This is a genomic window from Bacillota bacterium (assembly GCA_040754315.1).
In the GTDB taxonomy this organism is placed as follows: Bacteria; Bacillota; Sulfobacillia; order DUSP01; family JBFMCS01; genus JBFMCS01.
Genome location: JBFMCS010000048.1, coordinates 1 through 49,216, shown reverse-complemented (window position 1 = coordinate 49,216; position 49,216 = coordinate 1). Strand labels below are relative to the sequence as shown.

General features: G+C 61.7%; 50 protein-coding genes, 1 pseudogene and 1 riboswitch. Of the genes and pseudogenes, 49 read left to right on the top strand and 2 right to left on the bottom strand.

The features are described 5' to 3' along the window. The 18 genes from AB1576_10200 to AB1576_10115 all read left to right on the top strand — a co-directional run. A partial coding sequence (locus AB1576_10200; protein MEW6082126.1) for a zinc ribbon domain-containing protein occupies positions 1-128 on the top strand: 128 nt, incomplete at its 5' end. Between the two features lie 108 nt (positions 129-236). Continuing rightward, entirely contained in the window at positions 237-881 is a 645-nt protein-coding gene (locus tag AB1576_10195; GenBank protein MEW6082125.1) for a hypothetical protein, read from the top strand. Positions 882-1,374: 493 nt separating this feature from the next. After that, the gene (locus AB1576_10190) at positions 1,375-3,456 is read left to right on the top strand and encodes a sigma-54-dependent Fis family transcriptional regulator (protein MEW6082124.1); all 2,082 of its coding nucleotides are present in this window, start codon (positions 1,375-1,377) and stop codon (positions 3,454-3,456) included. 171 nt (positions 3,457-3,627) lie between these two features. Continuing rightward, complete coding sequence (locus AB1576_10185) at positions 3,628-4,149, top strand: DUF2889 domain-containing protein (GenBank protein MEW6082123.1); 522 nt, start codon at positions 3,628-3,630, stop codon at positions 4,147-4,149. Continuing rightward, a complete protein-coding gene (locus tag AB1576_10180) occupies positions 4,146-5,327 on the top strand; it encodes a thiolase family protein (GenBank protein MEW6082122.1) in 1,182 nt (393 codons plus the stop codon). Before AB1576_10185 ends, AB1576_10180 begins: the two co-directional genes overlap by 4 nt. 13 nt (positions 5,328-5,340) lie before the next feature. Then, a complete protein-coding gene (locus tag AB1576_10175; protein MEW6082121.1) occupies positions 5,341-6,192 on the top strand; it encodes a 3-hydroxyacyl-CoA dehydrogenase family protein in 852 nt (283 codons plus the stop codon). Between the two features lie 16 nt (positions 6,193-6,208). Then, complete coding sequence (locus AB1576_10170; protein MEW6082120.1) at positions 6,209-6,517, top strand: 3-hydroxyacyl-CoA dehydrogenase family protein; 309 nt, start codon at positions 6,209-6,211, stop codon at positions 6,515-6,517. Positions 6,518-6,531: 14 nt separating this feature from the next. Further along, positions 6,532-7,311: an enoyl-CoA hydratase-related protein gene (locus AB1576_10165; protein MEW6082119.1), complete on the top strand. Its 780-nt coding sequence runs from the start codon at positions 6,532-6,534 to the stop codon at positions 7,309-7,311. 12 nt (positions 7,312-7,323) lie between these two features. Next, a complete protein-coding gene (locus tag AB1576_10160; GenBank protein MEW6082118.1) occupies positions 7,324-8,475 on the top strand; it encodes an acyl-CoA dehydrogenase family protein in 1,152 nt (383 codons plus the stop codon). A 1-nt stretch (position 8,476) separates the two neighbouring features. Beyond that, positions 8,477-9,223: a hypothetical protein gene (locus AB1576_10155; protein ID MEW6082117.1), complete on the top strand. Its 747-nt coding sequence runs from the start codon at positions 8,477-8,479 to the stop codon at positions 9,221-9,223. Beyond that, on the top strand, positions 9,224-10,333 hold the full coding sequence (locus AB1576_10150; protein MEW6082116.1) for an FAD-binding protein: 1,110 nt from the start codon (positions 9,224-9,226) through the stop codon (positions 10,331-10,333). Positions 10,334-10,440: 107 nt separating this feature from the next. After that, positions 10,441-11,610 (top strand): acyl-CoA dehydrogenase family protein, encoded by a 1,170-nt coding sequence (locus AB1576_10145; protein ID MEW6082115.1) that lies wholly within the window; start codon positions 10,441-10,443, stop codon positions 11,608-11,610. A 7-nt stretch (positions 11,611-11,617) separates the two neighbouring features. Then, complete coding sequence (locus AB1576_10140) at positions 11,618-12,406, top strand: electron transfer flavoprotein subunit beta/FixA family protein (GenBank protein ID MEW6082114.1); 789 nt, start codon at positions 11,618-11,620, stop codon at positions 12,404-12,406. A 21-nt stretch (positions 12,407-12,427) separates the two neighbouring features. After that, on the top strand, positions 12,428-13,621 hold the full coding sequence (locus AB1576_10135; protein MEW6082113.1) for an electron transfer flavoprotein subunit alpha: 1,194 nt from the start codon (positions 12,428-12,430) through the stop codon (positions 13,619-13,621). Positions 13,622-14,295: 674 nt separating this feature from the next. Beyond that, positions 14,296-16,167, top strand: coding sequence for an aldehyde ferredoxin oxidoreductase family protein (locus AB1576_10130; GenBank protein MEW6082112.1), 1,872 nt, complete (start codon positions 14,296-14,298; stop codon positions 16,165-16,167). Positions 16,168-16,350: 183 nt separating this feature from the next. Beyond that, positions 16,351-17,178, top strand: coding sequence for an agmatinase family protein (locus AB1576_10125; GenBank protein MEW6082111.1), 828 nt, complete (start codon positions 16,351-16,353; stop codon positions 17,176-17,178). Between the two features lie 334 nt (positions 17,179-17,512). Next, positions 17,513-18,319: an NAD/NADP octopine/nopaline dehydrogenase family protein gene (locus AB1576_10120; protein MEW6082110.1), complete on the top strand. Its 807-nt coding sequence runs from the start codon at positions 17,513-17,515 to the stop codon at positions 18,317-18,319. Between the two features lie 192 nt (positions 18,320-18,511). Next, positions 18,512-18,868, top strand: coding sequence for a cupin domain-containing protein (locus tag AB1576_10115; protein ID MEW6082109.1), 357 nt, complete (start codon positions 18,512-18,514; stop codon positions 18,866-18,868). Positions 18,869-18,905: 37 nt separating this feature from the next. Here the strand turns inward: AB1576_10115 and AB1576_10110 are convergent, their stop codons facing one another. After that, positions 18,906-20,066 (bottom strand): 4Fe-4S double cluster binding domain-containing protein, encoded by a 1,161-nt coding sequence (locus AB1576_10110; GenBank protein MEW6082108.1) that lies wholly within the window; start codon positions 20,064-20,066, stop codon positions 18,906-18,908. Positions 20,067-20,452: 386 nt separating this feature from the next. Between AB1576_10110 and topA the strand changes: the two genes are divergently transcribed. The 6 genes from topA to codY are packed head-to-tail and all read left to right on the top strand — an operon-like array spanning position 20,453 to position 27,613. Beyond that, positions 20,453-22,534, top strand: coding sequence for a type I DNA topoisomerase (gene topA / locus AB1576_10105; GenBank protein MEW6082107.1), 2,082 nt, complete (start codon positions 20,453-20,455; stop codon positions 22,532-22,534). Beyond that, entirely contained in the window at positions 22,534-23,853 is a 1,320-nt protein-coding gene (gene trmFO, locus AB1576_10100; protein ID MEW6082106.1) for a methylenetetrahydrofolate--tRNA-(uracil(54)-C(5))-methyltransferase (FADH(2)-oxidizing) TrmFO, read from the top strand. Before topA ends, trmFO begins: the two co-directional genes overlap by 1 nt. Before the next feature lie 55 nt (positions 23,854-23,908). Then, positions 23,909-24,829: a tyrosine recombinase XerC gene (locus tag AB1576_10095; GenBank protein ID MEW6082105.1), complete on the top strand. Its 921-nt coding sequence runs from the start codon at positions 23,909-23,911 to the stop codon at positions 24,827-24,829. Positions 24,830-24,843: 14 nt separating this feature from the next. Beyond that, on the top strand, positions 24,844-25,389 hold the full coding sequence (gene hslV, locus AB1576_10090) for an ATP-dependent protease subunit HslV (GenBank protein ID MEW6082104.1): 546 nt from the start codon (positions 24,844-24,846) through the stop codon (positions 25,387-25,389). A 2-nt stretch (positions 25,390-25,391) separates the two neighbouring features. Beyond that, positions 25,392-26,795: an ATP-dependent protease ATPase subunit HslU gene (gene hslU / locus AB1576_10085; protein MEW6082103.1), complete on the top strand. Its 1,404-nt coding sequence runs from the start codon at positions 25,392-25,394 to the stop codon at positions 26,793-26,795. Between the two features lie 35 nt (positions 26,796-26,830). After that, positions 26,831-27,613 carry a GTP-sensing pleiotropic transcriptional regulator CodY gene (codY, locus tag AB1576_10080; protein MEW6082102.1) on the top strand — a complete coding sequence of 261 codons (783 nt, stop codon included), beginning with the start codon at positions 26,831-26,833 and terminating at the stop codon, positions 27,611-27,613. A gap of 538 nt (positions 27,614-28,151) precedes the next feature. Here codY and AB1576_10075 read toward each other — a convergent pair. Continuing rightward, positions 28,152-28,526, bottom strand: coding sequence for a hypothetical protein (locus tag AB1576_10075; protein ID MEW6082101.1), 375 nt, complete (start codon positions 28,524-28,526; stop codon positions 28,152-28,154). A 133-nt stretch (positions 28,527-28,659) separates the two neighbouring features. After that, positions 28,660-28,745: riboswitch (cyclic di-GMP riboswitch) on the top strand. Between the two features lie 83 nt (positions 28,746-28,828). Here AB1576_10075 and flgB point away from each other — a divergent pair. The 25 genes and pseudogenes from flgB to AB1576_09950 all read left to right on the top strand — a co-directional run bounded on the left by flgB (position 28,829) and on the right by AB1576_09950 (position 48,485). Further along, positions 28,829-29,245, top strand: a complete 417-nt coding sequence (flgB, locus tag AB1576_10070; GenBank protein ID MEW6082100.1) for a flagellar basal body rod protein FlgB — start codon at positions 28,829-28,831, stop codon at positions 29,243-29,245. Positions 29,246-29,248: 3 nt separating this feature from the next. Next, positions 29,249-29,710, top strand: a complete 462-nt coding sequence (gene flgC, locus AB1576_10065) for a flagellar basal body rod protein FlgC (GenBank protein ID MEW6082099.1) — start codon at positions 29,249-29,251, stop codon at positions 29,708-29,710. A gap of 16 nt (positions 29,711-29,726) precedes the next feature. Beyond that, positions 29,727-30,023, top strand: coding sequence for a flagellar hook-basal body complex protein FliE (gene fliE, locus AB1576_10060; protein ID MEW6082098.1), 297 nt, complete (start codon positions 29,727-29,729; stop codon positions 30,021-30,023). A 52-nt stretch (positions 30,024-30,075) separates the two neighbouring features. Continuing rightward, positions 30,076-31,626 (top strand): flagellar basal-body MS-ring/collar protein FliF, encoded by a 1,551-nt coding sequence (gene fliF, locus AB1576_10055; protein ID MEW6082097.1) that lies wholly within the window; start codon positions 30,076-30,078, stop codon positions 31,624-31,626. Beyond that, the gene (gene fliG, locus AB1576_10050) at positions 31,623-32,639 is read left to right on the top strand and encodes a flagellar motor switch protein FliG (protein ID MEW6082096.1); all 1,017 of its coding nucleotides are present in this window, start codon (positions 31,623-31,625) and stop codon (positions 32,637-32,639) included. Before fliF ends, fliG begins: the two co-directional genes overlap by 4 nt. Then, positions 32,632-33,306, top strand: a complete 675-nt coding sequence (locus AB1576_10045; protein ID MEW6082095.1) for a FliH/SctL family protein — start codon at positions 32,632-32,634, stop codon at positions 33,304-33,306. The genes fliG and AB1576_10045 overlap by 8 nt, the downstream gene beginning before the upstream one ends. Further along, positions 33,296-34,639, top strand: a complete 1,344-nt coding sequence (gene fliI / locus AB1576_10040) for a flagellar protein export ATPase FliI (GenBank protein ID MEW6082094.1) — start codon at positions 33,296-33,298, stop codon at positions 34,637-34,639. The genes AB1576_10045 and fliI overlap by 11 nt, the downstream gene beginning before the upstream one ends. Next, the gene (locus AB1576_10035) at positions 34,636-35,076 is read left to right on the top strand and encodes a flagellar export protein FliJ (GenBank protein MEW6082093.1); all 441 of its coding nucleotides are present in this window, start codon (positions 34,636-34,638) and stop codon (positions 35,074-35,076) included. The genes fliI and AB1576_10035 overlap by 4 nt, the downstream gene beginning before the upstream one ends. Positions 35,077-35,116: 40 nt before the next feature. Beyond that, positions 35,117-36,589 (top strand): flagellar hook-length control protein FliK, encoded by a 1,473-nt coding sequence (locus AB1576_10030; GenBank protein MEW6082092.1) that lies wholly within the window; start codon positions 35,117-35,119, stop codon positions 36,587-36,589. Between the two features lie 17 nt (positions 36,590-36,606). Continuing rightward, a complete protein-coding gene (locus AB1576_10025; GenBank protein MEW6082091.1) occupies positions 36,607-37,104 on the top strand; it encodes a flagellar hook capping FlgD N-terminal domain-containing protein in 498 nt (165 codons plus the stop codon). Next, on the top strand, positions 37,101-37,460 hold the full coding sequence (locus tag AB1576_10020; protein MEW6082090.1) for a TIGR02530 family flagellar biosynthesis protein: 360 nt from the start codon (positions 37,101-37,103) through the stop codon (positions 37,458-37,460). Before AB1576_10025 ends, AB1576_10020 begins: the two co-directional genes overlap by 4 nt. A gap of 85 nt (positions 37,461-37,545) precedes the next feature. Beyond that, the gene (locus AB1576_10015; GenBank protein MEW6082089.1) at positions 37,546-38,757 is read left to right on the top strand and encodes a flagellar hook protein FlgE; all 1,212 of its coding nucleotides are present in this window, start codon (positions 37,546-37,548) and stop codon (positions 38,755-38,757) included. Between the two features lie 20 nt (positions 38,758-38,777). Then, positions 38,778-39,011: a flagellar FlbD family protein gene (locus AB1576_10010; protein ID MEW6082088.1), complete on the top strand. Its 234-nt coding sequence runs from the start codon at positions 38,778-38,780 to the stop codon at positions 39,009-39,011. After that, positions 39,011-39,820, top strand: coding sequence for a MotA/TolQ/ExbB proton channel family protein (locus tag AB1576_10005; GenBank protein ID MEW6082087.1), 810 nt, complete (start codon positions 39,011-39,013; stop codon positions 39,818-39,820). The genes AB1576_10010 and AB1576_10005 overlap by 1 nt, the downstream gene beginning before the upstream one ends. After that, positions 39,813-40,601, top strand: a complete 789-nt coding sequence (locus AB1576_10000; protein ID MEW6082086.1) for a flagellar motor protein MotB — start codon at positions 39,813-39,815, stop codon at positions 40,599-40,601. Before AB1576_10005 ends, AB1576_10000 begins: the two co-directional genes overlap by 8 nt. Before the next feature lie 64 nt (positions 40,602-40,665). Next, positions 40,666-40,929 (top strand): annotated as a pseudogene (gene fliN, locus AB1576_09995) (flagellar motor switch protein FliN). Positions 40,930-40,937: 8 nt separating this feature from the next. After that, on the top strand, positions 40,938-41,306 hold the full coding sequence (locus tag AB1576_09990; protein MEW6082085.1) for a flagellar biosynthetic protein FliO: 369 nt from the start codon (positions 40,938-40,940) through the stop codon (positions 41,304-41,306). Then, on the top strand, positions 41,296-42,051 hold the full coding sequence (gene fliP, locus AB1576_09985; protein MEW6082084.1) for a flagellar type III secretion system pore protein FliP: 756 nt from the start codon (positions 41,296-41,298) through the stop codon (positions 42,049-42,051). Before AB1576_09990 ends, fliP begins: the two co-directional genes overlap by 11 nt. 11 nt (positions 42,052-42,062) lie before the next feature. Next, positions 42,063-42,332, top strand: a complete 270-nt coding sequence (fliQ, locus tag AB1576_09980; protein ID MEW6082083.1) for a flagellar biosynthesis protein FliQ — start codon at positions 42,063-42,065, stop codon at positions 42,330-42,332. 12 nt (positions 42,333-42,344) lie between these two features. After that, on the top strand, positions 42,345-43,127 hold the full coding sequence (gene fliR, locus AB1576_09975; protein MEW6082082.1) for a flagellar biosynthetic protein FliR: 783 nt from the start codon (positions 42,345-42,347) through the stop codon (positions 43,125-43,127). Between the two features lie 4 nt (positions 43,128-43,131). After that, positions 43,132-44,196 (top strand): flagellar biosynthesis protein FlhB, encoded by a 1,065-nt coding sequence (gene flhB / locus AB1576_09970; protein ID MEW6082081.1) that lies wholly within the window; start codon positions 43,132-43,134, stop codon positions 44,194-44,196. Positions 44,197-44,210: 14 nt separating this feature from the next. Next, positions 44,211-46,253, top strand: a complete 2,043-nt coding sequence (flhA, locus tag AB1576_09965) for a flagellar biosynthesis protein FlhA (GenBank protein ID MEW6082080.1) — start codon at positions 44,211-44,213, stop codon at positions 46,251-46,253. Continuing rightward, positions 46,250-46,906, top strand: coding sequence for a PilZ domain-containing protein (locus tag AB1576_09960; protein ID MEW6082079.1), 657 nt, complete (start codon positions 46,250-46,252; stop codon positions 46,904-46,906). Before flhA ends, AB1576_09960 begins: the two co-directional genes overlap by 4 nt. Beyond that, a complete protein-coding gene (locus tag AB1576_09955; GenBank protein MEW6082078.1) occupies positions 46,893-47,705 on the top strand; it encodes a FliA/WhiG family RNA polymerase sigma factor in 813 nt (270 codons plus the stop codon). The genes AB1576_09960 and AB1576_09955 overlap by 14 nt, the downstream gene beginning before the upstream one ends. A gap of 483 nt (positions 47,706-48,188) precedes the next feature. After that, on the top strand, positions 48,189-48,485 hold the full coding sequence (locus AB1576_09950; protein MEW6082077.1) for a hypothetical protein: 297 nt from the start codon (positions 48,189-48,191) through the stop codon (positions 48,483-48,485). Positions 48,486-49,216 lie beyond the last annotated feature (731 nt).

Below are 49,216 nucleotides of genomic sequence, written 5' to 3'. Positions count from 1 at the left end.
TGCCGTTGTCGGAGAGGGTTTTCAGTTGTCCGTGTTGCGGTATGGTTTTAGGCCGTGACCACAATGCCGCGCTAAACATTTTGGGTTTGGGAAGGCAAGCCCTGGGCCTTTGCCCTAGAAGCCCCTGAATTCATTCAGGGGAGCCTTCACCGGACTTCCTGCTCCCAGCGGGAGGGGCTGGCGGCTACGCCAGGCGGCCCAGGGGCCCCCTGTACCGGGGCATCGCTGTCCTCATCTTGACCTACGGCTTCACCCATGCATTCGGACTAGCAGGGGCGCTGGGGCTCGCCTTGGCCGCCGCAGCACTTCACACATGCCTGGAATTCCTCACCCGGGCCCTGCTGAGAGCCAGGACCCGGACCTCCCTCCTTCACCTGGCGGTTCTCCTCGCTGAACACGCTGTCTACGCCTACTGGCTGGGGCTCCTGTGGCGCGGGTTCTCCCCGGCGCTCGACCCGGACATAGTGGCCTTCTACCAGCGTATCATACCATTCCCTGGGATCACCGGCCTCCTCCTGGATCCGGGGGCGCTTGAGAGGGTTGCCGCCATAGCGGTGGTGTACGCCTACTGCGTCACCGGTGGCGCTGTCTTCATTCGAGAGGTTCTGGACTGTACATGCGGCCGGGAGGTAGCCGTGTCAGCGGCCGCCGGCTCCCTCAGCCTGGGGGCATACATAGGTATGCTGGAGAGAGCCCTCCTCCTGACCCTCTTATTACACGGGTCACTAGTGGCTGCGGGCTTCGTATTAACCGCTAAGTCCATAGCAAGGTTCCAGGAATTGAATGACAGGAGGTTCGCCGAGTACTACCTGATAGGCACCCTATCAAGTATGCTTTTGGCTGTCGCCTCCGGGCTCGTGCTCCAGGGCCTCCTAGACTAGGAACGCTGGCTGGGGAAGGCAGCGCCGCCAGCAGCTCCACATCCATGGAACCCCCCGCGCGGTCTACCTTCAAGTTACGGGTAGAGGTCCAGGGGGGGCCTCATTGTGAGATACACTCGAGTACGACCCGAAGCCTTTCTTTAAGAGGGGATCTGATCCTGGTAGTCTCTACCGCGCGGGGGTTACCACGGGCTTCGGGTTCGTGAACCCGGGCCCCAATAGTGGAGAGGTCCTGGAGGGATGTCCCCGGGGGCTCATGGCCTTCGGTATCTGGGTCTACGGGTCGGCCACGGGCTCTGGCTTCCGGGTGTAAGTGAGGGCCAGCGAGGGGAAAAGAGGCCGCCATCCTGGAGGTGGCGGGAGGCGCGCTCCTTTTGAGCCTCGGCCTGCGCAGGGGCAGGAGACGCCAGGAAGACCCGTCCTGGCACGCGCAGGAATCCCCTATCCCCTCCTTGAAACTCTACCCATGAACTTCTTTCTGGGGGGATGGCCTTTGCTGGTCAAGGAGATCATGTCCCAGAAGGTGGCCCTGCTCCAGCCCGGGGACACTATGAGAGACGCCCTGGCGCTCTTCCAGGCGACAGGGCTTGACGCCGCGCCTGTGGTGGATGATGACGCCAGGATCCTTGGCATTTTCACTCGCTCCCGCCTCTACCAGGGCCTCTTGGAGACAGGCAACCTTGACGGGGGCGTGGGGAACTTCATGAAGACCGGGGTAATCACGGTGGACCAGAACACGTCCTTCGAGACCGTGGCCCAGAAGGTCAAGACCACCGAGGTAGGCCAGGCCGTGGTGACTACGGGGGATGGCCGTATCGTTGGCATGCTCACCAAGGCCGATGTCATCCGGGGACTCCTCTCCCAGAAGGACCTCCTCCTGGGGGAGCTAGGCACCGTCCTGGACTCTATGCACAACGGCATATTCGCCATCGACCAGCAGTGTACCATGACGATTCTCAACCCTGCCGCAGAGCGATGCCTGGGCCTCAATGCTGGGGAGGCCCTGGGAAGGCCAATCCAGTCGGTGCTCCCCGAGAGCGACCTCCCCGAGGTGCTGGCGTCAGGGGAGGCCAGGGTTGGCCGGAAGCAGTCCCTCAGGTCAGTCACCGTGGTGTCCAACAGCACCCCCATCTGCGTGGGCGGGATCATAACCGGGGCCACCACCATATTCCAGGACCTCACGGAATACGAGGCTGTGGCCAGGCGCCTAGAGAGCGTGTCCGGCCTTCACAAGACCCTGGATAACATCCTGGCCCTGGCCTACGAAGGGATAGTGGTGGTGGATGGTAAAGGTGCCATCACCATGGCCAACAAGGCCATGGCGGACTTTACCGGGCTCTGCCAGGAGGCCCTGGTGGGCCAGCCCGTGTCCAGTGTGATGGACGGGACCTGCCTCCCCATGGTGGCCCGCACGGGGACCCAGGAGCTGGCCCAAGTGCAAGTAGTCAGGGGTCGCAAGGTCCTGGTCTCCTGCCTTCCCATCATTGAGGAGGGCAGGGTGTCAGGTGCGGTAGGCAAGATCACCTTCCGGGGCCTGGAGGAGATCAGGGAGATCGCCCGGCGCATCGAGACTCTAGAGTCCCGGGTTGCCTACTACCAGGAAGAACTCTCCCGGTTCACCCGGGCCAGGTACACCCTGGACCACATTGTCTCGGCCAGTCACGAAATGGCCCGGCTCAAGGAGGAGGCCCGCCGGGCCGCCATGGGCAACTCCACAGTGCTCCTCCAGGGGGAGACCGGCACAGGCAAGGAACTCTTCGCCCAGGCGCTTCACAACGCAAGCCCCAGGAGGCTAGGACCCTTCATAAAAGTAAACTGCGCTGCCATACCTCCGGACCTCCTTGAGTCGGAGTTCTTCGGATACGCCGAGGGCGCCTTCACTGGTGCCAGGAAGGGCGGTAAGCCCGGCAAGTTCGAGCTGGCCGACGGGGGAACCCTCTTCCTGGACGAGGTTGGGGACATGAGCCCAAACCTGCAGGCCAAGATCCTCAGGGTACTGGAGGACCGGGAGTTCGAGAGGGTCGGGGGCACAGAGGTAGTCCGGGTTGACGTCAGGGTAATAGCCGCCTCCAACAGGGACCTTGGCCAGCTCGTTGCCCAGCAGGCGTTCCGGGAGGACCTCTACTACCGCCTCAACGTGGTCGCCCTCACTATCCTGCCCTTGAGACACAGGAAGGAGGATATACTCCCCCTGGCCAACCACTTCATTGAGAAGCTGAACCGGCAAATGGGAATGGAGATCAGGGGGGTTTCCCCCGATGCCCTCTCCGTGCTCCAGGCCCACGATTGGCCGGGGAACGTCAGGGAGCTGGAGAACGCCATCGAGAGGGCGGTGAACCTGGGCGCGGCCTACATGATAGAGAGGGACCACCTGCCGGCCTACCTGGTGAGCGCGACGCCGGTCACTGGCGGTGAGCAGGCAGGCTACCGGGCCTCGGTGGAGGCCGCGGAGAGGGATGCCATAGTGAGGGCCCTTGAGGCCTCAGGCGGCAACAAGAGCCTGGCCGCCAGGCACCTGGGCGTGAGTCGCTCAACCCTGTACCAGAAGATGCAGAGACTGAGCCTGAAGACCTGAAGAGAGCCCTGCCCCCATCCCGGTGTCCGGCATTGCGGACAGCACTGTCCGCTCTTCCGGACATACGTATTCCCCCCTCATTGAACCCCATGGCCCTGGCCAGGAATTGCGCCTGGTGTCACAAGGCACAACTCTTGCATAACCTTCTGGCAACCTAAGGGGGGTGTCCGGGTGCTTCTTTGCCGCTCAAAGGTGATCACTGCCCGGGAGGTCCGGGAGGGGGAGTTCAGCCTCAACGGCCACCTGGAGGACGAGGACCACGTCATGGATGTCCAGCTGGTCATCCACTCAAAGACCCGGGAGGTGCTTTCTGCCTATGCCTGCATGGGGAAGGTGCCCTACGGCTCCCTGTGCCGGCGCGCGGCCTCACAGGTGTCAAGCCTGGTGGGCCTGAGGGTGGAGCCCGGGTGCTACCGCCAGGTGTTCCGCCTCCTGGGCGGTGAGGAAGGCTGCACCCACCTGGCGGAACTCAGCCTGGATGCCTTGAGGGCCTTCCTTCCAGCCTGGGCCAGGAAGGAGAGGGAGACCCTCACCCGGGCCCTTCAAGGGCAGGGACTTTCCCCGGCCCAGGTCGATGAGCGGGTCTCAAGGCACTTCATGGAACTTGGACGGGCACTCTTGCCGGGCACCTGTGTGGTCTACGCGCGGGGAGACGGGTCCCCGCCAGGAGTGAAAGGAGGGAGTGAGGAGTGAAACCCATTGTCTTGGCGGGTTTCTGCAGGACCCCTGTGGGCAACTTCGGTGGTGCCTTCAGGGAGATGAACAGCACGCAGCTGGGCGTGGTCGTGGCCAGGGAGGCCCTCCAGCGGGTTGGCATCGAGCCCCGAGACCTGGATGAGGTGGTATTCTCCAGCGGGGGCCACCCCACGAAGGAGGCAAACCTTGGAAGGCAGGTGAGCCTCTTTGCGTCCTTCCCTTACGAGATACCCGCCTTCAGCGTGCAGCGCAACTGTGCCGGAGGGCTCCAGGCGGTAACCAGTGCTGCCCAGGCCATCAGGGCCGGCGACGGGGAGGTGATCTTGGCGGGAGGGGCCGAGAACATGAGCAATGCCCCCTACGAGGTTTACGGGGCCAGGTGGGGCCTGAGGCTCCGCCACGCGGCCTTCGAGGACAGCCTCTGGACGGGTCTCACTGACCCCTACACAGGCCTGATAATGGGGCTTACCGCGGAAAACCTGGCTGAGAGGTACGGGATTACCCGGGAGGAGCAGGATACCTGGGCTGTGGAGAGCCACCGGAAGGCGTTCACGGCTGCCCGGATGGGGAGGTTCAAGGACGAGATCGTCCCGGTGGAGGTGCCCAAGCGCCGGGGGCCGGCAGAGGTAGTCAAGCAGGACGAATCCCCAGTGGCGGGCCTTTCCCTGGAGAGGCTTGCCCTGGCGGAGCCCGTATTCAAGAAGGACGGCACCGTTACCGCGGGCAACTCCTGCCCCATCAACGATGCCGCCTCCGCCTGCGTGGTGGCGAGTGAAGAGGCGGCGTCCAGGCTGGACATCAAGCCCATGGCCTACCTTCGTTCCTGGGCCTACGCAGGGTGTGACCCATCCATCATGGGCATCGGCCCGGTCCACTCCACCCGGAAGGCACTGGAGAAGGCAGGGCTCAAGCTGGAGGACATAGACCTCATGGAGATCAACGAGGCCTTCGCCGCCCAGGTTATCGCATGCCAGAGAGAGATGGGCTTTGACGTTGACAGGATCAATGTCAACGGAGGGGGCATTGCCCTGGGCCACCCCATAGGCGCCACAGGGCTGAGGCTCCTGACCACCCTAGCCCACGAGATGGCGCGAAGGGGGGCCCGCTACGGCCTGGCCACCCTGTGCGTTGGGGGTGGCATGGGGGGCAGTGTGATACTGGAGAGGAGAGAGTGAGGGAGGGGGACCCATGTACATCTTCAAGGCAGGAGTCGTGGGCGCGGGGGCCATGGGCGCCGAGATCGCCCAGGTGATTTCCTGGAGCGGGCTGCCTGTGGTCCTGAAGGATGTCAACCAGGAGATGCTAGACAGGGGGCTGGACCGGATCAGGGGGATATACCAGCGAAGGATCGCCAAGGGGAGGATGACCTCCTCAGAGATGGACCAGAAGATGTCCCTGATCATCCCCACCACCTCCTACGGGGATTTTGCCGCTGTGGACCTGGTGATTGAGGCTGTGCCGGAGAAGATGGAACTCAAGATGGCGGTATTCAAGGACCTGGACCAGGCGACCCCTCCCACTGCGCTCCTGGCGTCCAACACCTCAGCCCTGAGCATCACCAAGATGGCCGAGGCTACGTCCAGGCCCCAGAGGGTAGGCGGGCTCCACTTCTTCTACCCTGCCAGCTTCATGAAACTGGTGGAGGTCATATCTGGTGAGCATACCTCTGAGGAGACCATGGATACCCTGGTGGAATTCGCGGAGGGACTCAGGAAGATACCCGTGAGGGTCAAGGAGTGCGCGGGGTTCCTGGTCAACCGCATACTCCTTGCTGCCATGGCGCAGGCCCTGAGGTTCCAGGAGGAGACGAGTGTCCCAAGGGAGGAGGTCGACGGGGCCATCAAGGCCAAGGGCGGCGTTCCCATGGGGCCTTTCACCCTTTCAGATACCCTAGGGCTTGACGTGGTACTGGACGTCGCCGAGACGCTTGAAAGGGCCTACGGTGAGCGGTTCTCCCCCAGTGAGACCCTGGTGAACCTGGTGAAAGAGGGCAAGCTGGGGGCCAAGACAGGGGAGGGGTTCTTCAAGTACACGGGCTGAGATAGGAGGGGTCAAGGTGGAGGAGGCCATGGAGGCATTGCTGGTGGACCGGTTTCGCTACGCAGGCCTGGCCGAGGCCTGCCGGTGCCTGGAGGAGGGCGTGGCCAGCGCCAGGGACATTGACCTGGCCATGCTGGCGGGCGCCGGGTACAAGGAGGGCCCGCTGGCATGGGCCGACGGTGTAGGTCTCGATGTGGCGCTGGAGAGGATGAATGCCCTGGAGGAGTCCCATGGGGAGGCCTTCCGGGTGCCCCAGGTTCTCAGGGACCTTGTGTCCCGGTCTTCCCTGGGCAGGAAGACCGGCCGTGGCTTCTTCGAGTACTGAGAGGGGGATGACCTGTGGAGTATTCAACGTTGAAGGTGAGCAGGGAGAGCCCACTTGAGGTGATAACCATAGACAGGCCGCCGGTAAACGCCCTGAACGGCCAGGCCATTGAGGAGCTGGGCCATGCCCTGGGGGAGGTCCTGCGGGAGCCCTCGGTGAAGGCTGTGATAATCACCGGTGCTGGCCAGTACTGCTTCGTGGCAGGAGCAGACCTCGGGCAGTTCCTGGAGATGGGGCCCGAAGAGGGCCAGCAGCTTATCCAGAAGGGCAAAGAGGTGTTCGATACCATAGAGACGATGCCCAAGCCCGTGGTGGCGGCCATCAACGGTGTCTGCCTAGGGGGCGGGCTGGAGATGGCCATGGCCTGTGACGTGAGGGTGGCTGCGGAGGGCTCCCGCATGGGGCAGCCGGAGATAAACTTGGGGATCATCCCGGGTTGGGGGGGCACCCAGCGGCTTTCCAGGCTGGTGGGGAAGACCAGGGCCATGGAGATGCTCCTGACGGGAGATATGATCAAGGCCGCGGAGGCCCTGAGGTTTGGGCTGGTGAACAAGGTGGTACCTGACAACGAGCTCATGGCCCACGCGAAGAACCTTGCCAGGAAGCTGGCCATGCAGGCCCCCAGGGCTGTGGCAGCCATAAAGGCTGTGCTCTGGGATGGCCTCGGGGCCTCCCTCCCCGAGGGACTCAGGCTGGAGACGGAGGCCTTTGTCAAGGTGTTCCAGAGCAGGGACGCTCGCGAGGGCATAAACGCCTTCCTGGAGAAGCGAAAGCCTCAGTTCACAGGGGAATAGGGGGCGTAGCAGGTGGACTTCTCACTGCCTGAAGAGGTAGAGATGCTCAGGCGCATGGTGAGGGACTATGTGAAGAAACGGCTGGAGCCCCTGGTCCAGTGGGTGGAGGAGGAGGACGAGATCCCCGGGGAGATAGTCCGGGAAATGGCCCAGATGGGTTTCTTTGGCCTTCCCTTTCCCGAGGAGTACGATGGCGCGGGGGTAGGGGAACTCGGCTACTGCGTGGTCATGGAGGAACTGGCGGCAGTGAATTCGGCCTACGGCAACCTCATCGGGGCCCACACAGGCATAGCCGCCTGCTCCATCTTCCTGGACGGCACCGAGGAACAAAAGACCCGGTACCTCAAGCCCATGTGCCGCGGGGAAGAGATCGGGGCCTTTGCCCTCACCGAGCCCAACGCTGGGTCCGACGCGGCTGCCATTGAGACATCGGCGCGCCGGGAGGGGGACCGCTACTACCTGAACGGGTCCAAGATATGGATAACCAACGGGGACATAGCTGATGTCGTCGTTGTCTTCGCCGTCACAGACAAGTCCCTGGGGCCCAGGGGGGGAGTAAGCGCCTTTATCGTAGAGAAGGCCTTCCCAGGTTTCCAGGTGGGCACCGTCGACAGGAAGATGGGCCTCAGGGGCTCCCATACGGCGGAGCTGGTGTTCAACGAGTGCGAGGTGCCCCGGGAGAACGTCCTGGGGGAGGTGGGCTCTGGCTTCCTCACAGCCATGAAGGCCCTGGACTTCGGCAGGATAGGGCTGGCCGCAGGTGCGCTGGGGGCCGCCCAGAAGGCCCTGGAGATGAGCATCCAGTGGGCCAGGCAACGGGTGCAGTTCGGCAAACCCATAGCCGAGTTCCAGGCCATCCAGTGGATGCTGGCGGACATGGCTGTGCAGATCCATGCTGCCCGGCTGATGACATACCACGCGGCGTCTTTAGTGGACGCCGGGCAGAAGGTGTCCCGGGAGGCTGCCATGGTGAAGCTCTTTGCCAGCGAGATGGCGAACAAGGTCATCGACAAGGCGCTCCAGATCCACGGGGGCACGGGCTACATGAAGGAATACAGCCTGGAGAGGATGTACCGGGATGCCAGGATCCTCCCCATCTACGAGGGCACCAACGAGATCCAGAGGATGGTAATAGCCAGGGATCTGCTAAAGGCGGGGAAGTGAAATGAGGGTATGTGTCTCTTGGAGGGTGGCGCCCTCCCCTGAGGGAACCTTCTTCTCGGCTTCCAGGGGCCAAGTGGATGTGTCCGGGGCAGAGAGGGGGATTTCCCAAGCGGACCGTTCTGCGCTGGAACTGGGACTGGGGCTGGGCGAGGTGACGGTGGTTTGTGCCGGGTCCCCTGAGGATGAAAGGGTGCTCCGCCTAGCCCTGGCCCTGGGTGCCTCTAGGTTGACCAGGGTATGCGCGCTCCTTACGCAGGAACAGGAACACGACCCCCTGGTGGTGGCCAGATTGCTTGCTGGCGCCCTCCGGGAGGAGGGTCCGGACGTGCTCCTCTTCGGTGCAGTCTCACCGGACATGGGCAGGGGGGCGGTTGGTCCCATGACCGCGGCGTGCCTGGGCTATCCCTTCATCGGCGGGGTGATGTCAGTGAGCGCTGAGGGTGACGGCCTCAGGGTGGAGGCGGCAAGCGGCCGGGAGAAGGTTGTGTTCCTGGCCTCCCTCCCCCTGGCGCTGGGGGTGAGTCACAGGGCGGCTGAACCCAGGCACCCGGCACCGGTCCGGGTGATGCAGGCCATGAGGGCCCCAGTGAAGGTCATCTCCCGAGAGGTGCCCGGGACCCCGCTGAGGGTGAAGGGTTACGGCAGTCTGAAGTCCAAGGCAAGGCTCCTGGAGGCCCTCCCTCCGGGGACCCCTGAGGAGACAGCACGGAGCCTGTGGGTGCTTCTCAGGCAAAGGCAGGTGCTCTAGGTGTCCGAGACGCTGGTAGTGAGGGAGCGCTGTGACGGCTGCGGGGCATGCGTGCCCGCCTGCCCCTTCCTGGCCATAGATGTGATCCAGGGGAGGGCTGTAGTAGCCGAGATATGTAACGGGTGCGGGCTCTGTGTCCCGGCCTGCCCGGTATCGGCCTTGGTGATGCCCGGGGAGAACATGGCCGCGCGGGGGCCGGGCGACTTCTGGGTCCTGGCCCAGGAGGGGCTCTCCGCTGGGGCCGTGAGGCTCTTTGGGGACATGGCCCGCGAGGTGGGGGCGAGGGTTATAGTAGTGGCCCTGCCAGGCTTTGAAGAGAGCGCCCTTGCCGGGTCGGGTGCCAGCGAGGTCCTGCGTATCCCCCGCTCGGGAAACCCCGCGGAGGCCTTGGCTTTGGCCGTCAGGGACAACTCGCCCAGGCTCTTTGCGGCAGTGGCAGTGGGGGAGGCCTTGTGGCTCATGCCCCAGGTGGCGGCCTTAGCCGGCTTGCCCTGCCTCAGTGGGGCCAGGCAAGTTGAACTCTCCTACGGCGAGGAGGCCTGCGAGGTGACGAGGCCCCTCTTCGGGTCCAGGTACTGGGTGCGGATCCGGGCACCCTTCGAGCCTTGCCTCTTTTTGACGCTGGATCCCAGGGGCCCCAACCCACCGCTCTCAGGGCTTCCCGGGATGGATGGCTTCCCATGGCCCTTCACGGTGCTGGACAGGCAACCTTGGGACGCTCGGCCACCCCTTGCCGAGGCCCAGGTAGTGCTGTCCGGGGGTGAGGGGCTCCCCCAGGAGGGCTTCGCCATCCTCGAGGAAACCGCAGCCTTGCTGGGCGGTGCCCCTGGCGCCTCCAGGGAGGCGGTGGCAAAGGGCTTGGCCCCGCAGGAGTGGCTGGTGGACACAGCCGGGGGGAAGACCGTGTGCCCTGACCTGTACATGGCCTTCGGCATCGAGGGGTCCCCCGGGCACAATGGGGCCGTGGAGGAGTCCAGGGTAATCGTGGCCGTGTCCCCCGGGGAGAACAGTAACATAAGGGGGATATGCGACTACTTCGTCCTGGCGGACCCCATGGCGGTACTAAGGGCCTTTCACCAGGTGGGGAAGGAATCCCGGCCGGGTCGTTGAACTACTAGAGATGGCTTACCGGGGCACAAGGGAGCCCAGTAGGGATATCCCTGCGCTGCCGCGCCTTGGGGGGAGAAGCCCCCACGAGCTGGTGGAGGAGGGATATCTTGGATTACTCTCTCACTGAAGAGCAGGAGATGGTACGCGACCTGGCCCGGCGAGTAGCCAGGGAGAAGGTCCTGGAGAAGGCCGCCGAGCTTGACGAAAGAGAGGAATTCCCCTGGGACCTCCTGAGGGAGATGGCCTCTAGTGACCTGTTCGCCGTCTCCATGCCTGAGGAGTACGGGGGTATGGGCGGCGGCGTCTTTGATCTGTGCCTGGTGATGGAGGAGATCAGCTGGGCCTGTTCCGCCGTGGCTGTGTCCTACGCCGCTTCATGGCTGGGCTCAGCCCCTATTCTCATCGCTGGCTCTGATGAGCAGAAGCAGAAGTACCTTCCGGGCTTGGCCACCGGCCAGAGGCTGGCCGCCTTCGCCTTGACCGAACCTGAGGCGGGCAGCGATGCCGGGGGCATCCAGACCGTGGCCGCCAGGGATGGGGACGATTACGTCTTGAACGGCACGAAGCAGTGGATAACCAATGGCGGGGAGGCCGAGGTCTACACGGTTATCGCCCTGACGGATCCCAAGAAGGGGCCCCGCGGGGCCAGCGCCTTCATTGTGGAGAAGGGGACGCCGGGCTTCACCTTCGGCAAGAAAGAGAAGAAGATGGGCATCAGGGCCTCCGCCACCCGGGAGATGGCATTTCAGGACTGCCGGGTCCCCCGGGAGAACCTCCTGGGCAAAGAGGGCATGGGCTTCATAGTTGCCATGAAGACCCTGGACAAGGCACGGCCCGGGGTTGGGGCTCAGGCCGTGGGGGTTGCCCAGGGCGCCTTGGACCGGGCGGTGGAATACGCCACGGTCAGAAAGCAGTTTGGCCAGCCCATATCCAGTTTCCAGGCTGTAGGCCACATGCTGGCAGACATGGCCACGCAGGTGGAAGCGGCCCGCGCCCTGGTATATAGCGTCGCCAGGATGATAGACTCCGGGTGTAAGTCCTATTCCAAGGAATCCGCCATGGCCAAGCTCTTCGCCTCGGATGTGGCCATGAGGGTCGCCACCGACGCCCTCCAGGTGTTTGGCGGCTACGGCTACATGCGAGACTATCCAATGGAGAAGATCATGCGGGACGCCAAGATAACCCAAATATATGAAGGCACAAACCAGATCCAGAGGAACGTGATAGCTCAGGAACTGGTCAAGGAGTCCAGATCCAGGGGTCAAAAGGGGAGGTAAGAGCAGTTTGGACATTGTGGTCTGCATGAAACAGGTCCCCGAAACCACTGAGGTGAAGATCGACCCTGAAACCAAGACCCTCGTCCGGGAGGGAGTGCCCAGCATCATCAATCCCTTCGATGCCTATGCCATTGAGGAAGGCATCCGGCTGAAGGAGAAGTATGGAGGCACCGTCACGGTAATCAGCATGGGGCCTCCCCAGGTAAAGGAGGCACTCAAGGAGGCCGTGGCCATGGGATGTGACCAGGCGGTGCTCCTTAGCGACAGGGCCTTCGCGGGCTCGGACACCCTGGCAACCTCCTTCACCCTGGCGTCGGGAATAAGGAAGCTGGGGGACTTCGACATGATCCTCTGCGGCAAGCAGGCAGTGGACGGGGACACCGCTCAGGTGGGTCCTGGCATTGCCGAGAACCTGGATATCCCCCATGTCACCTACATCAAGAAGATCCGGGAGATCGAGGGCTCGGACATAGTCCTCGAGCGCATGGTGGAGGGCGGCACCGAGGTCATCAAGACCACCATTCCCCTTCTCATAACCGTGGTGAAGGAGATCAACGAGCCCCGCCTGCCCTCGCTGAAGGGGATCATGAGGGCCAAGAGGACGGAGATCACCGTGTGGACCGCGGTTGACCTGGGCATCAACGACAGCGGCAAGACTGGGCTCGATGGGTCTCCCACCTGGGTGATCAGGGTCTTCACCCCTGAGGTGAGAAGCAAGGGCGAGATCCTCGAGGGCGAAGTGGCAGACATGACCAAGGCCCTGGTGGCGCGGCTCCGCGACGCCAAGGTAGTCTGAGGCGGGGGGTAGGTCCAGAGAATGGCTGACATAAAGGTACATGAGGAACTGTGCACGGGCTGTGAGGCGTGTCTCGCCGCATGCCCCTTCGGTGCCATAGAGATGAAGGAAGGCACTGCCTCCATTACGGAGGCCTGCAACCTCTGCGGGGCGTGTGTGCCAGAGTGTGCCCTCGAGGCCATCGAGATAACCAAGGGCAAGAAGGAGGAGGGCCCCTCTGAAGAGCACCAGGGGGTTTGGGTCTTCGGTGAGCAGAGGGGTGGCAGGGTGGCCGGGGTGGCCTTCGAGCTCTTGGGAGTGGGCCGCCGGCTGGCGGACGAGCTGGGCCATCCCCTGTGCGCGGTGCTCCTAGGCCATAACATACGGGACCGGGCGAAGGATCTGGCCGAGTACGGCGCCGACGTGGTGTACGTGGTGGACGACCAGGCACTGGAGAAGTTCACTGATGACCCCTACACCTCCGTCATGGTTGACCTGGTTAAGACCCAGAAGCCCGAGATAGTGCTCTTCGGCGCTACATCCACAGGCAGGAGCCTGGCGCCCCGCATAGCTGCCCGCCTTCAGACGGGCCTCACCGCGGACTGCACGGGGTTGGATATCGATCCTGAGTCCAGGCTTCTCAAGCAGACGCGCCCAGCCTTCGGCGGCAACATCATGGCCACCATCCTCTGCCGCTACAGGAAGCCCCAGATGGCCACTGTCAGGCCCAAGGTGATGAAGAAGATGGAGCGGCAGCCTGGCCGTGCCGCCCTGATACGCGAGGTGAAGCGAGGGGATCTGCGGTCAAGAGTCCAGGTGCTGGAGTTCATCGAGGAGATGGGTGAGACCGTCAACCTGGAGGATGCGGACATCATCGTTTCCGGTGGCCGGGGCATTTGCGCTCCCAAGAACTTCGCGCTGATCGAGGGCCTGGCAAAGGTGCTAGGGGGTGCCGTCGGGGCATCCCGCTCAGCTGTGGACGCGGGCTGGATACCCTACTCCCACCAGGTGGGCCAGACGGGGAAGACTGTGTCTCCCAAGGTGTACATAGCTGTGGGGATCTCCGGGGCCATCCAGCACCTTGCCGGGATGCAATCCTCCGACATCATAGTGGCCATCAATAAGAACCCGGATGCCCCCATCTTCAAGGTATGTACCTACGGCATTGTGGGAGACCTCTTCCATGTGGTCCCTGCGCTGACCGAGGAATTCAAGAAGGCGCTGAGCGAGGCCTAGACCAAAAAAGCAAAGCGAGGGAACGCCCGGGTAAAGAGGGTGTTCCCTCTTTACCCAGGGGACTTCGAAGAACCTACAGCAGGGAATCTGCCTTGTCTCACCTTGAACACCATGTCTTCCCCGCCGGTTATCCCCGTACCGGTTAAGCGGAAGCCACACTGGCCCTAATCGTTCAGGTTCTAGGCGGGTCTTCTCCATCTTCCACACCCCGAATACCAGGTCTCCTCCTGGGGTGAACTCTTTGACCTTCCCACCATTATGAGATGGGGGTACCCATCCTTGGACACGGCGACGATGGCCACGAGGGGGGGGTCGGAGATAACCCGGTGAGCCTCCTTTCCCCACGCAATGGTTCCCTCGCCTGGGCGATCCATCCTTACTGACTGCCTTTTCCGTTGAATGTGGTTTCGCGACAACGCAGGTATTCCCTGGGTGCTGTCAAACACTCTACATTGACCGGCGGCGCGGGCTCCCATGTTCCCGGGCGCCCGGCACAAGGATGGCTCTCGCGGAGGCAGGCCCGCAGCCAAGGTCCTCGAGACCCCTTGGCGGGCCCAGGGCCTGCCCGGTTTGCCCGCAAGACCCAGGCTTGACACGGGATTACTGGCGAGGCGGCCTTGCGCCCGTGATGGGCGGCACCGCTACTTCCCTGACTTCAAAGGGGGTGAGCCCTGGTGTCCTGGGGATGGACGGGGAGGCGCCTGGTAGTTGACCTATCATCGGGGAGGATCGATAAGGAGACCATATCGGATGGCATAGCCAGTTCCTACCTGGGTGGACGTGGCCTCAACGCCCATGTCCTCAGCACCATGACTGGGCCGGGTACCGACCCGCTGGGGCCGGAGAACCCTCTCCTGGTTGCCACGGGTCCCCTGGCAGGCACCGATGCTCCGGGCAGTTCCCGTTTCAGCGTGGGGGGGCTCTCGCCTCTCACAGGGCTCCTGGGTGATTCCAACGCAGGGGGCTTTTTCGGCCCTGAGCTCAAGTTCGCCGGGTACGACCAGGTGGTGATAACGGGAAGGGCCCTTACCCCTGTGTACCTCGCTATCATCGACGGCAAGGCCGAGATCAGGGACGCCGGAGCCATCTGGGGCCTTGACACCTGGCAGACCCATGATGTCATCCGCCGCGACCTTGATGATCCTTCAGTGCAGGTAGCCTGCATCGGACCTGCCGGCGAGAGGCTTGTGCTGGTGGCCGCGATCATTACGAGCTACGGCAGGGCAGCAGCCAGGACAGGCCTGGCGGCGGTCATGGGCTCCAAAGGGCTCAAGGCCGTGGCCGTGAAGGGTGCCGGGGCTGTGAGGGTCTTTGACCCAAGGCGCTGGGCCAGGGCCTCCAGGAACGCCAAGGCTCACCTCCGGCAGGCGCCCTCCTTCCCGGTGCGCGCCCGCTACGGCACCACAATGCTCATAGACCTCTATAATCGCCTGGGCCTGTTGCCCACCTTCAACAACAGGCAGGGCGTGTTCGACCGGGCACCTGACATCGGTTGCCAGGCCCTGGAATCCCGCTACACCCGCAGGCTTCTTTCCTGTTTTGCCTGTCCCGTTCACTGCAGCCGCTACTACCAGGTAGATGAAGGCCCCTACGCGGGAACCCACGGTGAGGGGCCGGAGTTTGAGACCCTGGCGGCCCTGGGATCCCGCTGCGGCAACAGTGACCTTGGTTCCATTCTATACCTGAACACCTTGGCCAACAGGGAGGGGCTTGATACCATCTCCCTGGGGGGCGTGCTCGGCTTCTTGATTGAGGCCTTCGAGGCAGGACTTGTGAGTGAGACTGACCTGGACGACATCGTTCCCGGGTGGGGAAGGCCCGAGGCCCTAATCCAGCTGACCCGCAAGATAGCCAGGAGGGAGGGCATCGGTGACCTGCTGTCCCAGGGGGTCAGGAGGGCGTCCCAAGGCATCCCTGGTTCGGAGCGCTACGCGCTTCACGTCAAAGGGCTAGAGGTGCCAGAACAGGAGATCAGGGGCCTTAAGGCCTGGGGGCTCGGGTGGGCGGTGTCAAGCCGGGGAGCAGACCATCTCAGGGCCTTCCCTGTGGCGGAGACCACCCTCACGAAACAGGAGGCCACACGGCTCTTCGGCACCCCGGCTGTGACGGACAGGCTGCGGTACCAGGGCAAGGAAATGCTGGTGAAGTGGTCTGAGGAGATCAGCGCAGTGAGCGATTCCGCGGAATTGTGCAAGTTCGTCTCCATGAGCTTGGCCCTGCCCACCGGGCACATAGCTAACCTGATGGAGGCCGCCACTGGCCAGCACTTCAGCGTCAAAGAGCTGCTCAGGGCTGGGGAGCGCGTGGTGAACCTCGAGCGCCTCTACAACGTGCGCTTGGGGGTAAGCCGTAGTGATGACACTGTGCCCGCAAGGTTCCTGCGGGAGCCTCTCCCGGACGGGTCAGCCCAAGGGGAGGTCTTTGACCTTGAGGCTGTGCTCCTCCCCTACTACAGGGCGCGCGGCTGGGATGAGCGGGGCATCCCGAAACCTGAGACCGCCAAGAGGCTTGGCCTGGCTGGCTTCCCCTGGGGAGGCAAGAAGTGAGCTACCCTCAGACGAAAGGAGCGTACCTCCAGAAGCAGAAAGGCTCCTAATGCCGGTGGGGAAACCGGGCAAGTTCGTGCCGGATGAGTACGACATCGAGTTGGCCGACCTTATCAGGCCCTGGAAGGAATTAGCGTCGGCTGACATAGGCATCGTGGGGGTGCCTTCGATACGGGGGTCATGATGCGCCGTGGCTGCCGCTTCGGTCCCAAGGGCATCCGGGAGGCTCTGGTGTTCTCCACCAGTTACGAGCCGGGGTTGGACGTGGACCTGTCGAATGGCATCACCATCGTGGATTTCGGTGATGTGGATTGCCTCCACACAGACGTGCTGGGGACCCACCAGCGCGTTGAGACAGTGATCACGGAGGTGTTCAGGCTGGGGGTCAGTCCCGTGATCCTCGGCGGTGATCACAGCATCACCTATGCTACCGCCAAGTCCCTCATGAATACGACCCAGGGGAACATCGGCCTGATAATGATCGACGGCCACCTTGACGTGCGCATTTCCCATCATGGCGAGGTCTCCAGCGGCACACCCTTCAGGCGCCTCCTGGAGGTTCCCGGCGCGCCCCTGAGGGGCAGGAACCTGGTGGAACTGGGTATCAACGGGTGGCACAACTCTAAGTTCTACCGGGACTACTGTCACGAGAAGGGCGTCACGATCATACCTGCCCGCCAGGTGCACCTCGAAGGGATAGAGGCCGCGGTGGAGAGGGCGCTGGAGAGGGCATCCGATGGCACTGAGGCTGTGTTCCTCAGCGTCGACATCGACGGCTTGGACTTCGCGGCGGCCCCAGGCACTTCGGCGCCCAACCCTGGCGGCCTCACTTCCTTCCAGGCCCTGGAGGCGGTGTGGCTCATCGGGCAGCACCCTCTCGTGAGGGGAATGGATATCGTGGAGGTGGCGCCCCCCCTGGACGTCCAAGGCCTCACCTCCATGATGGCGGCGGCCCTGGTCATGCAGTACTTGGGAGCCACCAAGGCCAAGATGGATCGCCTGAAGGCCTGACCTGAGTCCTGGTGATCCTGGTCCCGGGAGACCCCAGCCGGGGGGAGGGGGGACACACGGGGTGACTGGTAGAGACAACGCTTCCAAGGCAAGCCCTACGGTCAGTTACGGGGGGGAGCCTAGAACTCGGGGGGAAAACCCATGGAACGAAGAGACGCCATAGCTGTACTGGGTGCGAAGAACGCAGGCTATGCCATGGCCGGAGACCTAGCCTCCCGGGGGTATCCCGTGGTCTTCTACGAGTACCCTTCCTTTGCCAGTTCCTTCGCCGGGACTCTATCCACAAGGGATGTGTCCTGGAAGGCGCTGTCGGGAGAGGACGGCGCGGGTAGAGTTGGCCACCACACGCATGGAAGAGATCCTGGAGGTCTCGTCCTTCCTCAACCTGGTGGTACCCTCCACGGCACAGGAGACCTTCTTCCAGGTCATGCTGCCCCATCTCAGGGATGGGGACACCGTGGTGGTGTGGTCAGGGCGTTTTGGCTCGCTCCGGCTCCTCCACCTGCTCAAGGAGACTGGGCTAGGGAGGCACATCACCGTGGCGGAGGCCAATACGCTGCCCTACGGGGTAAGGCGCACTGGCCCCAGCACCGCTCGAATACTCTACACGGCGGTGAGGCTGTACGTGGCTTCCGTGCCTAGATGGCGCTCTGAAGAGACGCTGCTCAGGCTGGGGGACCTCTACAGGGGAATAACGGGTTCGGGCAGCCTCCTGTCGGCGGCCTTTAGCAATCCCGCGCTGGTTGTCTTCGGCATAGGCGCCCTTCTGAATGTGGGCAGGATCCAGCACACCCAAGGCAGGTTCTACCTCTTCGCCGAGGGCATCACTCCGGGAGTGGCTGATGTGATGCATGCCGCCCACCTGGAGATCGAAAGGGTGGGGGATGCGCTGGGTCTTTCCGTTCCCCACTACACCCAGGAGGAATTCCGGCAGCCTGCCAGCATCGAGGGGATCAACTTCACCTCGCCTGGAGGCGTTGAGGACTTCGCCAGGATGGATGGGCCCAGCACGGTGCGGGGCCGCTACATGATGGAGAACATTGGCGACGGCATCGTGCCTGTGGTGGAGCTGGGGAAGAAGGCCGGTGTGCGTTGCCCGGTGCTGGATTCCATCGTGACACTCGGCTCCGTGGTATGCTAGGAGGACTTCCGCAAGAACGGCAGGAACCTGGCGAGACTGGGCTTGGCTGGCCTCGGGCTGGAGGAGATAAGAAAGATATCAGTTGAGGGTCCCTGGGCCTAGGTTCACGCTGTCCTAGAACTACCGGACTTGCATAGACCCAGTGGACGTGACTCAACTTGTCACAGGGAGTAATGGAAGGGAGAAGATCTCATGCAAAAACCGGAACTGGAGTTTTTCGATACCGAAATGGTGCCGTGGAAGCCTGTGCCGGGGAGCCAGGCAGGGGTCTTTGAGAAGATACTCAGCAGGGATGAGGAGACGGGCTCTTACACCAGGCTCCTGAAGTTCAGTCCAGGCCTCCGGCTACAGGACACGCTGGTCCACGACTTCTGGGAGGAGGTATTCATCCTGGAGGGTGCCCTCGTGGACCGGGCCAAGGGAAAAACCTTCACCAGGGGTATGTACGCCTGCAGGCCGCCAGGGATGGTCCACGGACCCTACGACATTCCCTTTGGCTGCGTCACGCTGGAGACCCGCTACTACCAACACTCCATCCCATCGCCGTGACCCTGTGCCCGGGGTCAGGGGGCCGGGTTTCCCTGCCTTAGGCCCCCTGGAGGGCCCAGCGCACCTCATCCAGGACTGAGACATCCTGCTCCTTAGAAGTGTGAGCCTCAAGGAGAGAGAGCGCCTTGGGCGATCCCACCTGGCCCAGAGCCCAGGCCACATGGGACCGGACGAGAGGCTCTGGGTCTTCCAGCGCCTTTCCCAGCACGGAGACAAGGGCCCCCGTGTCCAGGGTCTGGCTGGCACCGGCGAAGGCCGGTTCCGCGTGGCCCAGCTCATCCCACACGGGTACCCTTCCTGAGAGCCAGGCCCCAAGGTTGCCCAGGGCCACGGCGGCGTTTCTCCGGGCCTCCCTGTGCCCGAGCCTGCCGGCCAAGAGGTCCTTGTACTCTAGGTCGAACTCCCGGGGTGTGCTCAAAAGGAGGGTTGCGGGATGGAAATTCTGGGAGGCTTCCTCCAAGCCTGGCTCCGGCGCTACCCACGCAACGTGCCGGTTGTGGGGACAAGCCTCCTGGCAGGCGTCGCACCCCAGTATCCACCCGCCCATACGCGACCTGAGTTCAAGGGGCAGCCGGCCCCCCCGGGTAGCCAGGAAGTCCAAACACCTCCTGGGGTCCAGGTGATAGGGTTCTAGGATGGCGCCGGTGGGGCAGGCCTCCACGCACCTACTGCATTCCCCGCATGAGGCCTGGGCCAGGGGTTCAGTGGGCTCGATCTCGGCATCCACCGCCCATGCGTGCAGCGATACCAAGGAGGCACCCCGCGGCCTGTAGGCCAGGCAATTCACCCGTTGATGGACCAGCCCGGCCGCGATGGCCGCGGGTCTCACTGCCTGGCTAAAGGGCACCATACCCCAGCCCCGGGCCGCCAGCCCAGACTCAAATGCCCTTACTGCCTGGGACTTAGGGTACCCCAGGTGCACGCCGGTGAAGTAAAGGCGGGCCACATGCCCCCGGAGGGGGGAAGGGACGCCCTTGCGGCCGTAGTCGTAGGCCACGGCCACCAGCGACCTAGCTTCGGGAAGAAGCCGCCTGGCGTCGTACTCCTGGGCCATGTAGCGGTAAGGGGCGTATTCCGGGCGATCCTCCACAGCCTCCCGCCACTGGGTGAAGGCCAGCGAGGCGCTGACTCCCACCTCAAGCCCTGCGTCGTGCGCCCGCGCCCTCAAGTCATCCAGGAGTGTCCTGGGGGATGGCATCTGGGTTCCTCCTCTCGATGGGTGAGACCTCACCGGGGGATAGGCAAGGTCGCAATGTGGCAGCCCGCGCAGGGCCTAGCCGCACACTAGCGAAGGCTAAGCCAGGTGCCCTTGCCCTTCGATTATAACTGGGGTCACCTAGGGAAAGCAATCGAGCCCGGGCATGGTCATTCCCAGGGCAAGGCACCGCCCGAGGCTCCCTAGAGCCCTTGCTTAAGAGGCCACGTTGCCGCTATTCCCCAGGATCCAGCCCATGTGGAAGAGATCCCGCCGTGACGGACATAATCCATCTAGCGGGTTTGGGCCGAGGCCAACTTGTAAGGCGCCACGGTTGTCTATATAATACTCCATGAAGTCCAAGACCCAGGGGAGTCGGAGGTGAATAGATGTACAAACCGCTCATCATCGTGGAGTCTCCGGCAAAGGCCCGGACAATCCAGAAGTTCCTGGGCTCCTCCTTTGAGGTCAAGGCCTCCATGGGTCACGTCAGGGACCTGCCGAAGAGTTCCCTGGGCGTGGACGTGGAGAACGGGTTCCGGCCCCAGTACGTGGGGATAAAGAGCAAGGCCAAGGTCGTCTCAGACCTCAAGAAGAGCGCTTCGGGCAGGGAGGTCTACCTCGCTACAGACCCGGACAGGGAGGGTGAGGCCATCTCCTGGCACCTCCTGGAGGTGCTGGGGATCCCTGGGGACGCCACCTGCAGGGTGGTCTTCCACGAGATCACCAGGGACATCGTGAAGAACGCCCTCAAGTCACCCAGGGTGGTGGACCAGCACCTGGTAGACGCCCAGCAAGCCCGCAGGGTCCTTGACCGCCTTGTGGGTTACAAGCTCAGCCCACTCCTGTGGAAGAAGGTGAAAAGGGGCCTCAGCGCCGGGCGAGTCCAGTCGGTGGCGGTCAGGCTCATCTGTGACAGGGAGGCGGAGATCCAGGCGTTCCAGCAAGAGGAGTACTGGAGCCTCACCGCTCACCTGGCCAAGGCGGACGGTGCCGGCTTCCGGGCCAAGCTCCTTGGGAAGGGCCGCCAGGAATCCCGGATGAACACCGAGGACGATGTCCGAGCCGCCATGCGGGACCTGGAGGGCGCCCGTTATGAGGTGCTGGAGGTCAAGCGAAAGGACAGGAGACGGAGACCGGCGGCCCCCTTTAACACCTCCAGCCTGCAGCAGGAGGCCGCACGGAAACTGGGTTTCCCGGTCAAGAGGACCATGGCTCTGGCCCAGCAGCTCTACGAGGGACTAGAGGTAGGGAAGGAGGGCGCAACCGGGCTCATCACATACATGCGCACGGATTCCACGAGGATATCCCAGGTGGCCAGGGAAGAGACGCGGCACTACATCGAGAGTACCTTCGGCAAGGAATACCTGGGAGGCGCCCCGAAAAGGCCCCAGGCCAAGGTTAACATCCAGGATGCCCATGAAGCCATAAGGCCCACCTCAGTGCTGAGGGACCCAGAGGGCATGAAGCAGTATCTTAACCGGGACCAGTACAGGCTCTACCGGCTCATATGGGAGCGAATGGTGGCCAGCGAGATGGCCTCGGCAGTGTACGACGCTGTGTCATGCGACGTGGGAGCCCGGGACCACGTGTTCAGGGCAACGGGTTCCACAATGAAGTTCCCGGGCTTCACCAGGATATATATCGAGGGCAGGGACAACGGGGACCCAGAGAGTGAGGAGACCCTGCCTCCGCTCACCAAGGGGGAGAGGCTTGACCTCACCAGACTTGAACCTTGCCAGCACTTTACCCAGCCCCCGCCCCGCTACACTGAGGCCATGCTTGTGAAGACCCTGGAGGAAAAGGGCATAGGTCGTCCCAGCACCTACGTGCCCATCATCTCCACAATACAGGAGCGGGGGTATGTGCATCTGGAGGACAGGAAGTTCTTCCCAACAGAACTCGGCAAGGTTGTTGTTGAACTCCTAGGGAAGCACTTCCCTGACATAGTTGACGCCGCTTTTACCGCCCGCCTCGAGGGGGATCTGGATAGGGTGGAGGGGGGCCAGGACGACTGGCAGCGCCTTGTCGGCGCATTCTACAGGCCCTTCTCAGAGAGGTTGGAGAACGCTGACGAGGCATTGGAGAGGGTCAAGGTGCCAGACGAACCCTCTGACGTGAAGTGTGACAAGTGCGGCAAGATGATGGTGAAGAAGGTTGGCAGGTTCGGACCGTTCCTGGCCTGCCCAGGGTTCCCTGAGTGCCGGAACACCAGGCCCATAATGGAGAGCGTGGATGCGGCATGCCCGCTATGCGGTGGGCAGATGATGAAGAAGCGTTCCAAGAAGAAGAGGGCCTTCTACGGCTGCGAGAACTATCCCAAGTGCCAGTTCAGCGTGTGGAACAAGCCTACCCGCGAGCGGTGTCCCCAGTGTGGCTCCTTCATGATCCATCGCCGGGGGAAGGCTGGTACCTACCTGCAGTGTGCCAACCCAGGCTGCCCCTCTGGTGCGGAGGGGGCACTTACCTGATGCCCTCCATCGAGGTTGTAGGGGGCGGCCTTGCGGGTGTGGAGGCTGCCTGGGCCGCATCCCGCATGGGCTGCCAGGTTACCCTGCGGGAGATGAGGCCTGCGTTAATGACGCCCGCCCACGCCACAGGAGACCTCGCCGAGCTTGTGTGCTCCAACTCCCTGGGCTCCTGGGATCTGTCCAGTGCTTCAGGCCTCCTCAAAGAGGAGATGAGGAGACTGGACTCCCTGGTGCTCAGGACGGCCGAGGCCACCCGGGTGCCCGCCGGGCGAGCCTTGGCCGTGGACAGGCGACTCTTCTCCAGGCACATCACCCAGGAGATCGAGGGGAACCCCTCTATTGTGGTGGACCGCAGCGAGGTCCAGGCAGTACCACAGGCCCCTGCTGTGCTGGCCACAGGCCCGCTGACTAGCCCGTCACTGGCCAAGGCCCTGAGAGGCCTGGTAGGAGAGGACAACCTCTACTTCTACGACGCAGTCGCCCCCATAGTCGCTGGGGACTCCATAGCATGGGAGAGGGTGTTCACCGCTTCCCGTTACGAAAATGGCTCCGAGGATTATGTGAACTGCCCTATGAACAGGGAGGAGTATGAGGACTTTTGGAACGCCCTGGTGGGAGCCCAAGCAGCCCAGCGCCACGCCTTTGAGGAGGCCCGGTTCTTCGAGGGCTGCCTGCCCGTGGAGGAGCTGGCCCGCCGTGGCAAAGACACCCTTCGCTACGGCCCGCTGAGGCCTGTGGGCCTGGTAGACCCCGCCACTGGCCGGCAACCCTACGCGGTGGTCCAGCTTAGAAGAGAGGATGCCTCAGGACGCCTCTACAACCTGGTGGGCTTCCAGACGGGACTCAAGTGGGGGGAGCAGGGAAGGGTATTCCGCATGATCCCCGGCCTGGAGCGGGCGGGATTCGTGAGGTACGGGGTCATGCACCGTAACACCTACATCTGTTCCCCTAGGGCGCTGGAGCCCACCCTGGAGGTCCGGTCAAGACAGGGCCTCTTCGTGGCAGGCCAGGTCACGGGGGTTGAGGGTTACATGGAATCCGCGGCCTCGGGCATCTGGGCAGGGCTGAACGCGGCCAGGCGCTCCTCCGGGCTGGACCCGGTGGAGTTACCCCCCGAGTCCATGCTGGGGGCTCTCATAGGCTACATATGCCGGGCCAATCCCCAGGTCTTCCAACCCATGAAGGCCAGCTTTGGCCTCTTGCCTCCCCTTCAGGGGGGACCGAGGTCCAAGCGGGAGCGGCATGAGGCCATGGCCCAGCGGGCACTGGAGTGTGTGGATAATATGGTGAAAATTATGACTTATACTATTGCCAACTAGAGCCTAGGTGTGGTAACATAAATGCGTGTCAAAATGGGAGACGGGGGAGACCGCTATGGTTGTGGGCGGCGAGCCGAGAGAACCCGGAGCTGAGTGGAGCCGTCTGGTGGACATGTTTCTAGGAACCCTTTCCGCTGAAAAAGGCTGTTCGGTTAGGACCATTAGCTCCTATTCTGGGGATCTGTCCCAGTTTTTTCATTTCCCAGGGTGCGCAGGGGGGGGTTCCCAGATGGATGTCTCCACCGTGCGCAGGTTCCTGGCTTACCTGCACGACCAGGGCTACTCCAAGCGAAGCATCGCGCGCAAGCACTCAGCCCTGAGGTCCTTCATGAGGTTCCTGGTCAGGGAGGGCCACCTCACCTTGAACCCAGCGGCCATGATCCCTCTGATCAAGAAGGGCAGGCCACTCCCGGGGTTCCTTTACTCGCCGGATGTGGAACGCCTCATAGAGTCTCAGGACATATCCTCACCCCTGGGCACCCGGGACAGGGCGATTTTGGAGACCCTTTACGGCGCTGGCCTGCGTGTGGCTGAGCTGGTATCCCTGGACCTGGGGGATGTGGACAGCTCCGTGGGCTACGTCCAGGTCGTGGGCAAGGGGGGCAAGGAACGCTTCGTGCCCCTGGGAAGTAAGGCCATCGAGGCCCTGGGACTTTACTTCGCCCGGGGGAGGTCCCGGCTTGCCAGGAACCCTGGAGAGAGGGCCCTGTTCCTGAACGCCAGGGGCAGCCGCCTTACGGACCGCGGGGTCAGGGAGATCATGACACGGTGCAGCCGCAAGGCGGGCCTCGCAGGAGCCCCCAGCCCCCACACCTTGAGGCACTCCTTCGCCACGCACATGCTTGATGCCGGGGCGGACCTCAGGAGCGTTCAGGAGATGCTAGGCCATGCCAGTGTGTCCACAACCCAGATCTACACTCACGTCACCAAGGAAAGGCTCAAGGAGGTCTACCTGAGGGCTCACCCCAGGGCATGAACGGAGGGCACGTAATGATCCGGGGCACGACGATAGTGGCGGTCCTGGATGATGGCCGGGGTGCCATGGCCGGCGACGGCCAGGTTACCCTGGAGAACAGGACAATTATCAAGCAACAGGCTCACAAGGTTCGCAGGCTTTATGATGGGAAGGTGCTGGCCGGTTTCGCCGGGTCGGTGGCGGACGCGTTTACCCTTTTCGAAAAGTTCGAAGGCAAGCTCAAGGAATTCCGGGGGAACCTCCCTAGGGCTGCCGTGGAACTCGCCAAGGATTGGAGAACCGACAAGGTCCTTAGGCGCCTGGAGGCACTGCTCTTGGTCATGGACAGGAACCACCTCCTTCTTGTGTCGGGGGGCGGAGAGGTCATCGAACCTGATGACCGGATTGCCGCCATCGGATCCGGTGGCCCGTATGCCCTGGCTGCCGCCAGGGCCCTCAAGGCCCACACCACGCTGGAGCCCCGGCGCATAGCAGAGGAGGCCTTGAAAATCGCATCTTCAATATGTGTCTTCACCAATGACACCCTCACGGTGGAAGACATTGGGTTGCAGGAGGAATAGGATTGGAGCTGACGCCGCGCCAGATAGTGGAGGAGCTGGACAAGTTCATTGTAGGCCAAGCCAAGGCCAAGCGTTCCGTGGCGGTAGCGCTCCGGAACCGCTACCGCAGGAGCCTCTTGCCCCTGGACCTGCAGGAGGAGATCTTCCCCAAGAACATCCTCATGATGGGCCCCACTGGGGTGGGCAAGACCGAGATCGCCAGGAGGCTTGCTCGACTGGTGAACGCCCCTATGGTGAAGGTGGAGGCCACCAAGTTCACCGAGGTCGGCTATGTCGGGCGGGATGTGGATTCCATGGTAAGAGACCTGGTGGAGACATCCATCAGGATGGTCAAGGCTGAGAAGGTTAACGCGGTAGAGGCTAAGGCCAGGGAACTTGCCCGGGAGCGCCTGGTATCCGTACTTGTTCCCATGCCCGCCCGGGAACGGCAGGCAAAGAACCCCCTGGAGATGTTGTTCGGCACCGGGAGGGCTACCCCGCCAGACGAGGCAGATGATAAGTTCCAGGCTCAGGTGGCCATGGCCAAGGAGCGCCAGGAGAGGGCCATCCATGATCTGGACCAAGGACTCCTGGAAGAGGTTATGGTAGAGATCGAGGTGGAGGATAGCTCGGTGCCCAAGGTTGAGGTCTTCTCCGGGGCCGGTGTGGAGGAGATGGGCATCAACCTGCAGGATATTCTAGGGCCCGTGATGCCCAAGCGGAAAAAGAAACGCAAGGTGAGAGTGAGGGAGGCCAGGAAGATCCTAGAGCAGGAAGAGGCTCAGAAGCTGGTGGATATGGACGCTGTGACTCAAGAGGCCATCTATCGAACTGAGCAGCATGGCATCATCTTCATCGACGAGATCGACAAGATCGCAGGCAGGCAGGCAGCAGGCTTTGGGCCTGATGTATCCAGGGAGGGAGTCCAGCGCGATATCCTTCCCATTGTGGAAGGGTCCACCGTCATGACCAAGTACGGGCCGGTTAAGACCGACCACGTGTTGTTCATCGCGGCCGGGGCCTTCCATACCACCAAACCCACGGACCTCATACCTGAACTCCAGGGAAGGCTTCCCATTAGGGTTGAGCTGGACTCCCTGGGGGAGGCGGAGTTCGGGCGGATATTGATGGAGCCCAAGAATGCCCTGATACGCCAGTACAAGTCCTTGCTGTCCACGGAGGGCGTCGACCTCCAGTTCACCGATGACGGTGTCAGGGAGATTGCCAGGATGGCGGCCCGGGTCAACGAACGGACCGAGAACATTGGGGCAAGGAGGCTGCACACCATCATGGAACGCCTCTTGGAGGAGGTGTCTTTCGAGGCACCCGAGGGGAAGAAGGGCACATTGGTGGTGGATGCCCAGTACGTCCAGGATAAGCTGGCCAGCATCATAGAGGATGTAGATCTATCCCGTTACATACTTTGAGAGGCCCAGAAGCGGGGAAGGGAGGAAGAAAAAGTATGAGAACACTGCTGGAGAAGACAAGAAGACTCAACCGGCTACTCCAGAAGTCCGCCGGGCACCCGGTGGAGTTTAACGACATGGCGAAGGTGCTATCCGAGCTCGTGGAGGCCAACGTGTACCTCCTTGACAAGGAGGGTATGATACTGGGTCACGCCCTCCTGGGGGAGTTTGAGTGTGGTATCATGAAGGACGAGGTGCTGTCAGCGGGCAGATTCCCCCAGCGGTATAACGACAAGTTACTGAAGATCGACGACACGTTCCCCAACAGCATGCAGGAGGGGAAGAAGTGCGTGTTCCAGGAGGGCGAGCCCTGCATCTTCGAGGGCAAGGTTACAACCATAGTCCCCATGGCTGGGGGGGGTGACCGCCTGGGTACCCTGCTCCTAGCCCGGTATGGCTCCAAGTTCAATGATGAAGACCTGATCCTGGCGGAGTATGGTTCAACAGTGGTTTCCATGGAGATGCTGAGAGGGAAAACCGAGCGGGTGGAGGAAGAGGCGAGAAAGAAGGCAGCTGTGCAGGTGGCCATAGGCACCCTCTCCTACTCAGAGCTCGAGGCCATACACCACATCTTCTCGGAGCTCAACGGCATGGAGGGCTTCCTCGTGGCATCGAAGATTGCTGACCGGGTTGGGATCACACGTTCGGTCATCGTCAATGCCTTGAGGAAGTTCGAAAGCGCGGGTGTGATCGAATCTCGCTCCCTCGGCATGAAGGGAACCTACATCAAGGTCCTGAACCCCCGGCTTCTGGATGAACTGAACAAACTGCGCGTATAGTCGTATTTTGTTTCAAACCAGGCGCGCCCAGTTAAGTAAGAAAAGGCACGTCTAAGTTTTTTCCAAAAACGAAGGAGATTTCGGATTTCGTGCCGAACTCTGGCTCTTGCAGAAACCGGAGCAATAGATGCCGCCGAGACCTGTGTAGTAAGTACTCGGCGGTATCTTTATGTTACATAACGAGGTGCGAATTCAGGCTTTCGTGCTCCCAGGATTTTTTAATGCCCCCTAATCTAAGATGCTTGCGGCTGAGATCTACACCGAGCTTTTCGGTGATTGGTATTGTGATCCCTTCGGCGTGGTCGAAGACATGCCAGCTTTCTTCGAGATGGCTTCCTGATTATTTGTTCAGGCTTTCCACGACCCTTGGGATCGACCATTTGTTTCGGAGACACTGCGCCAGCAGGCGTGCGATAACAAGAGCAACGAAACAGCAAGGAAATGCGCCTGTATGTGGTCATTGCGCGAAAGATAGACAGGGGCGGACTTCAAGGTCTTTTCGTGACTGCCTGACCTCCCGCGCAATAACTATGCTGATTTAAGGGCCTGGAACTGAGCTGTTTGCAGTAATAATTTCCTTAATATCCTTGCCTTCCATAGTTATGATTAGGAGGACTGGTTCACCGTCAGCCTTTGCCTTGCGACCGTACTCGGGGCTGTAAGACATGACCTGCTTTTCGTCAATGCGGACTTTGCTCCTGCTTCCTTTGGCATTGCTGCCGGCAATTTCGGGCGTATACAGCCTGGACTTGATTCTGTAATCATCGCCGATCTGCCGGTACCCAGAGCCGTCGAGGATGTAATCCTTGAGTTCCTTGTTTGCGCCGCACATAGTTTTATACCAACCGAAAGCCAAGAATGTAAAAAATAACGATGGCCGTTTTCTTTTGCCTACGGCAACACCTCCATACATACTACATGCTACTCTTGCGGCGCCAACTTAGCAAAAAATGGTCGGCCTAAATTTTTTTCCAAAAAAGAAGGAGATTTCGGATATATGCCGAATGGCGTCAATTGCTAGTAGGAACATTTTAAGGGATTTCCCAAACCGAAAAGGGCAAACCCGTCAAAAGACGGGGACGCAAAGCCTACGGGTCTACGACCAACAGGTTAGGACGGCCGGGCTGCCGAAGGGGGAATGAAGTTTTGCTTGGCCCATCTTCGCCAGACGGCAAGGATGGGCCTTCAGTATTTTGACCGGGGGGGGGTGTCCATATGCTGGCTGAGGGAAGAGTGGGCGTTGTAGACGTCCTGCGCCGGGGCCTTCAGGCGGCAGGGCTAAGGCACCGGGTGTTGTCCGACAACATATCCAACGCTGACACGCCGGGGTTCAAAAGGTCGGACGTAAGGTTTTCCGAGGCATTGAAGGAGGCTGTGGCGGCAAGACAGGGTGTGACAATGGTTACCACTAGTGTTATGCACCTGCAAGGACAGGCCGGGAGACTGGGACAGGTCAGGGCAGTTGTGGTACCCGGCGGTGCAACATCACAGAGGCCGGACGGAAACAATGTGGACATTGAGCGCGAGATGGCCGAACTCACCAAGAACACACTGTTCTTCGACGCCCTGTCGCAGCAAATCCACAAGAAGATGTCGCTCTTGCGCACCGCCGTCAATGAGGGGAGGCGCTGATGAATGGGGTTCTTTAATGCCTTGAACACTAGCGCCTCGGGTCTCACCGCGCAGCGGCTCAGGCTTGACCTCATAGCTAACAACCTGGCTAACGCCAACACCACTAGGACCGCCGAGGGAGGGCCCTTCAGGCGGAGGGTGCCGGTGCTGGCCACCAGGGGCGGTGGCTTCATCCAGATGCTCCAGGGCTTCATGAAGGGTGGGTCCTGGCTGGACCGGGCAGCGGGTTTATCGGCCGGGGTGAGGGTAACCGCGGTGGCAGAGGACACATCACCACTGCTGGTGAGGTACGATCCTGGGCATCCCGACGCCGACGAAAACGGCTATGTCGAGGGGCCCAACGTTGACGTAGTGGTAGAGATGGTGGACATGATTTCCGCCACGCGAGCCTATGAGGCAAACCTGGCGGCCATAGAGTCTTTCAAGCGCATGGCAACTCGGGCCCTGGATATTGGCCGGGGTTAAGTGGGAGGGAGCCTGAGTGGAAGTGCTGAAGGTTGGGCCGGGGATAGGCGCGCCCGCGAGCCTGGGGCGCCCAGCAACCCCCAAGACTGACTGGAATGGTTTTGGGGATCTTCTGAGGGACGCCATAAACCAGGCTGATGCCCTGCAGAAGGAAGCGGATACGCAGTCGGTGCGCCTCGCTGCCGGGGACGTTGAGGATCTGCATGAGGTGGTGCTAGCCACGGAGAAGGCTAGGATCGCAACGGAACTGGCCATTCAGATCCGCAACAAGGCGCTGGAGGCGTACCAGGAAATAATGCGGATGCAGGTCTGACAAAACCGATCACTAGACGAGAACAGTGGATTGCCGGGGGGTTGGGCTGAGCATGGCCGGGGAGCCTAAGACCTTATTCCAGCGCTTGCTTCAAACTTGGTCAGGCATGACAGGAGGGAGCCGGCTGGCGGTAACGCTGGCTGGGCTTGCGGTCGCATGTGGCCTGGTCGTCTTCTTGGCGTTGTCAGCCAAGGGGCCCCAGTACACTACCATTTACCGGAACCTGGACGCTGCTGACGCCTCCGCCATGGTGGAGATCCTGGACCAGCAGAAGGTGCCATACCGGATAGCTGAGGGGGGTACCAGCCTGGAGGTTCTTCCCTCAGAGGCCGACCGGGTCCGGCTGCTCCTGGCAGGGCAGGGGCTGCCCCGGGGAGGAAGCGTAGGGTTCGAGATCCTGGACAAGACCAGCATAGGCTCCAGCGAATCAGAAAGGCACACCAACTATGTCCGGGCACTCCAGGGAGAGCTTTCAAGGACCCTCCTCAGCGTGGCCCAGGTGGAACAGGCCAGAGTCCATATTGTCCTTCCTGAGGCAAGCCTCTTTGTAAGCCAGAACCGCCCTGCCACCGCTGCTGTCCTTCTTAAACTAAGACCCATGGCTAAACTCGAGCCTGAACAGGTCCAAGGCATTATCCACCTGATAGCCCACAGCGTGGAGGGCCTTAACCCTGAAAATGTAACCGTGGTGGACTTCCACGGCCACATATTATCCGCAGGGATCCTTGACCTATCCCCTCAGGGGCAGGACGCCTGGGTTCACCGGGACGTACTGAGGCAGTTCCAGTATGAACTGCAATCCAGCGTCGAGACCCTCATGGAACAGGTGTTCGGTCCAGGCAATGTGCTCGTGAGGGTCGCCGCGGACATGGACTTCGACCAGCGCATCGTGGAACGCAATCTCTTTGAGCCTGCGGATACCGCAGACGGGCTGGTTCGCTCGGTGCAGGAGCTGGAAGAGGTGTTTCGCGGCGAGGGGGCGATGGCAGGAGGTCCTCCCACCCAGGGTGACATCCCGGGATACCCCACGGGTGCCCAGTCCGGGCCACAGGAGTACAGCAGGACCGAGGTCACCCGGAACGTGGAAATAAACCAGATCCAAGAGAGAATCGTCGTGGCCCCCGGCATGCTAAAGCGCTTGTCGGTGGCTGTTGTCATCAACCGGGATCTGACTGAAGCCGAGAGCCTGGCGGTAGAGGAGACGGTGTCTGCCGCCATCGGGTATGACCCCAACCGTAGTGATCAGGTTATGGTCACGGGCATGTCCTTCGACACATCGTGGATGGATGACCTGGTCGGGGACGACCCGGTTTCCGAACCTGCCCCGGGGTCCTCCGGCCTTAGGTTGCCCCACTACATTGGGGCGGGGGTAGGCGCGGGGCTACTTGCCCTCGTGGCCATGCGCTGGCGGAGGAAGGGCAAGAAGGCTCGGGCCGCAGCGGAACCACAAAAGGTCCATCTGCCCAAGGAGGTCGACATGCCAGCCCTGATGGCGGCGATCGAAAAGCGCACAGAGCTATCAGGGATAGAGAGCCTCGTCAAGGACCAGCCTGAGGCTGCAGCCCAGCTCATTCAAGCATGGCTAGCGGAGGACCAGGCATGATGCAGACTCGCGGGCGGTTGACAGGAAGACAGAAGGCAGCCGTCTTCTTAGTGACGGTGGGCCCTGAGCTGTCCGCAAAGATCATCAGGTGCCTTAGCGAGGAGCAAATAGAGCAACTTACCTTGGAGATCGCTGCCGCCAGGAAGATCGAGCCCGAGCTGCGTGACAGCGTCATGATGGAGTTCCAGAACATGTGCAGGGCCAGGGACTACATTACCCAGGGTGGCATCGACTACGCCAAGGACGTGCTCGAGAGGGCACTGGGGAACCAGAGGGCGGTCGACATCATACGGAGACTCACATCAAGCCTGCAGGTTAGGCCCTTCCAGTTCATAAGGGGGACGAACCCCTCGGAGGTTCTCCAGTTCATACAGGGGGAGCACCCCCAGACCATCGCCCTTATCCTAGCATACCTGGACCCGGGGCAGGCGGGGGCCATCATGATGGCGCTGGAGCCCGAGCTCAAGTTCGATGTAGCAAGAAGGCTTGCCCTTATGGAAAGGACATCTCCGGACCTGGTGAGGGAGATCGAAAAGATCCTGGAACGCAAGTTCTCCACCCTGGTGCAGCAGGAATACGCGCCGGTGGGCGGGGTCCAGTGCATTGTTGACATCCTGAACCGGGTGGACCGGTCCACCGAGAAGAGCATCATGGAGAACCTCGAGATGGAGGCCCCCGAGCTTGCCGGCGAGATCAAGAAGCGCATGTTCCTGTTCGAGGACATCGTCATCCTAGATGACAGAGCAGTACAGCGGGTTCTCCGCGAGGTGGACCTCAGCAAGGACCTGCCGCTGGCCCTAAAGAACGTGCCGGAAAACGTGAAGGCCAAGGTGTTCCGGAACATGTCCTCCCGGGCCGTGGAGACCCTCACGGAGGATATGCGGTACATGGGCCCCGTTCGCCTCAAGGACATAGAAGAGGCTCAGCAGCGTATCGTCAATATCATCAGGAAGCTGGATGAGGAAGGCGAGATAGTCATCAGCCGGGGCGGGGAGGCCGAGATGGTTGTCTAAGCTCCTGAAGCCAGGACAGTTCTCCATAGCCGAACTCAGGCGGCTGGGCTACAGTCCATCCCCGAAGCCCAGAACTGCCTCGGGGCCCGTGGAAGAGGTCCAGGACCTCCCCTTAGCCGGTATGGAGTCCCTGAGGGATGAGGCCCTGCACCAGGGATACCAGGAGGGTTTCCAGACGGGCTACCGGGACGGTATTGCCGAGGCCGAGGCTAAGATAGCTGAGGCCCAGGGCATGCTGGAGGACGCTCAGGCGAAAGCCAAGTCCATTGTGGCCCGTGCCCAGGCCGAGGCGGCCGCGTTTCTCCAAGAGGTGCGCCCAGAGGTGCTGGACCTGGCCGTGGAGATAGCCCGCAGGATCATGAGACGGGAGGTAAGCCAGTGCCCTGAGGCACTGCTTTCCATGGCCGAGGCGGCCATGGAGAAGGTCAAGGCCGAAGAGGCCGTCGTCGTGAGGGTCAACCCCAGGGATGTGGTGGTTGTGAGCGAGGGCAAGGCGAGACTCTTGGAGGGTGTGACCGGGATCAAGTCCCTCCACATACTGGAGGATGACACGGTCGAGCCCGGAGGCTGCATTGTGGAGGGAAACCGGGGCCGCGTCGACGCAACGCTGGAGAGCCAGCTCGCAATGGTCCGCGAGGCCCTGCTGGAGGCGGGCCATGATGGCTGAGGCGGCTGTCAATTGGATAGACCAGTGGAAGGCGCACCTGGGCCATCTGGATCCCCTGTCCTACAGCGGGCGGGTGCTCAAGGTCATAGGCTTGACCATCGAATCCGAGGGACCTGGGGTGAACATAGGCGACCTGTGCTACCTGAGGTCTGGCGATCACATGACCCTGGGTGAGGTCGTGGGTTTTCGCAAGGAGAGGGTCGTCCTGATGCCCCTGGGTGAGATGAACGGGATAGGGCCGGGGAGTGTAGTGGTGGCGGCGGGGAAGGCCCTGGAGGTCAGGGTGGGAAGGGGGCTTCTTGGCCGCGTCCTTGACGGGCTGGGGAGACCCATCGACGGCCGGGGTGCCTTCACTGCTGAGGCGTCCTACCCCACCTATAACTCCCCGCCCCTGCCGCTAAGCAGGCAGCGGGTGACCAAGCGGCTGGCCACAGGGATCAGGGCCATTGACGGCCTGCTTACCTCGGGAAGGGGGCAGCGTGTGGCCATCCTGGCCGGGAGCGGAGTGGGCAAGAGCACCCTCCTGGGCATGATCGCCAGGAACACTGAGGCTGACATCAATGTCATCGGGCTGGTAGGCGAACGGGGCCGGGAGGTCAAGGACTTCATAGAGAAGGACCTGGGGGATGAAGGTCTCAAGCGTTCGGTGGTTGTTGTGGCCACGTCGGACCAGGCCCCCTTGATCAGGATCAAGGCGGCCTTCGTGGCAACCACCATTGCCGAGTACTTCAGGGACAAGGGCATGGATGTGCTGCTCATGATGGACTCCCTCACGCGTTTTGCCATGGCCCAGAGGGAGGTAGGGCTGGCTGTGGGGGAGCCCCCTGCCACCCGCGGCTACACGCCCTCGGTGTTCGCCATCATTCCCAGGCTTCTGGAGAGGGCTGGCTCGGACACCGCCGGGAGCATCACCGGCTTCTACACAGTCCTGGCCGAGGGGGACGACCTGAACGAGCCGGTGTCCGATACGGTGAGAGCCACACTCGACGGTCACCTGGTGCTCTCCCGCAAGCTGGCAATGCGGAGCCACTACCCTGCCATCGATGTCCTAGGGAGCGTGAGCAGGGTGATGATGGATGTGGTCAGTGAGGAGCACCTGGAGGCGGCGGCACTGGTCAAGAGGACCGTCGCCACCTACCAGGACGCGGAGGACCTCATCAGCATAGGCGCCTACGTGAAGGGCTCAAACCCGGAGATTGACTTTGCCGTGGAGCGCATTGGAAGGGTCAGGGCCTTCCTGCGCCAGGGCGTCACGGAGAAGGCCCCCTTCGATGACAGCGTGGGACAGATGGTATCCCTGGTGGGGCCAGACTGGGAGGGCAGTACCCCGTGAGGCGCTTCTTGTTCCGTCTGGAGAGGGTGCTGAATCTGAGCCGTGACCGGGAGAGGCTCTCTGAGGTCTCCCTTGGGGAGGCCCTGAGGGCAACAGCGGCATCTAAGGAGCATTTGGAGCGGTCCAGGGAGGACTTCCTAAGGGAGTCCCAGGAGGCCATGAGCCTTGACGGGATGGTGCAGGCCAGAGACCTCATGGTGTGGTCAAGCCGTCTAGGCTACCTCAGAGGCGCCATACGGATCAGGGTTCAAGAGGTGGCTATAGCCGAGGAAAGGGAGGTGATGCAGAGGGAGGAATTGATGAGGCGCCGGCGCGACCGCATGGTCCTGGAACACCTCAGGGAGTCTAGGCTCGCGGAGCACGTGAAGGAGGGGCTCAGGGAGGACCAGCAGGCCATAGATGAGATGGCCTCCCAGCGTCACACCGGCGACAGTTGATGATGGTTCACGGGAGACTACGGGAAAGGAGGTGACGCAAATGGATATGGGCGTAAGTATCTCCATGGTGCCTCAGCCCCAGCCTCCCAAAGCGGGCAGGGACGATGTCGCGGCAGAGGCCATCTTGGGAAACCTGTTTCACCCTGTGCTCGGGGATCTGCTGTGGCCCAGTATGGCCGAGCCCCAGGGCGAGGCTCTGGGCGTCCCCCTTGAGCCAGGGCTTCCAGGGGTCCGCGCGCCTGGCGGGTCGAGCCCATCGGCAGGGGCACCGTGGGCAGGCTGGGCGTTGGGCCCCATGCAGGGCATCCCGGCGGGCGGGGCCGGTAGCCTGGAGACAGAGGGCATCCCACACCTGGGCGGCACTGCAGTCAAGGAAGAGGTCCTGGCCCCCGAGGCTGCCGGTAAAGGGGGTGACCAGGCCAAGGCCACGGAGGGCTTAGAACCCCCTGAACCGGCGGCACCGGGTGAGATGGGTCCTGCAACGCCGGGAATACCTGGCTTAAGGCAAGGGGCACCTCAAGCCAGCCAAGAGAGCGGGTATTTCCCTGTGACCATCTCCCTGGAACCGGAGGACGCTGCATACCAGGCCTCCGGGCGCGTGCCAGGGCCCGGGGAGGCTCTGGATGGAGTGGTCCTCAAGGCTCAAGCCAGGGACACCCGGCCGGTCCCTGGTGGCCCGGTTCGGCCATCCCCCGTGGGCGCATCCCCACTGGTGGTGCGCGGCGAGATCCCGGGGGAAACATCCCCACTCCAGGGCAGTGAGGTGCCCGGGGGCCCCCAGGGGCCAGCCCCCGCGAAGGAGACAGTCCCGGGCGCCCTGGACACGCAGGAGGAGCCGGACGAGCCTGGCCGGGCCCCGGTAGCCCCCGGTAGGGATAACGTCCTGCAGGAAGGGGAAGGCAACCACGTGGCAAGGCGAGGGGTAAGTGACCCGGCCGGAGAGCCATGGCCTAGCAGGGCTCATGTCCAGATGCCGGCCAGCATGCCCCGGCCGGAACTGGCGGAGGGGCCAGTCCAGGCTGGGGAGATAGGGACCAGGCCTGGCAAGGTAGAGGAGGTTGCTCTGCCGGAGACGGATCAGTCGCGCGGGCAGGCTTCCCCGGAGAAAAAGCCCTTTCAGGAGGTCCCCGAGGCGATGCAGCAGATGGTGGAGAGGTTCCGCCTTGTGAGGACCGGCGAGAGGCATCACCTGGAAATGGACCTCAAACCTCCACACCTTGGCAAGCTGAGTGTGAGGATAACCGGGACAGAAGACGGGGTGACGGCAAGGTTTGAGGTTGGCTCCGTGGCCGCCAAGTCCCTGGTCGAGTACCACATAGCCGACCTCAGGCAGAGCCTGGAGGCAAGCGGCGTGAGACTGGGGAGTGTCATCGTGGACATGGGCCAAGGAGGCCAGGATCCCCGGGGAGACCACCGTGAAAAGGCCCTGGGCAGGCGGGTATTCCCCGTCAAGACCTGGGAGGTGCCGTGGGATCTAGAGGCTTCACCCTGTTCCCTGAACTACCTTGCCTAGAAAGGAGGATGGAACAAGTGGTTACAGTAGGCGACGCTACATCGCAGCCCTGGGCCAACGCGAGTTCGCCGCGGGCAAGGGTCCAGATTAGCGAGATAGACTTCATCAATCTCCTGGTGACACAGATGAAGCACCAGGACCCCATGAAACCCCTGGACAACAACGAGTTCATGGGGCAGATGACCCAGTTCGCACTGTTAAATGAGGCTAAAGCCCAGAACGAGGCCCTAGCCGGCATAACGGAGTGCCTGCAAGACCTGGGGGTGCTCAACACCGGGATCCTGAAGAGCCTGGCGTACCTGGGAGGCATCGGTAACATGCGACACGCGCTGGATCTGGTGGGGAGAACGGTAAAGGTCCAGGTGAAGTCCGGTACGGAGGTTACCACAGTGCTGGCGGTTCGCCTTAAGGAAAGCGGCCCGGTGCTGGAGACAGCCCTAGGAGAGGTGGCTCTCCCTGATGTGCTGGAGGTCTACGGGATAGTAAACCAGGCTAAGGGAGGCAGTCTCCCATGATCCAGCGGGTTGACGGAACGAGGCCTGCCAGTCCCAGCGGTGCCCGGCACCAGGGGACCCCAGGGGACTTCCAGGCGGATTTTCGCAAAGCCATGGATTCAGAGAGGGTGCGCTTCAGCAAGCATGCAACCCAGAGGCTGATGGTCAGTGCCAGGCTCCCGGAGAGCCAGGAAATCCTGAAGCTGGGCGAGGCCATGGACAGGGCGTCAGCCAAGGGGTGCCGGTCCTCCCTGATCCTGTCACGGGACATGGCGTACATCGTAAACGTCCCATCCCGCACCGTGGTGACTGCCATTGACGCGGAGAGGCTCAAGGAGAGCGTGTTTACCCAGATAGACAGCACGGTGATCCTCTAGGGGCGGGTCCCCCCAAAGGGGGCGCCCCCGGGCCGTGGATCGGCTGAAGCGGCCCAGACCACTACTAAAAGGGGGTAGTTTCAAGATGATGCGCTCAATGTTCGCTGGAGTGACCGGCCTCAGGAACCACCAGGTCCGGATGGATGTCATTGGCAACAACATAGCTAACGTGAACACTGTAGCGTACAAGGCGTCCAGGGCCGACTTCCAGGAGGCCTTCAGCCAGACCTTAAGGGGTTCCTCCTCCCCTAGCGGTGAGAGGGGAGGCACCAATCCCCAGCAGGTTGGGCTTGGTATGACCCTGTCCAGCATCGACGTCATTCACACCCAGGGCAGCCCTCAGATGACTGGGGGTCTCACGGACCTCGCCATAGAGGGTGGAGGGTTCTTCCTCCTCAGCGGCGCGGGCCGCCTGGTTTACACCCGGGCGGGCAACTTCCACTTGGATGCCTCTGGTTACCTAACAGGCGGCGGGGGAATGCGGCTCCAGGGCTGGATGGCTGTGGATGGTGAGTTCACCGCCAAGGATGAGGGCACGTTGACTTCCATCCAGATCCCGGCAGGGGTGACCGTGGGCGCCCGCGCCACCGACGCTATGGCCTTTGGCCAGAACCTGGGTTCCTCATCTAATGTGGGGGACTCCTTCGTGAAGACTGTGGACGTCTTCGACTCCCTCGGTACAACCCACAGCGTAGTTGTCACCTTCCGCAAGACGGGCGTAAACAGCTGGTCCTGGGATGCGAGGGTACAGGGAGTCGCTGCTGGCAGCGGGACTCTGGGGTTTGGCTCCAACGGTCAGTTGGGAACGGGTGGAACCGGAACCGTTGCCTTCACCCCGACGGGAGCCAACCCAGTGTCAATAACGGTGAACTTCGGGAAGGTGACCCAGTACTTTGCTGAGACCACCGTAGCGGCGTCTGAGAGGAACGGTCACCAGATGGGTTCCCTCCAGACCTTCACCGTTGATGCCACCGGCGTGATCACCGGGGTCTACTCAAACGGCCTCAACCGGAAGCTGGCCCAGGTGGCGCTGGCAAACTTCACCAACCCCGGGGGCCTGATAAGGTCAGGTGAGAACAACTTCGCAGAATCCAACAACTCCGGTCTGAGGCAGATAGGCATTCCCGGCACCGGGGGACGAGGCATGGTGGCCCCGAACTCGCTGGAGATGTCCAACGTGGACCTCTCGCTGGAATTCACCAACATGATCCTCACCCAGAGGGGGTTCCAGGCAAACTCCAGGATCATCGGCGCCACAGATGAAATGCTCCAAGAACTGGTGAATCTCAAACGGTAAACACACCGGAGGTGAGATTCATGATTAGGCTTGCCAAGATGAACGGCCAGGAGGTATGGATTAACGCTGAGCTCCTTGAGAGCGTTGAGGCCACGCCCGACACCATCGTGGGGCTCACCAACGGCCGGCGGATCATAGTACGGGAAACCCCGGAAGAGGTAGTGTGGAGGGCCATGGAATACCAGCGTAAGGTAAGGCAGCCCATGCGGCTAAGGCCCAGGAAGTGCCTCCAGACCGAGGGAGGATGCACCTGATGGACCTTGCGACCATCCTGGGGATCGTATCTGGACTAGGGCTCCTGTTCTGGGCGCTCATCATGGGAGGGTCGGTCACGATATTCTTTCACCTGCCGTCCCTGCTCATTACCATGGGAGGCACATTTGCGGCTACGCTTATCAACTATCCCCTTGGGCAGGCGATCGGGGTTCTCAGGGTACTCAAGAACGCCTTCATGGGCAAGGGGAGGAAACCCGAGGACCTCATAGCCGACATGGTCAACCTCGCCCAGAAGGCGCGGAGAGAGGGCCTGCTGGCTCTGGAAGACGACGCTGAGGAGATGCGTGATCCATTTCTGAAAAGAGGGATTGAGCTCCTGGTGGACGGCACGGATTCGGAGCTTGTCCGGGGAATCCTGGAGACGGAGCTCTCCTTTGTGGAGGATCGCCACAAGAGGGGACAATCCCTTTTCGAGACCATGGGCGCCCTGGCGCCTGCCTTCGGGATGATCGGTACCCTGATTGGCCTTATCCAGATGCTCCGGAACCTGCAGGACCCGGACTCTGTGGGCCCCGGGATGGCTACAGCGTTGATTACCACCTTCTACGGGGCCCTGGCTGCCAATCTCATCTTCATCCCCATCGCCGGGAAACTCAAGGTGAAAACGTCCGAGGAGGTCTTCCAGAAGGAACTCACAATAGAGGGCATCCTCTCCATACAGGCTGGGGACAACCCTCGCATCGTAGAGCAGAAATTGAAGGCCTTCCTCTCGCCCACACAGAGGGACCGGGTGGTCCGGGAGAAGCCCAGGGCTGAGGGAGTGGAAGGAGCGGAGGCTAATGTCTAGGAGGGGCCGGTACCAGGCCGAGCAGGGCCCCCAGGGCTCGCCTGCTTGGATGACCACCTACGGGGATATGGTCACCCTTTTATTGACGTTCTTCGTATTCCTCTTCGCCCTATCCACAGTCGAGTCAAAGAAGTTCGAGGCGGCCATTGTCTCCCTCCAGAATGCATTTGGCCTGCCGCTATCAGTGGAGGAGATTCCCCTGGGGCCCCAGTCCCAGGATAATGACGTGACGGACAGCTTCTGGAATGATGATCTCCTGACCGAGGACCTCAGGCAGCTCCTGGAGATTGAGAGAAGGCTCAGGGCCTACATCTCGGAGGAACGCATTGAGACCCTGATCGATCTGAACAGGGAGGGAAGAGGCTTGGTGCTGCGTTTCGCCGACACTGTCCTCTTTGACCTGGGCAAGGCTGACCTGAAGCCCGAGGCCCGGCTAATTCTGGGTCGCTTGTCCACGATTATCCGGGACATACCCAATCACATAAGGGTGGAGGGCCACACCGATGATCTCCCGATAAAAACGGGCCTGTACCCGTCCAACTGGGAGCTCTCCACAAGAAGGGCCACCGAGGTTATCCGCCATTTCGTGGAGGCACACGAGTTCAGTCCGGAGAGGCTCTCCGCGGCGGGATATGCGGAATACAGGCCGCTGGCACCCAATGACAGTGAGGCCAACCGCCAGCGCAATCGCCGTGTTGACGTGGTCATACTCAGACTCAGCCTATCCATGAACGAGCCCGGTTACGGGAGGGGGGCCGGAGAGAGTGAAAAGCGCGAGTGAGAAGAAGGTCGACGTGTCCCCGGCAGACTTCGAGGAGATCCTCGAGGTGCCTAGCGATGGTGAGCCCTACAATATTGACCTGCTCATGGACATTCCCCTGGAGGTCAGGGTGGAGCTGGGCGGCACCCGGAAACTGCTCAAGGAGGTGCTGGCCCTAGGGCCGGGCTCCATCGTGGAGCTGAACAAGCTGGCTGGCGAGCCCGTGGACGTCCTGGTTAACGGGCAACCCATCGCCAAGGGTGAGGTTGTGGTTATCGACGAGAACTTCGGTGTCCGTGTGTCTGACATCCTCAGCCCCCAAGATAGAGTGAAGAAACTAGGCAGGTGATACCGGTGGTGGAGTCAACCTGGCAGACCCTGAGAATGCTCGCAGGATTCGTCGCAGTGCTGGCCCTGGCGATCTGGGGAACCCGGCTCCTGGCCAGGAGGCCAGGACCCTCCTCGGGCGGCCGGTACCTGCGGCTGGTCGAGGTCATCTCCATGGGCCACAACCGGCATATTTGCCTGGTGAGGGTGGGGCGTCACCACCAGCTCCTAGGCCTGACGGATCGTACCATGATTGCCCTGGGGGCCTACGAGGACCTGGAACCCTGTGCGGGTGATGAGGCAGCCTCCCTGCAGCCCTTTGACATCTATAGAAGTGTTGGGTTGCGCCTAGGGCTACCCTGTCTCCGCCGTCGGAAGGAGGACGACCATGAGGTCTAGGCGTCTTTACCTGGCGCTGGCCGTGGGGGCCGCGCTGGTGTTAACCTCGTCCAAGGCCTTCGCCCAGCCCATGGTGCCGGGTCTGGATCTCATCACCGGCCTGGTGGAGGAGCCCCAGCAAATGTCGGTGAGCCTTCAGATTATCTTCCTGTTCACCGTGCTTTCTCTGGCCCCGGCCTTCCTGATCCTCATCACCTGCTTCACCCGTGTTGTTGTGGTGCTCTCCTTCGTCAGGAGCGCCCTCGCCTTGCACCAGATGCCTCCAAACCAGGTCATAATCGGCCTTGCCCTGTTCATCACGTTCTTCATAATGTCACCTGTGTGGACCCAGGTATACGGCGGTGCCCTTACCCCCTACCTCGCCGGGGAGATCAGGGAAGACGTGGCGGCATCCAGGGCTATGGAGCCCGTCAGGGAGTTCATGTTGCGGCAGACTCGAGAGAAAGACCTGGCCCTATTCATGAACTTCGCCAACCTGCCGGCCCCTGAGGACGCCAGTGACATACCCACATATGTGCTGATCCCTGCCTTTGGCATAAGCGAGCTCAAGACGGCCTTTCAGATGGGCTTCATGATATTTGTGCCCTTCCTGGTCATCGACATGGTAGTGGCAAGCACCCTCATGTCCATGGGTATGCTGATGCTTCCCCCCATGATGGTATCCTTGCCCCTGAAAATACTGCTCTTTGTGCTGGTGGACGGGTGGCATCTTGTGGTTCGATCCCTGGTGATGAGCGTCAGGTAGGAGGGAATCCAGTGACAGAGGACTTCATCATCTCCCTGGGCCGTGATGCGCTGGTGACCACCGTGCTGGTGGCCTTGCCTGCAATGGCACTGGCGCTCCTGACAGGACTGGTGATCAGCATCTTCCAGGCCACCACGCAGATCCATGAGCAAACCCTGGCCTTCGCCCCCAAGATCATAGCCGTCATGGCGGCGCTGGCACTCTTCGGCCCATGGATGCTCACGGTGATGCTGGACTTCACCAGCAGGGTGTTCCTGATGCTGCCGGGACTCATGCGGTAACGGAGGTACAACATGTGGGAACTCAGTGGCATAACCTCCCATGGCGGGCTGTTCTTCCTCCTCTTCATGAGGAGCTTGGGTGTTTTCTTCCTGGCACCTGCCTTTGGGGGGCGCTACATGCCCGTCCAGGTCAGGGCGGGGCTGGCTCTAGGCCTGACGGCCTTTGCCCTTCCTGCCGTTGTGGCGTCTGGTGCCGGAATTCCCTCGGGCCTGGTGTCTTTTGCCCTCGGTTGCCTTGGGGAGTTCGCCACCGGGGCTACCCTGGGCTTCATGGCCAATCTCATCTTCGTATCCCTCCAGGTGGCGGGGCAGCTCATCGACATGGAGATGGGCTTTGGTATCGTCAACGCGCTCGACCTGGAACGAGGTGGGCAGGCGCCGGTGATGGGCACCTTCCTGCACCTCCTGGCCCTGGTTCTCTTCCTGGAAATGGGGGGGCACCACTCGGTCCTGGGGGGGTACTGGGAGAGCCTCAGGCTCATCCCCGCCGGCACCTTCGCCTTTGGGAAAGGCATAGGAGACTTGGCCGTGGCAACCTTCGGGGGAATGTTCCTCGTGGCCCTGAAGATGAGCCTGCCGGTGGGAGCGGCCCTGTTCCTGGCTACCCTGGGCCTGGGCGTCATCGCCAGGACGGTGCCACAGATCAATGTCTTCATAGTGGGACTTCCCCTGAAGGTTCTTATGGGGTCTGTGATGATGTGGCTTGCCCTGCCCCTGTACGTACGGCTGGCAGGTCGCCTGGTGGAAGACCTCCCGGTGTTTCTCATGAGGGTTCTGGCCGCGTGGAAGGGGTAGAGCAGTGAACTTGCAGCTATTTTCGCAAGAGAAGACCGAGGCGCCGACCCCTCGGCGCAGGCAGGAAGCCAGGGGCCGCGGGCAGGTGGCCCGGAGCCCGGAGGTGGCTTCAGCCCTGCTCCTGCTGTCGCTGGCGGTTGCCTTCAGGGTATGGGGTCCTGCCATGGCCGACAGGATGTGGAGACTGGGAAAGGCCTTCTGGGGCTCGGGGTTTCCCGAGGTGACCCGGGAGGGTCTCGGCAGTCTGGTGGTGCCCGCGTTCCAGGGCTATGCCTTCATGCTGCTTCCCCTCTTTGCCGTGGCGATGGTGGTGGGCACCTCCACAGGGGTCCTGCAGGGGGGCTTCCTGTTCACTGTTGTTCCTTTGAACCCCGAGTTCAACCGGCTCAACCCCCTGGAGGGACTAAAGCGGATCCTCTCCAAGAAGGCCCTGGTTGAGATGGCAAAGGCCCTGCTAAAGACCGCTGCCGTGGCAAGCATTGCATATCTCACCATCAGGGCTGAATTGGACACCCTCATTGCCCTGGCCCACACGGACCTAGTGCCAGCGGTGGGTTACGTAGGCAGCATTGCCTTCAAGATCATGACCCGGTGCGGGTTTGCCCTCCTGGTCGTGGCTGGAATGGACTACGCCTTCCAGCGCTGGGAGCACGAGCGGGGCCTCATGATGACCAAGCAGGAGATGAAGGAAGAGCTGAAGCACCTTGAGGGTCGTCCCGAGGTGAGGGCGAAGATAAGGGAGCGCCAGCGGGCCATCGCACGGCTAAGGATGATGGCCCATGTCGCCAAGGCGGATGTGGTGGTTGCCAACCCCACGCACTACGCCGTGGCATTGAGGTATGATGCCCTAAAGATGGCGGCGCCCAGGGTGGTGGCCAAAGGGGAGGGCCACATGGCTCGCCGGATCCGCCAGGAGGCGGAGAAGCATGGTGTCATGGTGGTCAGGAACGTCCCCCTGGCGCAGGGGCTTTTCCGGGCTGTGGAGATAGGGGACTACGTTCCCGCAGAGTTCTACAAGGCCGTCGCGGAGGTGCTCGCCTTCGTCTACCGGCTCAAGGGAAGGATTTAGGAGGAGGCACGGTCTTGGACCAGAGGCTCTTGAGGGTTGGGGACATCATAGTCGCAGTGGGCATCATCGGGATGGTCGTGATGATGGTCATTCCCATGCCCACCATCCTCTTGGACCTGCTTTTATCCCTTAACCTCGCCTTTGCCCTGGTCGTTCTCCTGGTGAGCATGTATAACCCGGAGCCCCTGGGGTTCTCAGTGTTCCCCGCACTTCTCCTGGTGGCCACCCTCTTCAGGCTGGCCTTGAACGTTTCCTCCACCAGGCTGATACTCCTTTACGGCTACGCGGGGGAGGTGATCGAGCGCTTCGGGGACTTTGTGGTGGGTGGTAACGCCGTTGTGGGCTTCATAGTGTTCCTGATCCTCGTGGTGATCCAGTTCATCGTCATCACCCGGGGTGCCGAGCGGGTGGCTGAGGTTGCGGCTAGGTTCACCCTGGATGCCATGCCAGGAAAGCAGATGAGCATAGACGCGGACCTTAACGCCGGCCTCATAACGGAATCCGAGGCCCGGCAGCGTCGCCGTGACATTGAACGAGAGGCTGACTTCTACGGGGCCATGGACGGTGCTGCCAAGTTCGTAAAGGGAGACGCCATAGCCGGTCTCATCATCACCGCCATCAACCTGGTGGGGGGGTTCACCATCGGTGTGCTCCAGCAGGGGCTTCCCTTCGAGATTGCCTTGCAGAAGTATGCCCTGCTCACAGTGGGTGACGGCCTGGTAACCCAGATCCCCGCCCTCCTTATATCCACCGCCACAGGCATGGTTGTCACCCGGGCGGCCTCTGAGAGCAACCTGGGCAGTGAACTGATTAAGCAGGTGCTAGGGCACCCGAAGGTCCTCTGGGTTGCATCGGGGCTCCTCTTCTTCCTGGCACTGACGCCGGGCTTGCCCAAGCTGCCCTTCTTCCTCCTGTCCGGGCTCATGGCTACCATGGCGCTGAACCTCAGCCGTCATGTCACGGAAAACAAGCATGCCGGGCCGGTACGGGTTGCCAGGGACAACCCCCTGGCCCCGGAGAACGTCAGGGGCCTTCTTGAGGTGGATGCCCTGGGAGTGGAACTGGGCTACGGGCTTATCCCCCTGGCTGACGGGGGTCAAGGCGGTGACCTCCTGGACAGGGTGGTCTCCATAAGGCGCCAGCTCGTGGCGGACCTGGGGATCGTGGTGCCTCCTGTGAGGATCAGGGACAACATCGGGCACCTGAGGCCCAACGAATATGTGATCAAACTCAGGGGACTCAAGGTGGCTGGGGGAGAGATCTTTCCCGACCGCTACCTGGCCATGAACCCTGGCTCGGCCTCAGGTGAGCTGGAGGGGATCACCACCCGCGAGCCCGTGTTCGGGCTGGAGGCTGTGTGGGTGACGCTGGACGCCCGGGAGAAGGCGGAACTGGGCGGCTACACAGTGGTGGACCCCTCCTCGGTGCTGGCGACCCACCTTACTGAGGTTATCAAGGGCCACGCCCACGAGCTCCTGGGACGCCAGGAAGTCAAGACCATGGTGGAGGCCATCAGGGAGACTCATCCCGCTGTCGTGGACGAACTGGTCCCGTCCGCCCTAAGCATAGGTGATGTCCAGAAGGTTCTCCAGGGGCTTCTCCAGGAGGGGATACCCGTGCGTGACCTCATCACCATCCTCGAGGCGCTGGCGGATGGGGCCGTGTACTCCAAGAACCCCGAGGATCTCATTGACTGGGTAAGGGTGTCCCTGAGACGGCAGATCACCAAGGTCTATGAATTGGATGAGGATCGCGCACAGGTTATGACCCTGGATCCAGATCTGGAGAAGCGTATAGCTGAGGGCATCAACGCGGGGGCCTCGGTACTGGGCCTGTTCCGGCCGGAGGAGATCCGGGCAATGCTGAAGTCCCTTTCGGACCTGGCGGAGAGGTTCACACTGCACGGGCGGATGCCGGTAGTGGTGTGCGCACCGGAGATCAGGAGGCACTTCAAAGCCCTTGTCCACCACTACGAGCCTCGCATCGCGGTGCTGAGTTATCGCGAGCTCTTGCCAGGCATCAAGGTCGAACCTGTTGGGATGGTGACGCTAAGATGAAAGTGAAGAGCGTGGAACCCCTTGTGAAGGGTACCCGGGTGGAGATAGTCCTCCTGCGAAAGGGGTCCTCCCTGGAGGCCTGGATGCCAGGCAGGGTGAACAGCCCCCGGGGCGAGGAGATCCTGGTGTCCCTGGCGGCGGATCCCAGCATGCTGGCGCTGTTCACTGCGGGCGCCCCGGTAAAGGTGCGTTACACCGGGAAGAGGGCACTCTACAGCTTCGAGAGTGTTGTCACCCGCCAGGTGCAACAGGGTATCACCCTGGTGGGCCTGGAGCCTCCAGCGGAGGTAAGCCGGGTCCAGCGGCGGGGCTTCGTTAGGCTGAGTATCTCGCTGCCGGTGAAGTGCAAGGAGTCGTGTCAAGGGGAGGTCTTTGAGGCCAGGACCGTGGATCTCAGCAGTGGGGGCATGGCCCTGGTATCACGCGGGAGGCTTTCCCTGGGCAGCATGCTTGAGATCTGGGTTGACCTGGACAAGTACGGGCTCCTGCCCCTGAAAGGCGAGGTAAGGTGGATGGAAACGCTGGATCTTGGGGACGAGGGAAGGTACCTGGCAGGCATCACCTTTGTGGATACTAGTGAGAAGACTCAAGACCACATAACCAGGTTTGTCTTTGCGGAGCAGGCCAGGATGAGGCGCCTTGGACTTCTGTAGCCGGGGAGGGGTAGCCGTGGGCTCCGCTGACAGCCAGGAAAGGTCTTCACTGTGGGCCTACTACAGTATAACCAAAGATAGTCATGCCAGGGAGGACCTGATCCTCAACTATGCTCCCCTGGTCAAGTACGTAGCTGGCAGGCTAGCCATGACCCTGCCGGCTTACATCGACCCTAATGACCTGGTAAGTTACGGGTTCTTCGGGCTCATGGAGGCCATTGAACGCTTCGTACCCGAGAGAGGGGTTCGTTTCGAGACCTACGCGGTAGCCAGGATAAGGGGGGCAATGCTCGACGGCCTGAGGGCACTGGACTGGGTCCCCACATCCGTAAGACAGCGCACCAAGGAGATAGAAAGGGCCTACCAGCAGCTGGAGGCCAAGCTGGGAAGGGCGGCGACCGATGAGGAGATCGCCGGGCACCTAGGCATCACCATGGACAAGTTGCAGGGACGGCTCAAGGAGACCGCAGGCACCAGCCTGCTTTCCCTGGATGAATTGCTGAGCGACGAGCCTAACTCAACCGGCAGGCGAAACGGTTGGGCCCTAGCCGATGACTCGGTGAATCCCCCTGACGTCCAGGCGGAGATCGAGGATGTCAAGAGGGTCCTTGCCGAGGCCATTGAGGTGCTCCCGGAAAAGGAACGGCTGGTGGTGGCGCTCTTTTACTACGAGGGACTCACGGCCAAGGAGATAGCCGAGGTCATGGAACTGTCGCAGTCGCGCATTTCCCAGCTCCACAGCAAGGCCATCATGAGGCTTAGAGGCAAGCTGGCCAGGGATAAGATGTCCCTCCTGTAGGAGTCATCTCAGAAACCCCCAGGGATTGCCAAAGGGCTGGGAACCGTGGGAAAGTGAGTGATTTACAGGAGTAAGTTGCGGTATGGGATCGAAAAGGCGGCTTTTAGGGACAGCCAGCGCCGCGAGCGGGTACGCACCTCAAGAATCAGTATAGGGAACAATGCCCGTCAAACCGGGCGTAAAACGGACCCCTTGAGGGATCAAGGAGAGGCAAGGGGGAAAGCTACGTGGCAAGAACTCACGGAAGTCGGTATGGGAGCGACATTTGGGAAGCACGATGAGCAGTTTTCGATCGCCAAGTACACGGATGCGGCGTTCATGCCAAGAGGCGCTCGTTATCGCTAGAAATCAATCTAACACATGAGATTTAGTGGTTAAGGGGGCAACGTGGAGGAAAACTCAGATGTGTCTCCCCAAAGCCCCAACTAGCATTGGGTCAGACTTTCTGAGAGGACACTGCAATAGAAAGGGGGTATCCTCTCCATGGCCTCCGATGTCAACCTGGGCTCGGTGGGCCGGGTGCCTGACGTGGCCAGGGCTCAACGTATGCAAGAAATCAAGGCTGAAACCGCGCAGTACGGTCTCAGGGCCAGCTTCCAGGAGGAGGCCGAGAAGTGCCTGAAGGAGGTTCGTCCCTCGCCTAAGCCACAGGACAGTGGCATCCTGAAGGACCGGGACAGCAGGAACCGCAGCGGCCGTGGGGACTCCGAGGCTGGGCAGAGGGGCAAGAGTCCGGAGGACCCGGATGATACCGGAAGGATCCTGGATGTGCTGTGCTAGCCCCGCCAGGCCAGGCGGGAGAGGCCTGCCCCGGACCCAGTGTCCGGTCCGCAGCGCCGGGATGCCATGTGCGGTTTCTGCCCATATCCTACCTTGCACCCCCAAGTACTCTTTACAGCCCTGCACTGGCATTTTCAGAATGACCCCCCGCTGGCTAGCGTTCTTCGGTGAGTGGGCTACTCCTTCCTGGGTAACTTTCAGGTGATCGCGATACAGGGGTTCCGCAGGTGAATCACAGAAATGGCCAAGGATGAGGGGGAAGGGAGAGGTTTGAGGGAGGGTCTATTTTCGAAAACGCTGTCAGACGGTTAGCTCAATTGGATCTGTTAGCTCAATACTTGCAATATAGACTTTGAGCAGGTTAAAAGGAATACCCCTGCATCTTGCGAAGTGGATGTTTGACAAGACACCACAAAAAAGATGCGGGGGTACACTGTGAAAGATATGGCGAGTCAGTTCACCAAATACATTAACAAGACCTACGGGTTCTGGCAAGGACTCGCAATCACTCACCTATAATGCTACCCAAAGAGGAGTGGCTCACTCACGACAGAATGTTACCGCGACGGGGGGTCTTAGTGAGGATGTCAGTGAGAAGCCGTAAAGAGTACTTGGAGAAGATGCATGAACGGTACTGCAAGACCGGGAGTCAATCAGCCAAGACTGCCATGATCGACGAAGTAGTGAATGTGCTTGGCTATCACAGAAAACACGCTATTCGGGTTCTCAAC

What these genes read in the sequence shown, in the direction of transcription:
- AB1576_10175 (MEW6082121.1), top strand. Translation starts at nt 5,341, where the DNA reads ATGTACATCTTCAAGGCAGGAGTCGTGGGCGCGGGGGCCATGGGCGCC.
- AB1576_10155 (MEW6082117.1), top strand. Translation starts at nt 8,477, where the DNA reads ATGAGGGTATGTGTCTCTTGGAGGGTGGCGCCCTCCCCTGAGGGAACC.
- AB1576_10135 (MEW6082113.1), top strand. Translation starts at nt 12,428, where the DNA reads ATGGCTGACATAAAGGTACATGAGGAACTGTGCACGGGCTGTGAGGCG.
- AB1576_10125 (MEW6082111.1), top strand. Translation starts at nt 16,351, where the DNA reads ATGCGCCGTGGCTGCCGCTTCGGTCCCAAGGGCATCCGGGAGGCTCTG.
- AB1576_10115 (MEW6082109.1), top strand. Translation starts at nt 18,512, where the DNA reads ATGCAAAAACCGGAACTGGAGTTTTTCGATACCGAAATGGTGCCGTGG.
- AB1576_10110 (MEW6082108.1), bottom strand. Translation starts at nt 20,066, where the DNA reads ATGCCATCCCCCAGGACACTCCTGGATGACTTGAGGGCGCGGGCGCAC.
- topA (MEW6082107.1), top strand. Translation starts at nt 20,453, where the DNA reads ATGTACAAACCGCTCATCATCGTGGAGTCTCCGGCAAAGGCCCGGACA.
- trmFO (MEW6082106.1), top strand. Translation starts at nt 22,534, where the DNA reads ATGCCCTCCATCGAGGTTGTAGGGGGCGGCCTTGCGGGTGTGGAGGCT.
- AB1576_10095 (MEW6082105.1), top strand. Translation starts at nt 23,909, where the DNA reads ATGGTTGTGGGCGGCGAGCCGAGAGAACCCGGAGCTGAGTGGAGCCGT.
- hslV (MEW6082104.1), top strand. Translation starts at nt 24,844, where the DNA reads ATGATCCGGGGCACGACGATAGTGGCGGTCCTGGATGATGGCCGGGGT.
- codY (MEW6082102.1), top strand. Translation starts at nt 26,831, where the DNA reads ATGAGAACACTGCTGGAGAAGACAAGAAGACTCAACCGGCTACTCCAG.
- AB1576_10075 (MEW6082101.1), bottom strand. Translation starts at nt 28,526, where the DNA reads ATGTATGGAGGTGTTGCCGTAGGCAAAAGAAAACGGCCATCGTTATTT.
- flgB (MEW6082100.1), top strand. Translation starts at nt 28,829, where the DNA reads ATGCTGGCTGAGGGAAGAGTGGGCGTTGTAGACGTCCTGCGCCGGGGC.
- flgC (MEW6082099.1), top strand. Translation starts at nt 29,249, where the DNA reads ATGGGGTTCTTTAATGCCTTGAACACTAGCGCCTCGGGTCTCACCGCG.
- fliF (MEW6082097.1), top strand. Translation starts at nt 30,076, where the DNA reads ATGGCCGGGGAGCCTAAGACCTTATTCCAGCGCTTGCTTCAAACTTGG.
- fliG (MEW6082096.1), top strand. Translation starts at nt 31,623, where the DNA reads ATGATGCAGACTCGCGGGCGGTTGACAGGAAGACAGAAGGCAGCCGTC.
- fliI (MEW6082094.1), top strand. Translation starts at nt 33,296, where the DNA reads ATGATGGCTGAGGCGGCTGTCAATTGGATAGACCAGTGGAAGGCGCAC.
- AB1576_10030 (MEW6082092.1), top strand. Translation starts at nt 35,117, where the DNA reads ATGGATATGGGCGTAAGTATCTCCATGGTGCCTCAGCCCCAGCCTCCC.
- AB1576_10020 (MEW6082090.1), top strand. Translation starts at nt 37,101, where the DNA reads ATGATCCAGCGGGTTGACGGAACGAGGCCTGCCAGTCCCAGCGGTGCC.
- AB1576_10015 (MEW6082089.1), top strand. Translation starts at nt 37,546, where the DNA reads ATGATGCGCTCAATGTTCGCTGGAGTGACCGGCCTCAGGAACCACCAG.
- AB1576_10010 (MEW6082088.1), top strand. Translation starts at nt 38,778, where the DNA reads ATGATTAGGCTTGCCAAGATGAACGGCCAGGAGGTATGGATTAACGCT.
- AB1576_10005 (MEW6082087.1), top strand. Translation starts at nt 39,011, where the DNA reads ATGGACCTTGCGACCATCCTGGGGATCGTATCTGGACTAGGGCTCCTG.
- AB1576_10000 (MEW6082086.1), top strand. Translation starts at nt 39,813, where the DNA reads ATGTCTAGGAGGGGCCGGTACCAGGCCGAGCAGGGCCCCCAGGGCTCG.
- fliP (MEW6082084.1), top strand. Translation starts at nt 41,296, where the DNA reads ATGAGGTCTAGGCGTCTTTACCTGGCGCTGGCCGTGGGGGCCGCGCTG.
- fliR (MEW6082082.1), top strand. Translation starts at nt 42,345, where the DNA reads ATGTGGGAACTCAGTGGCATAACCTCCCATGGCGGGCTGTTCTTCCTC.
- AB1576_09960 (MEW6082079.1), top strand. Translation starts at nt 46,250, where the DNA reads ATGAAAGTGAAGAGCGTGGAACCCCTTGTGAAGGGTACCCGGGTGGAG.
- AB1576_09950 (MEW6082077.1), top strand. Translation starts at nt 48,189, where the DNA reads ATGGCCTCCGATGTCAACCTGGGCTCGGTGGGCCGGGTGCCTGACGTG.